The sequence below is a fragment of the Acinetobacter sp. 1125_18A genome (assembly GCF_052824985.1).
In genome coordinates this window covers 1-57,671 of the sequence record NZ_VTDG01000015.1, presented here as the reverse complement: position 1 = coordinate 57,671, position 57,671 = coordinate 1, and the positions used below count along the sequence as shown (strand labels likewise).

Sequence of the window (57,671 nt, the reverse complement as noted above, 5' to 3'; positions counted from 1 at the left end):
AGTTCAACCACCTTATCGATTTAATTCTCAAATTTCAGTGAATGCTGCTGAGCAATCTGTGATTGATAATGCACTAAAAAATCGAATTATTGAGTTTGAATCTGGCAAAGCCGTACTTACCCCAACAGGTACACAAATCTTAGACGAGATGGTGGTTGCATTAAATAAAGTCCAAGGTAAAAATGTTAAAATTGTGGGGCATACTGACAGCCAAGGTAATCCACAGAAGAATCAGGATTTGAGTTTGCAACGTGCTGAAGCGGTGAAGCAATACTTAACTACGAAAGGCATTGCACCGACTCGTTTAAGCACAGCTGGTCTGGGTTCAACCAAACCTGTTGCTGATAATGCAACTGAAGATGGGCGTAAAAAGAACCGCCGTATTGAGTTCGATGTTTTATAAATTTTTATTCAATAACAAAACAATAAAAGGTAGGCACTATGGCACTTCCATATATCACGTTAGGGTCACCCACGACAGGTGGTGGAAAAATTATTTCTGCTCAGTCTTCTTTTCTGATTGATGGTAAAGCGATTGCGTGTGTAGGGGATAAGGCGACTTGTCCCAAGCATAAATGTGTCGCCAGCATTGTTGCAGGTGATAATCATATGTTGGTGATGGGAAAGCCCGCTGCTCAGCATAATTCACCTTTATCTTGCGGATGTAAATGTATTGGTGATCAGTCATTAACAGTTGGGCAAAATTAAAAAGTCCAAGTTATAAAAAAAAGCCCCATCATCCTGACGGGGCTTTTTCGTATTGGTTCGCTAGGTAAACTCCTGTTCTACCTCACTTCCTGATGTACAGACCGATGATTATTGTTTTATGTCTGGGAAACTTCCTGTTCCCTATGACTATAGAATAGGATATTTGCTTCAACTTCCCTAGCCGTCAATGCATGCAAGTGATGTAAGCTAAAGCGTACAATGTGATTTTAGACATTGGCATATTGGATCAGTTTGTTTACCACAGACTTGACTGCTTTATTATCAAACTCATTTCCCTCAAAGGTTTCACTCTTACCACGTTGTCCAATATCTCGCAGTTCAATGACTGCATTAGAGTCAATCATGCCAATAAAAGCACAGACTTGTTTGATTTGATCAATTGAACGTGAACCGTTGGTACCGCCATAGCTGACAAAAGCCGAAGGTTTACTCTGCCATTCTTTATAAACGAAGTCGATGGCATTTTTCAGTACAGGACTATAGCCGTGATTGTATTCTGGTGTAATGAAAATAAACGCATCTCCAGAAGCAACTTTTTTCGCCCATTCTTGCTGTTTAGGCTGATCATAGATTCCTGAGGCGGGTGAGTTTTTTCCGGCAAAGAAAGGTAAATCCCATTCTTTTAAATCTACAATTTCAACATTGAGGGTACTGAAGTCGAGTTTTTGGATTTCTTTAAGTAACCATTCTGCGACTTTAATGGCAACACGACCTTCTCGAATACTGCCCACGATGATTTGGATATTCATTTATTTTCATCTCTATTTTTCTATTAAAACATTATGCGCAATCAAGGTCATAGGTACAGTAGTGATTTGTATATGATTTTAAAATTTTGAGTTAATAATAAGATTGATCAGGATTTGAATTTCCATTCTAATAAGGAAAATTTTAATTTTGAATAGATATGAAAGACGACATTGCACTGATTATGGCTTTACCCAATGAATCTAAAGGGTTATTTGAACAAGCAGGTATCACTGTCCATTATAGCGGGATTGGCAAGATTAATGCAGCCTATACGGCATTCGATGTTATTCAAAAAACCGGCTGTAAAACCATACTGAATTTAGGTAGTGCAGGAAGTTCTTTCTTTGATGCCCATGAGTTGATTGAGGTAAAAACCTTTGTGCAACGTGATATGGATGTTTCCCCACTCGGTTTTGATGTGGGCGTTACGCCAATGGATGAGCATTTTCCACGCGAAATTCATTTAGAATCGTATTTTCCACATTTAGCGCAGGGTGTTTGTGGTACAGGGGATAGTTTTGAAACAGGACAACCCAAAGTGAGCTGTAACTTGGTCGATATGGAAGGCTATGCACTGGCTAAAGTCTGTAAAAAATTAGATGTGCGTTTAGTTTCGATTAAATACATTACAGATGGTGCAAATGACACCGCACATTTAGATTGGGAAGATAATTTATTATTGGGTGCGCAAAAGTTGTTAAAACTATATCAGTCTATTTATTAAAGACTTAGTTTGTTTGAGTATTATATAAAGTTTAAAATTGAGTCTTGGCGACCATAGAACTCTATGGCCGTTTGCCAAAATAACCAATAAGTATATTGGATGATTAATTGCGCGGTAACACACCATATAAAGTCATATGGATTGTATGTTCAATTGCGCGTTGACACATACTTTTATTACGCAAAGTTTTACCAGTCACCATTTCAATTTGAGTACTAAAGTCTGCATAATTTTGAGTCAATGCCCAAATATTAATAATCAGCAATTCAGCATCGATTTGATCTGATATTTTACCTTGCGCCTGCCAGTTTAAAATCACTTTAGCTTTGCGTTTAAAGAGCTTTTTAAGCGGGCCTTTGAGGATCGGTAAAATATGTGGCGCGCCTTGAATCACTTCTAACGCGAAAAGTTTTGAAGCTTTAGGCTGAGTTCTAGAGATTTCAATTTTGGTCATGATGTAATGTGACAAAGCTTCTGTCGGTTCCAATTCTGACTCAAGCGACTGCAACGGTGCTAACCATTTCTGCATAACTGTCGTTAGCACTTCAACATATAAGGCTTCTTTATTTTCATAGTAGTAGAAAATATTGGATTTATGCATATCTGCTAATTGAGCGATTTCATCTAGACTTGCGCCGTTGAAACCATAGACAGAAAATACGTCAAGTGCAGCATTGAGCAGCTGCTGGCGTTTTTGAGCACTCTTTTTTTGTTCCATCGCATCTTTAATCGAAAAACTGATTATTAAATTGTACGGTAAAATGTTTGATTTGTGCACAGAAAGCAGCATTATTTTGGTATATTTCTGATAAATAATGATGAAGTTTTATTATTAAGTCGATCGTAGATCCCTATTATCTAATTTTGCACTAAACTGGAGCAAATCTTATTTTAAAATTCTGTCAGTTATGACTTAATATTTAAATTTTGTGACATTTTTTAGTATAAGGTTAATTTTTGAGTTAATTTAAAAATTAGATAATCTAAAATAGCATGATTTAATTTTCATTTAAGAAAACTGACTTGCTTTAAAATACCCAGCTCATTTTTAATCAATAGAAACGGTTGAAAACTTAAACATATTTGTGACAGCGAACATTTTCTATCCGATCAAAACGACTAAATATTCGATTTAATTATTCAAGATCAGCAACATGGTTCCGCAAGGTTGGGGTCTGCTAACAATTCGTCTAAGTTTGCGACTACGTGTGATTTTTAGGCGATACTAGGCGCGAAATACGAAATTTAGTCATTCTAAATAAGTAGTTCGTAACGACGTAGCGACAAAAAACACACTAGTCCCGAAGGGTTGTGGCTAAAATTATCTCAGCCTGTGTTATGAAACTCGAAAATAGTCTCGCTATTCTCTTCGTTTCATGCCTTGCCTGCTCAATTTTAACCTACAACGCAAACCATTTATGAAATGTCAGCAGACCCTAATATGTAAAGACAAAAATATTCTGCTCGACAATACCTTGCGTTGCCAACAAAAGGGTATTTTGTTGCTGTTCATGTCGCAAGCACAGCACTGAGTACCTGTTGTTCAAGTTCGGCAAATGCTACACCTTTTTGACGTGGACGTGGTAAATCGACTTGAAACTGTTGCGCAATATGTCCTTTATCCAAAAGAATAATACGATCTGCGAGTTGAACTGCTTCACTAACATCATGGGTAACCAGAATGGTGGTAAAGCCTTGTTCTAACCATAACTTTTCAATTAAATTCTGCATTTCTAGTCGCGTCAATGCATCTAAAGCACCTAAAGGTTCATCCAGTAATAAGACTCGTGGTGTATGTGACAAAGCACGAGCAAGCGCCGTTCGTTGACGTTGTCCACCAGAAAGCTGTGATGGCCAAAGTCCAGATTTCTCCTTTAATCCGACCTTTTCTAATAATTGCTCAGCTTTAGAAAATTGGTTTTTGGCTAGACCCAATTGCACATTTTTTAGAATACTTTTCCATGGCAATAAGCGTGGATCTTGGAACATCACCCGAATATCATCTGCAATGATCCCTTCACGGAAATTTAATAAAGATTTAAATTTGATTTCACCATAACTGGGTTGTTCTAAATCGGCAATTAAACGCAGTAGGGTACTTTTACCACAACCACTACGTCCCACAATTGCAACGAATTCACCAGCTTCAATGTTTAAATCTAAGTCCTCAAGAACTTTAACTTCGCCATAATATTTATGCAGTTGTTCGATCGAAATTTCTGCACCAATTTTTGCTTGTTGTTCTTCAACAATCTCGGTTGGTGCCACCAAGTCATTGGCATATTGGCTAATGCTTAAATCGGTCATATCAGACTCCTATTTTTGATAACCTGCGTGCCAACGCAATAGGTATTTTTCTAAAAATTGTGCAAATACATCGGCAAGTTTGCCTAAAAGGGCATACAGCAAGATACCTACTAGCACGATATCTGTTTGTAAAAATTCACGCGCATTCATGGTCATATAACCAATTCCAGATTGTGCGGAAATTGTTTCTGCCACAATCAGCAGTACCCAAACCAACCCCAGTGAAAAGCGTAAACCCACTAAAATTGAAGGCATTGCGCCCGGTAAAATAATGTCTTTATACAATTGCCATCTGCTTAATCCATAGCTTTTTCCCATTTCAATCAATTGAGGATCAACTGAACGAATCCCATGATAGGTATTGATGTAGATCGGGAAAAACACACCGACAGCCACTAAAAAGAGTTTTGCAGACTCATCAATTCCAAACCATAAAATAACCAATGGAATCAGCGCCAATGCTGGAATATTTCGGATCATTTGCAAGGTGGTATCCAATAAGTTGGATGCAACTTTTGATGAACCATTAAGCAGTCCCAAAAATAGACCGAGCCCACCACCAACTAAGAGGCCAAGTAGCGCGCGACCAGCACTGACTTTGACGTGCTGCCAAAGCTCACCGCTGACTAAAAGTGTCCAAAACGCAGAGACTACCGCTGTCGGTGCAGGTAAAACACGGCTTTCAAGCAATCCTGTTTTAGACGCAATTTGCCAAATGACAATCAGTAAAATCGGCACAATCCAAGGCAGCAAACGCTGCCCAATTTGTTTCGTTCCACGTGAAACGGCAGTACTTTTGGCTGGAGCAGCATTGTTAATTAAGGCATTCATGCAGGCTCCTGTAATGGTTTCTTATTTTCTTCAGGGGTGTAATTATTGGCAACGATTTCGCCAAATGGTCCAGTCAAATTAGGTTGCGTGAGTTTCTTGCGTGTTTCCAACGGCAGTAATGGGAATACCAGTTCAGCAAAGCGAATAGATTCTTCCAAATGTGGGTAGCCTGAGAAAATAAAGGTATTGATGCCTAAATCTGCATATTCTTGAATACGATCTGCAACAGTCTGTGGATCACCGACCAAAGCCGTACCTGCACCACCACGAACGAGTCCAACTCCTGCCCAAAGATTTGGTGATACTTCAAGCTTACTACGATCACCATTATGTAGCTCAGCCATACGGCGCTGACCGACGGAATCCATTTGTTTAAATTTTTTCTGTGCAGCGGCGATCGTCGCATCATCTACATATTGGATCAGTTCATTGGCAGCTTGCCATGCTTGTTCATTGGTCTCACGAACAATGACATGTAAACGAATACCATAATTAAGTTGACGACCTTTGGCATCGGCTTTCGCTTTCACTACTGCAATTTTTTCTTTGACCGCAGCAGGTGGTTCGCCCCAAGTCAAATAGGTATCAACTTGCTCAGCAGCCAATTCAATCGCATCTTCAGAAGAGCCTCCAAACCAGAGTGGTGGATAAGGCGCTTGAATCGGTGGATAAAGCAGCTTAGCATCATCTACACTTAAACGTTCGCCATGGAAGGTAAATGATTCACCGGTATGTGAACGTTTTAAAATTTCACGCCAAATCGTGGTGTATTCAGCTGCTGTTTTATAACGTGAAGCGTGGTCTTCGTATACGCCATCACCTTTCAACTCTTGCTCATCACCACCTGTAACGAGGTTGAGTAAAACTCGACCATTGGATAGACGATCAAAAGTTGCAGCCATACGTGCTGCAAGCGCTGGTGTTGTTACGCCTGGACGTAACGCAACCAAGAATTTTAAATTTTTAGTCGCATCAATTAGGCTCGCAGCAGTAATCCATGGATCTTCACATGAACGTCCCGTGGGAATGAGTACACCTTCATAGCCCAAATTATCCACAGCTACAGCAATTTGTTTCATATAAGCATGGTCAACTTGGCGAGCACCTTTGCTTGTACCTAAATAACGACTGTCACCGTGAGTAGGAATAAACCAGAAGATTTTCATTTCATTCATCCTTAGAAAATATTATTTCGCTGTCCAAACCGCTTGTTTAATATCAATGCTGTTTGGAATAATTTTGAGTTCGCTAAAACGATTGGCCAGTTGTTGCTGATCTGCAATTACTTTTGCTGAAAGCGGTGCTGCACCCGAAGGTCTTGGGCGTCGCTCAATAAAAGTTTGACTAACTTTCGGTTTTAAACCAGTGCTTTGCCCGATGGCTTGTGCTGTTGCGACACGATTGGCTTGTACCCATTTATCAGCAGTATTAATTTGCTGGATAATGCCTTTAACTGCTTGAGGATATTTCTTTACAAAATCTGGCGATGCTAAATAGAAGGTATAATTTGGACTTAAACCCTGCCCTGAGGCGAGGATACGCGCCTGATCTTCGACTTGAGCAGAAGCAAAGAATGGGTCCCAAATCGCCCAAGCGTCGACAGCACCTTTTTGAAATGCAGCACGGGCATCAGCAGGGGTTAACCAAATCGGTTGAATGTCTGACCATTGCAAACCAGCTTTACGGACAGCTTGTACCAATAAATAATGCGCACTTGAGCCTTTTTGCAACGCAATACGTTTACCTTTCAACTCATTCAGTTTGGTGATTTTTGAATCTTTAGGCACTAAAATTGCCGAAGCCAACGGCTTGGCTGCTTCATAGGCAATGTAGTACAGCGGTTTATTCGCGGCTTGGGCATATACTGGCGGGGTATCGCCAGTGACACCAACATCCAGAGAACCTACAGCAAGGGCTTCTAAAATTTGAGGGCCCGCAGGGAATTCATTCCAAGTGATTTTGGCATTTGGGAATTCTTTCTCATACAACTTTTGTTGTTTGGCGATTGCAAAATTAATAGAACTTTTTTGAAAGCCAATACGTAATTCTTTTACCGTTGGATCGATTGCCCACACAGAGGCTGAACCCAGCATTGCGCTACAGATCAACATCGTGGTCATGGCATGAGTCGTTGCATTGAACCATGAGGCTGTGTTTTGTTGTGCGATTTGCTGGGTCATATTAATGTCCTCTTTAACGGCGTTGTTGGCGAAATTAATTCGCTAAAACAGCTGCTTGAATGTTGATTTTATTGGGAATGAGTTTTTGTTGATAAAAAGCATCTGCGACAGCTTGCTGTTTCTTTACCACATCGTTAGAAATTGGAGTCACACCAAAACCCATACGAGAAATTGAGGTATTCAAAATATCAAGCGGTAAGCCTGTCGGTTTTTCTAAGAGTTTTGCCGCATCGGTTTGATGTTGAGACACCCACTGCGTTGTCGTATTCAGTTCATTGACCACAATTTTTAAAACATCGGGATGTTGTTCAGCAAACTTACGATCAGCCAAATAGAATTGGTGGTTATTGACCAAGTTTTGACCTGTCGCAATGACTTTGGCATTGAGTTGTTTTTCAGCAGCAGCAAAGAACGGATCCCAAATGACCCAAGCATCTACAGCACCTTTTTCAAAGGCAGCACGTGCATCAGCTGGTGGTAGGTAGACCACTTGAATATCATCAAGTTTTAAATGATTTGCTTCTAAAACTTTGAGTAAAAGATAATGTACATTTGAACCTTTATTCAAAACTACACGCTTACCTTTTAAATCTTGGACTGATTGAATGGCTGAATCTTTCGGCACAATTAAGGCTTCAGCCAAAGGTGCAGCAGGTTGATTGGCAACATAGACCAGATTTGAGTTTGCAGCTTGGGCGAAAATAGGCGGTGCTTCCCCAGATTCACCAAAGGCCACACTACCGACATTTAAACCTTCTAGCAGTTGAGGACCAGCAGGGAATTCAACCCATTTCACATTTACCCCTTTTTCCTTTAGGGCTTTATCTAAGTCGCCACGTGCTTTGATAATGGGCAAGACCCCATATTTTTGAAAACCGATATTTAAGGTTGTGGTTTCTTGTGGTTTTGAGCATCCAGTAAGCATCATGATGGTGGCAAGGCTAGCACTAATAAGGGTGATTTTTTTCCACGAAGGTTGAAATAAGCTCGCCATGAGTCACGATGCTCCTATAAAGTCAGAAAAAGGCATGAGCATCAGCTTAAAAGGCTTTGTATTTTCAAAAAAATAAGTTTTTAGTGATTGCTAATGAAAAAAACAGATAAATAATTAACTGCTAAGCTTAGCTGTAAATGAGAAATATAAAGTGGATATTCTATAAAAATATAATGTTATAAGAATTTGAAAATTATGATGTTATTTGTATTATTCAATCACCATATATAGATTCCACTCTCAAGAATAAGAAAATATTCTGCTTGATGGAATCTATAGCGATAAGCTTAGCAGCAAATGTGATAATTGATTGAGAATAAAAAAATTCATCAATTTTAAGCAATTGATTTTTTAAAGACCATCGAATTACGTTGATAGTTATACAGCGCTTGTCGGGCTTCGGGTAAATCATCAACATTGGCCAGTTCAAATCCATGCTCTAAGAACCAGTGTGCGGTTCGCGTGGTTAATACAAACAGTTGTTGAATACCCAATTGACGTGCATTTTCTTCTAGGAAATGCAAAATTTGGCTACCACGATTAGATTTGCGATAGCTTGGGTGTACAGCTACACAAGCAATTTCGGCCGATTGCACTTCATTGTCTGTTGATGGAATCGGGTAGAGCGCAGCACAGGCGAGAATTGTTCCATCTCGCTCAATGACGGCAAACTTTTCGATTTCATTTTCTAAACGTTCGCGTGAGCGATAGACTAAAATACCTTCATCTTCCAAAGGGCGTAGTAGATTAATCAAACCGCCAACATCACCAATATTTGCCATACGAACTTCTTCATAATGGGCATCGGTGATCATGGTGCCATGTCCATCACGGGTGAAGAGCTCTTTAATCAATGCACCATCATCGCTATAGGAAAGCAGATGAACGCGATTTACGCCTTTTAGTGAGGCTTCTTTTGCATTGTGCAAATGCAAAGCGATTTCAAAATTTGAATCTTGGTATTTTTCAATATGCTTATCGAGTTGTTGCGGGGTAATTTCACGTCTCAATTGCCCGTATTCATCCATTAAGCCCTGTTGATTGCCTAAAAAAATCAATTTATCGGCTTTGATATGAATAGCCGTTTTTGTTGCAACTTCTTCCGCAAGCAAGTTAAATACTTCACCTGTGGTGGAATACCCTGTAGGGCCAAGTAACACAATATTTTGATTGCCTAAATGGCCTTGAATGGCTTCAGTATCAATCGTGCGAACTTCGCCAGTGAGTTGGAAATCGACACCATCACGAATGCCATACGGCTTTGCTGTGACAAAATTACCTGAGACCACATCAATGCGTGCGCCAAACATAGGTGAATTGGCTAGTCCCATAGACAATAAAGCTTCGATTTGTAGACGAATCGAACCAACGGCACTCATAACACAAGGCAGTGATTCACGTGTGGTGACACGACGGTTGATATGGATCGGGCTTTGAATTTTATTGTGAAGCAAGTTGGCCGTAATTTGCGGGCGAGCGCCGTGGACTAAAATGAGTCGTATGCCCAATGAATGCAGTAGCGCAATATCATGAATAATATGCTGAAAATTTTCATGTTCAACAGCTTCACCACCAAACATCAATACAAAAGTTTTACCGCGATGGGCATTGATATAGGGTGCAGAGTGACGAAACCAATGCACGTATTCTTGCGTTGTGCTTTGTATTGTTTCTAAACTGTCGGTTTGCATGCCTATCTCAGTATTGATGATTGCGATACAGCGATTCTAAACAAAAATAGTGCAAGAATAATAGGGTCTGCTGACAATTCGTCTATGTTTGCGACTACGCGGTTTTTTAGGTGATACGAGGCACGGAATACGAAATTTAGTCATTCTAAATGAGTAGATCGTAACGAAGTAGCGGCAAAAAACACGCTAGTCCTGAAAGGTTGTAGCTAAAATTATCTCAGTCTGCGTTATGAAACTCGAAAATAGTCTCGCTATTCCCTTCGTTTCCTGCCTTGCCTGCTCAATTTTATTCTACAACGCAAGCCATTTATGAAATGTCAACAGACCCTAATCAATAAAAAAAGCACTCGAACGTGGGAGGACGAGTGCAAAAGGGTCATATGAGTGTTGCGATTCACATTGGATTATTGAGTTAAAAACCAAATATTTTAAGGATTACTGTTCATTGAAATTACACAAGTTAATCTTTTCATTTTGAACAATTTACCGAGGATATTTGCCTTTTTAGCTAATTCAATAATTAACCAGTTCAGATTCAATCTAATCGTAAAATATAGAGAAACTATGGAGATATAAATGAAAGTATGTAGTTTATTTATTTGCCTAATCAATTAGATTTTAATCATATTCTCAAAATGTGAAAAAACCCAAGCTGAGTTGGGTTTAAAAGTTAAAATATTGACATTAACCAATCACACGAATAATACGATTATTTCGCTCATTTACCAGCACATAATCACCATTTACTTTATACCATTGCTGATATCTTCCAGGTTTAGGTAACTGGCGGTAGTTTTTATAATTGACATGATAACGCGAAGAATTGAATTGAGTCGGGAAGTATTGCCCTGAGCGCCAGCGCTGACTCGAATTTACTCGGTTGTCATAATGGTTGTTGTTATTCCAACGATTGTCATGTTTATGATCCCAATGGCTTTGTTGATAGCGATTGTGATCATTTCGATGATAATCATGCGGTGCAGCCATCGCAGACGTTGCAATCAGCGCACTCATCGATAAAGCCAGTGTCGTTAAGATATTTTTCATTTGATTCACCTGAATTGAACTTTTGTCCTTTGATGTAATTAAATTACTCAATAATTTGAGATAAACGGTGAGCAAGATTTAGGTGAATTGTGAAATGTATGAAGACTTGATGAAGAGACCCATTGAGGTTTTTCTTTTCATAAATAAAAAAGCCCAAAAAAGAATTTGGGCTGTAAATATCGTAGTTTGGATATTATCGAATCACACGGATAATATGGTGGTTGCGTTCATTAACCAGTACATAACGACCATCTACTTTATACCAGCGTTCAAATTTAGCCGGTTGATGCAGGTTTTTGTATGCACGATAATCATTCACATAATAGTGATTGTCATGATAACGATCAGGTAAAATTACACCTTCTCGCCATTCAAATTTTTCATGTGATGCAACAGGGCGATGATTTTGACCATGATCCCAGTCAGCCATTGCTGAAGTAGCAACTAAGGCACTGAGTGATAGTGTGATTGCGCTTAGAACTTTTCTCATTTGAATCGACCTTTTCAGACGGATGCTTTATCCGATCATTCAAATTACAATTTAAGTTAAGATGAAAAATGGAGAAATATCATTCAATTGTCAATTTTATGGAGGTTTCTAGAGTTTTTTAAAAACAGATTGTAAATGATGAAATTTAGACAAAAAAAAGCTCAAACAAAAAGGTGTTTGAGCCTATGAAACCAAAATATTTAAAAACTACATCCCTCGGATATTCACAATATTATTATTGTCTGAGTCGACCAAGATATAGTCATTGTTAATCTTATACCACTGTTGATTACGTGAAGGTTTTGGAAGATTTTCTTCTTTATAATCAACTTTATAACTATTACCACGGTAATGCTGTGGCATTACATAACCCATTTGCCATTTGTGCTGTTGCAAACGTTTTACACCACGTTCTTCACGTTCACGACGTTGTTCTTGAATGTTGTCATCGTCATTACCACGATCACGATGATTGCGTCCACGATCTCCACGGTCACTTTTGCCACGATCAAAACCATTGTCATCGTCAAAATGAGGACCTGCACTGCTGATCTGAGCCGTCAACAGCGTTGATAAAGAGATGGCGATGATCGCTAAAATCTTTTTCATAATCGTCCTCGCTTATTCAATATGTTTATTTTGACCTCACTACTGTACTGCTAAATTGCAGAGAAACTGTGAAGAAAGTTCAGTTTTTCATTTAAAATGACAGACATAATAAAAACATATTTATGTAAAAGTGAAAAGGGTTATTGCAAAGCTTTGAGCTGTAATGCATCGCAGCAAATTTTTTTTAGCGGAATATGTGACTAAAAAATGTAAATATTTATGAAAATAAACTTGTATGCAGGCTTAGAGAGATGACCCCACTATAAATTGAGCCTGAATGATTAATACCACTGCTGATTCATCTCCTTTAAATAATTGATTGCTTTGATAATCTCTTTAGCTTGATGAGCATCATCTAAGGCCTGAATAAACTGATTTGGAAGCTGTAATTGTTCGATAGAACGAATCATCTCTACTTTATGTTTTAAATCTTTCATAAAAAACGCCTCAAATTGATCTGCTTAACTTGAGTAACACTATAGAGGAAGCGTTATTATTTAAGAAACTGAATAAAGTTATAGTTTTTATTGGATAAAGCGATTTTGATGTGGGCTTTTATTAAATTTTTATTTTGACTCTGTGATCAATATTTTAAATGACAGTATCTCTTATGATTTTCTCCACGCTTCGAAAAGCGCGGAGAAACAGACCCTAATCTTGTGCGTCGATACTCTCACCATTCAACGCAAGGCTATCATCTCCCATGAGGTAGAGATAAGCAGGCATGATGGCTTCAGGTGATGGTAAAACCTTTGGATCTTCATCAGGATAAGCTTTGGCACGCATAGCGGTACGGGTCCCACCTGGGTTGATACAATTATATCGAATATTTGGATAAGTATTTTCTTTAGCAAATATTTTACTGACCGCTTCAATCGCAATCTTTGAAACCGAGTAAGCGCCCCATTGCGCACGTGCTTCACGTCCTACACCAGAGCTGGCGAAAACGACTGATGCATTTTCAGATTTTTCCAGTAAAGGCAGTAATTCTTGGGTGAGCACAAAGGGTGCACGTAAATTCACCGCCATCACATCATCCCAAACCTCTTCTCGATAATGTGCCAACTCAACACGCTCTCCTAAGATTCCGGCATTATGCAAAATACCATCTAAGCGGCCAAATTGTTGCTCTAGAGTATCGACGAGCAGTTCATAGTCACGTGAAGAGGCAGTAGAAAGCTGCAAAGGAAGAATGGCAGGCTGGGGGGCACCAAGTGATTCAATTTCATCATAAATGACTTCAAGTTTATTGAGCGTGCGACCATGTAACACGACTGTTGCGCCGTGTAAGGCGTAGCTGAGCGCAGCTGCACGTCCAATACCGTCTCCCGCACCCGTAATAAGGATAATTTTATCCTTCAATAAATCTGGGCGAGGTTGATATTCTGAATACTTCATGGGAGACCTCCTATAGTTGTTATGATGTCATTTAGGCTTTGGACGCAATGTCGTTACCCAATCAAACAATGTTTCTCATCATTTAGAATGATTAAATTTTATATGTCTTACTTTGCACTGTTGGAAAAGAACTGCTTCTCGTAAAGCGAGCCGAAGTGCCAACAGCGCTATCTTCTATATAAAAACATTGAAACATCATATTCAAGATGTTTCAGTGTTATTTATCATGTTGTTGGGTAAATTGAATGATTTTCTTGAACTTTAACTATTCACAAGTTTTCGAATAACTTGATGTAATTCATCGACATTCTCTACGATACAGTCGGCTTGCCAAGCATTTAAATCATCTTTGTACTGTAATGGTAAATAACCATATGCTGCGAGGATTGTATACATTTGCGCATTACGTCCTGCATCAATATCGCGCGGATGATCACCCACATAAATACATTGTTCAGGTGCAATCTCAATTTGCTTTGCCGCCAGATACATTGGCTCAGGATCTGGTTTGGTCTGAGCGACATCTTCAGGACAGACCAGAACAGCGCAACGTTGTGTGAGGTTCAATGCGTTCAATAATGATTCACTTAACCAACGTGGTTTATTGGTCACAATACCCCAAGGGATCTGTTGGCTTTCTAACTCTGCCAAAAGTGGATACATACCCGCAAACAGGTCTGTGTCTACAGCAATGTCATCACCATACTGATCTAAAAAGCGTTGGCGATGTGCTAGAAAGACTGGATCATCTACTTCAAGCTCTGGATAAACCAGTTTTACCATTGCGCGTGCACCCTCAGAAACCTGAGTGCGGATCAAATCCGCATCAACCACTGCGCGTCCTTCTTCTCGACACATATTTTGAATAATACGGATAAAATCCGCAGCCGTATCAATCAGTGTTCCGTCTAAATCAAAAAGAACAGCTTGCATCAAACACCTTCATTCACAGTATAAACCATGTAATTCACATCAACATTGGGCGCAAGCCAGTAATGCTTTGTGAGTGGGTTGTAGTGTAAGCCAGTCATATCTTTAAGTTTTAAACCTGAGTTACGAATGTCATCTGCAAGTTCAGACGGTTTAATAAATTTATGATAATCATGGGTGCCTTTTTTCAATAAACGTAATACATATTCCGCACCAATAATTGCGAATAAATAAGACTTAGGATTACGGTTAATTGTTGAGAAAAACACATGACCATTTGGTTTAACTAACTTTTGACACGCTTGGATGATGGATGCTGGGTCAGGAACATGTTCTAGCATTTCCATACATGTAACAATATCGTATTGTCCTGCTTGTTCTTCTGCGAGTTGTTCCACAGGAACCTGGCGATATTCAATATTTTGAACATTTTCTTGTTCAGCGTGTAAGCGAGCCACATTCAATGGCGCTGCCCCCATATCGATACCTAAAACATCGGCACCACGACGCGCCATACTTTCAGCCAAAATCCCGCCGCCACAGCCCACATCAAGAATCTTTTTGCCTGTAAGACCATTGGCATGTTCATCAACCCAGTTTAAACGCAGTGGATTGATTTGATGTAAAGGTCTGAACTCAGAGTGTTGATCCCACCATAAAGCAGCAAGTGCTTCAAATTTAGCAATTTCCTGTGGATCAACATTAAGTTGCGACATGCCGGGCACCTCTAAGTAAATTGTTTTAATCAAAAATTAAGTTCAGTTATGCTAGTGTTTGTTAACACTTCGTCTATTTATGAAATATCAACAGACCCTAGTGTAACCATAAATCCAGAAAAAGCGATGAATCGTGTAAAAAACTTCACAGAAGGAAAACGATTTTCCCATATTTGTTTTATAGTGAATGCATAAGCTATACGAGATGACTACGAGGACAATAAAGTCAATGAAAAAATTTATTTTAGGTGGCATGACTACCATGGTGATGGCGTTTTCTGTAAATGCCATGGCTGTCGATTTTGTTGCAGGTAAAGATTATACCGTGGTGCAAAACCCAGGAAAAGTTTCAGTTCCTGGTAAAATTGAAGTACGTGAGTTTTTTTGGTATGGATGCCCTCACTGCTTTACATTAGAACCGCATATGCAAGCGTGGTTAAAGAAGATCCCTAAAGATGTTAACTTTATCCGTACACCTGCAGCAATGAATCCATTATGGGAACAAGGTGCTCGTGCATATTATGTGAGTGAAGCATTGGGTGTACGTAAACGTACGCATTTGCCTTTATTCCATACCAATCATGCAGGTAATCAGCAAGTTCTACAAAAAGATGCTTTTGCTAAATTCTTTACTCAGTACGGTGTGCCTGAGGCGAAATTTAACAGTATGTATAGTTCTTTTGCGATCACTGCAAAAATTGCTGAATCAAACCAATTGGCACAACAGTACCAGCTTTCAGGGGTGCCTGCTGTTGTGGTAAATGGTAAATATGTGGTTCAAGGTGAAGATGGTAAAGTGACGCAAGTTGTTGACTATCTGATCAATAAAGAACGTAAAGCCAAATAAGCTTTGCTGTTTTTAAAACCCGCAATTGAATTGCGGGTTTTTTTATTGCTGGTGATATACAGACGAGTTTGGGAAATAAATTAAGCTCTATCTCGGTCCCAATTTTCGATGCCTTTAAAAATTAAGCGGATTTGCGTCACCGATTGTTTTTTAAGGACCATTTTTTGTAACTCAAGTTCGATGCCTGAGTATTGGCGAGATAAGTTAATCCATGACATTGCCCAAGTAAAAGATAAATTAATCAAAATATTGGTGATCACTTTTAAATCATTTTCATCATGAAAATTTGCGATAACTTCAAACTTCTTTAACGCGTTGGCAAGGTCATCGTTTAGGAAGTCAATTTCACGGGCGATGGCTTTACGCACAACTTCTGAACCACCCCAACGTTCCGCGATCATAAAAATCCATTGTTGCGAACTGCTGTCTACAGCCTCAAAAAACAGTGCCATGCTGGTTTTGGTTTTCGCTTCAGGATGCGCTAGGCCTTTGCCTAATTGATGTAGGACATTCTTTAAATAAAGCGCAACTTGATCCACCAGCTCTTTGCCCAACTCATCCATATCTTGGAAATGGCGATAAAACGCTGTCGGAACCAAACCAACTTCACGGGCAACTTCTCGCAAACTGATACTCGAAAATGAACGACCCGATGTGCTTAAGGTTAAAGCAGCATCAAGTAAAGCCTGACGGCTTTGCTGTTTTCGTTCATCGCGTATCGACATTCTGGTATCCAAAGATTTTTGTTGTGATGAGTCTATCAAAAATAAAAACAAATTAAACGACGAATGTCAGTGTACAGGTGTTGACTGAATTTAAAAAATGATTATAGTGTACATATGTTCACTAAAAGAACGTTTGTTCACTCAATAAATAGCAAGCACAAAGAGGAACGTCACATGAGTAGCTATATGCAGTATCAGCCAGAATGGGTTCGTGAGGATTTTGTCGATTTTATCGCTGAAAAAATCAATCCTGTTTGGGCTTGGAAAAAGGTAAAAGCCACGATTATTAAAACTCGTGCATTAAGCCCTGATTTTTATCAAATTCAATTACGTCCAAATCGTAATTTTAAGCATCATCAGTTTAAAGCGGGACAATCTGTTCTTGTAACTGTTGAAATTGCGGGTGTGCGTCAACAACGTAGTTACTCTGTGGTTAAATTTTTGAATAATGGCGATATGATCATTGCTATAAAACAGCAGGGTAAAGTCTCCAATGCACTGAGCCAAATGGCTTTTGGTAGCATTGTTGAGTTGTCACAAGCTCAAGGTGATTTTGTTTTAGCTCAAGACGCGTCACCATTGTTATTGATTGCGTCAGGCAGTGGAATTACCGCAATCCATTCTTTGTTGCTTGAAGCACTTAAAGATTCAAATCGTCCAATTGATTTAATTTATTTTAGTCGTGATGAGGCTTTTCATGCAGATCTAGAGCAGCTTTATCAGCAACACGCATTGTTAAATTATCACTATATTCACACCGCTCAACAAAAGCAGCATTTAACCATCGAGTTATTGGAAAGTTTGGTTCCTGATTTCCAACAGCGTCAAAGCTATGCGTGTGGTGCAAGTGCAATGATGCAAAGCATCAATCAAATTTTTCAAGATTTGAATATCACAGATCGTTTGAAACAAGAGTATTTCCAGATTGCGGTAGATGAAAGCCTAGAAGCACAACCGATTGTTTTTTTACGCTCACAACAAGAGTTTGCTGCGAAATCAAACCTACTTGAAAGTGCTGAACAAGCGGGATTAAAGCCAACTCATGGTTGTCGTATGGGGATTTGTAATACCTGTACCTGTACCAAAGTGAGTGGTTCGACTAAAAATATGCTGACAGGTGAAATTGACCATGCTTCAAATACACAGATCAAATTGTGTATCAGCCAAGCGATAAGCCCTGTGGTTATTAATCTGTAAATTAAAGCAATCATTTCAATAAATTTAAACAACTTCTCGGTCTGTTGAACCTAGGCGTAGGAAGTTGTACCCAAAATTCAGCTAAGGCTTCTAAAAATGAAGTGCTGAGGAGCAAGACAATGAATATGTCAGTTACTTTTCCAAACAGTAAATCGAAACATTTAAACCCAGAACAAACCGCAGAGTTTGGTCGCCGTGTTGATGAAATCCGTCGTGAAATCATGGACAGTTTAGGTGAACAAGATGCCAAGTATATTTATAAAATCCGTAATTTTGTCCGTTATAGTGAAATTGCTTCACGTGCTATGTTGATGTTTGGCGGATGGATTCCACCTGTTTGGGTGGTGGGTACGGGATTGCTGGGAATTTCCAAAATCGTAGAAAATATGGAGCTGGGTCATAATGTTATGCATGGTCAATTCGATTGGTTAAATGACCCAAGTTTGAATGGTGCAAACTACGACTGGGATACCATGGCAACAGGTGATGATTGGAAATACACACATAATTATGTGCATCACACCTATACTAATATTGTGGGTAAAGATCATGATGTGGGTTATGGTTTACTCCGTGTTAGTGAATCACAAAAATGGGAACCGCGCTTTTTGTTTAATATCCCTTTAGCGATTCAATTGATGGTGTTTTTTGAATGGTATGTTGGCTTACAAAATCTACATTTGGAAGATGCGCTGATCTATAAAACAAAAACTTGGAAACAGGTCTGGGCAGATGCGGCAAAATTTCGTAAAAAAGCCCGCCGTCAAATTCTAAAAGATTATGTGTTTTTTCCTGTGATTGCAGGCCCCAATGCTTTGCCAGTGTTAGCTGGGAATGCCATTGCCAATGTGATCCGCAGTTTGTGGTCTTCAGCGGTAATCTTTAATGGTCATTTCACTGAAGATGCAGAGACTTTTGAAGCAGATAATGTGGAAAATGAAACCCGTGCTGAATGGTATTTACGTCAGATTCGTGGTTCTAGTAATTTTACTGGAACAGACTGGTTGCATATTTTGAGTGGGAATTTAAGTCATCAGATTGAACATCATTTGTTCCCTGATATGCCAGCCAATCGTTATTCAGAAGCTGCTCCAAAAATTAGAGCTTTATGTGCAGAATATGGCATCAATTATAATGAAGCAGATTTCCTGAAACAATTTGGCAGTGTATGGGTGCGTTTAGCCAAATGCTCTTTGCCAAATAGTCTGACAGCAACCATTACTCAGTCTTTACAAAAGTTGAAGGGTATTTTTGCTTAAACAAAGTTTTTGCGATGTGTAAGCATTGGTGTTGCTAAGGTGTTTATCTCGCTTCATTCAACTGGTGCAATAGCTGTTGAAAATAGATCCTCAATTGTTGTTAGAAGAACCTTATTGAGTTAAATAAGGTTCTTCTATTGCTTTTAATGCGATGTTTTAGATTCAGTGATTTTTAATTTTTTGGCTAAATTTCGAAAATTTTAAAACGTGGTTTGTATATCTATCTTTTTGTATAGACGTTTATTTAAGTCACCACATATAGATTTAGCGAGCAATTTCAAAAACCACCATCTTGTAACAAAACCATCTCTCTTGGATCTGTTATAATAAGTCGCAATATTTTTTGAATCCCATAAGGACAAGCTATGCGTATCGACCAACGTGCATTAGATCAATTACGTGAAGTTAAAATTACCCGTAACTACACCCGTTATGCGGAAGGTTCAGTATTGGTTGAATTTGGTCATACAAAAGTGCTGTGTACTGCAAGTATTGACAATTCAGTGCCACGTTTCTTAAAGGGTCAGGGCCAAGGTTGGGTGACTGCGGAATACGGTATGTTGCCACGTTCTACCCATACACGTAGCGACCGTGAAGCTGCTCGCGGTAAGCAATCTGGTCGTACTCAAGAAATTCAACGTTTGATTGGTCGTAGCTTACGTGCAATGGTGGATTTGAAAAAATTGGGTGAAAACACCATTACCATCGACTGCGATGTGATTCAGGCAGATGGTGGTACACGTACTGCTGCAATTACGGGTGCTGCGGTTGCATTAATTGATGCTATGAATGTACTTCTTGAGAAAAAGAAAATTAAGCATGATCCATTAAAAGGGCTTGTTGCTGCGATTTCTGTCGGCATGTATCAAGATGAAGTATTGCTTGATCTTTGCTATGAAGAAGATTCTAACTGTCAAACAGACTTGAATGTGGTGATGACTCAAGCAGGTGAGTTTATTGAAATTCAAGGGACTGCAGAAGAAAAACCATTTACACGCGCTCAGTCCAATGCAATGCTTGAAATGGCTGAAAAAGGTATTCAGGAATTGGTAAAAAAACAACAAGAAGCGCTTGGTTGGTAATTCTAAAATATTGATATATTTTTATAAACAAAACGCATCTTCGGATGCGTTTTTTATTGCATAAAATTGTTTTAACCTAAGTTGCTTATTTTTAAATTAAAACAAATATTTGATATTCATCGTTTTTTAAAAAATATTCATCAAACTGCCATAAAAACTTCACTCTAGCGTCATAGCAGTTGTATTGACTATCCCTACCTTTATTTCATGGATAGGACAATGCGAAATTTTTTGCTGATTTTAGTGACCAGTCTGAGTGTCTTACTCAGTGCTTGTAATGATGATAATGAAAGCTCAACGACGAATCCACAGCCACCCGCTGCTTGTAAAGTACATTGCGCACCATAATAAAAAATAAGGAAATAGAGATGAACCGTCGTGATTTTTTAGTCAATTCAACAAAAACAATATTTGGTACAGCCGCTTTAGCCAGCTTTCCAGCCAGCATCCAAAAAGCTTTAGCCATTGACGCCAAAGTCGAAACAGGCACGATTAAAGATGTAAAACATGTCATCATTTTGACGCAAGAAAATCGCTCGTTTGATAATTATTTTGGAACGTTAAAGGGTGTTCGTGGGTTTGGTGATCGTTTTACGATTCCGCTATCCGACAACCGTAAGATTTGGGAACAATACGATAAAGATAAGAATAAAATCTTTCCCTATCATTTAGACAGCACGCGTGGCAATGCACAACGTGTTAGCGGTACGCCACACTCATGGACAGATGGGCAATTTGCTTGGAACCATGGGCGTATGGGCAATTGGGTACAGTATAAACAACCCCAATCTATGGGATATTACAAACAAAAAGAAGTTGAATTTCAGTTCTCACTTGCCAACGCCTTTACCCTGTGTGATGCATATCATTGTGCAATGCATACAGGAACCAATTCGAATCGTATGTTCTTATGGACAGGTTCAAACGGTCCTAAAGCTGCGGGTGTTGCCAGTGTCGTCAATGACTTAGACAGTATTGGTGCATCAAGCACAGGTTATGATTGGACCACCTATCCTGAGCGCTTACAACAAGCGGGTGTGACGTGGAAAGTTTATCAAAATATGCCAGATAACTTTACCGACAATCCTTTGGCTGGCTTTAAACAGTATCGCCGTGCCAATGAGTTATCAGGTAAACCAGTAAACAATGACAGCACGTGTCCTGCTTATGATCCAGCCATTGATGCAACACAACCATTGTATAAAGGGATTGCCAATACGATGCCTGATGGTGGATTCCTTGCTTCATTTAAAGATGATATTGCCAAAGGTCAATTACCTCAAGTCAGTTGGATGGTTGCACCTGCGGCCTATAGTGAGCATCCAGGACCATCAAGCCCTGTACAAGGTGCTTGGTATATTCAGGAAGTTTTAAACGCTTTAACGGAAAACCCTGCAATTTGGAGTCAAACGGTTTTATTGGTCAACTTTGATGAAAATGATGGCTTTTTTGACCACGTTCCATCACCAAGCGCACCTTCAAAAGATGCTTCAGGTGTAATGCAAGGTAAAACCACTTTGAGTGATGAACAAATCTCATATGAATACGCTACGCATCCTAAAGCTTCAGCAGGGCAACCTAACTTTACTGATCCTAAAGTCAGCAATGGCGTGGGAGTCTATGGTCCAGGAATCCGCGTACCTATGTATGTGATTTCTCCGTGGAGCCGTGGTGGTTGGGTAAATTCACAGGTTTTTGATCATTCGTCTGTTATTCGTTTCTTAGAGCAACGTTTTGGCGTGCAAGAACCGAATATTAGTCCATATCGCCGTGCTGTATGTGGTGATTTAACCACGGCTTTTGACTTTAAAAATCCAAATACCACGGCTATTTCGGACTTGATGGGTAAAAAAAGCAAGAATGATGCAGATGCGATTCGTAATGCGCAAGCGCTATTGCCACCAGTTTCCCGTCCTTTAAGTCAGGTCTATCCTGTTCAAGAGTTAGGAACACGATTGTCTCGGGCATTGCCTTATATTTTACATAGTAGTGCGAAAGTTGATGTGGCAACAAAAACAGTGAAGTTAATGTTCTCCAATACAGGGACACATGCCGCAGTTTTCCATGTTTATGACAAATTGAATTTAGACGCAATTCCTCGTCGTTATATGGTTGAAGCAGGCAAGCAATTGGACGATGTATGGAAAGCTTCAAATGGACTATATGATTTATGGGTGTTGGGTCCAAATGGCTTCCATCGTGGCTTTGCAGGAGATTTAGTCAAGTCTGCACAAATAGATGCATTGCCAGAAGTGCGTGTATGTGTTGAAGAGTGTGATCCTAAACTCTATTTAAAAGTTCGTAATGACGCTGCGAAAACAGCAAAATTGACGGTAAAAGCCAATGCTTATCTACCCAATAAGACATGGAATATCGAAACGGCTTCTACAGAAAAGGAGTTGAATTGGAATATGTCTGATTTCGGTGGTTGGTATGATTTTACTGTAACAATAGAGGGTGATAGCACCTTTAAACGTCGTTTTGCTGGGCGTATTGAAACGGGTAAAGACTCATTTTCTGACCCTTATATGGGATTTATAGAATCTTAATTTTAAATAGCTGAATTTTTATGATTTAAATAAGGTGCGCTTTGCACCTTATTTTTGAGTTGATAGAAGACCACATCATTTGCGCAAACTTACATGATTAAGATTCCAATCATCTATTTACGTCAATAGATACATAAATCAGCTGAAATCCCTTGTTTCGTATACAGACTCTACAAATCTTTTCATCAACCGATATTTAGAATATTTCAAACTTTAGCAAATGGCAGGTTTATGAAAATACTCATTGTTCTATTCGCCGTGATTACCTTTGTATTGATGGCTGGAGATCCACGCCGTGAAGATTTCGAAAGCAAAGAATTTGACGCAAAAAATAATGAACCACAACAACATGCTGAACAGCAGCATGATCAAGAAGACTCTGGAGAATCTTCTTGATCATTTGGGCAGGACTAGCTTTCAGCTTTAGATTTTAACATCTGATAAGTGAAATTCTTACCATTTAACACATCAGTATTCATGTCTTTATACTGTTGTAGAATCTCAGTTTGATCAAATTCACAAGATTTTTGCGTTTGCGTGCCTGTTTGATGAACAGTGGTATAACAAGCGTTCACTTTATTTACAAAAGCATAGTAAGGTGAAAGGGGAATATGCGCAGCTTCTAATACTTTGGGTGCTAAGAAATGTGCTGCCACAAAAGGCCCTTTAAATTGCTTTTGATCAATGGGGAAATTTGCCCAAACTGCAAGCGGTGTTTCAAAGAAGCGCACATCTTTTTTCTCAGCTTTTTCTTGTTCTGATTTAAAGAAGCCATACTCATCGTAAACGCTTTGTAAGTTGGGTAAATGGTCACCAAAGAAAATCACAATTGTTGGGCGATCAAGCTGTTTGACATGCTCAATTAGGGTTTTAAATTTATCGTCAGCACGTTGCATGCCTGTTAAATAAGTATTCAGCGCGCGTTTACTGTTCTCACTCACACCATCTTTGGTGATTTTAAAATGGTCTTTACCAAAGCGGTCATCACTATACATTGGATGATTTTCAACACTGATCGCATAGATAAATTGAGGCTTATCAGTATTTTTAAGCTGATTTTCAATGCTGTTATAAATTAAATCATCAGTAGCCCAACCCGCAGCATTAATATATTTAGCGCGGTCAGCCATGTTGATCATATTTTCAATTGAAGTAAAACGGTTAAAACCTAGATTTTGATAAACTGCGCTACGGTTATAAAAATATTTGCCGTTGTTATGCATTGCAGTTGTTTCATAACCCAATGTATTTAAATACATTGGTAATGAATAAGTTGGACGTTTTAATTTTGAGACATAAGCCAGTTCATTATGATTTAAATAGGTATTTAGACTGGTTAACACTTCAAACTCAACGTTAGCAGTTCCTCCACCAAAACTTGGAGACAATAAGCTAGAGACCTGATTTTTACTAATCGTTGGGGTGATGTTAGGTGGAATGCTTTTGTCTAATTTTCTGGCATCCCAATGCGACTCGCTCATCACAAAAACGATATTTGGCAATTGTTTTTGTTGTGACGGATCATCTGATGCTAGATTCGATGTAGATTCTTCATCATGTTCAACCGCCATCGGTTGATAAAAAGCGGCAACTTTTTCTTCAGGGATGACTTGTGTTTGGAAAATTTTATTGTTTAAGCCATCAACCGTTTTGGAAAAGAAGAAGGTCGAAAAACCTAAATATTTAATGGTTAAATGATCACCAATCCAGTCGCCACGGGTATTGGGTAGATATTTTGCATATTGGCAAATTGAGTTTTTTGCTGCATTGGCACAAGCTTCACTAAAATTATTTTTAAAATTTGCAGTGATAAAGAAGCCAAGGATAGCAAAAGATAAAATACTGTTTGTCAGGAGGAGTGGCTTCGTCCCTAATTTCTCTTTTTTATACAGAAATACGAATAGTCCAATAAACACTGCAATTGCTACAAAGACCGCAATTTTGAGCATGACTGGAGAGGCGATAAAGGTTTCTTTAAATAATAAAAAATCACTAGGAACCAAGCTTGCAGAAAGATATTGCTCTTTCTTAATATTGATAAAGCTCAGTAAAAAAATAATAAATTGACTGAGTAAAATGGTCGCAAAGGTTTTTCTTAAGATTAAATAAAATAAACTAATAAAGGCGTAGTTTAAGAGAATTGAAAAACCATATTTATACAGACGTGGTTTTAGATAGATGTCACGTAATTGAAAGAAACGCGTGATATCTTCTTGGTATAAGAAAAAAGCAAATACAGATAAAAAAGCGACAAGTAAAAACAAAACTTGTTGTTTCAAAGTCTTCATTGGCCTAATTACAGGAATGTATTGGAAGCCAAAGATTATAGGCTTATTCAGACGGCTTTTCTATGTAAAAACTGCTTGTTTTGTAAGCAAAATTAAAACTAATCAATAAAAAATAGCAAACTAAAGCATCAACGTTGCCCAAAGAATGTAGATATCCTTTGGGCAATTTTTTTACTGGCTTACACGTTGTATCGCTTCATCATAAGTCGCGCTTGGTTTGTATTGATTGGCCAATTGGTAATGTTGCTTAGCTTGAGCATAATCTTGATTATTTTCATAGATTTTACCCATATTATAGTGAGAATAAGCTTTGGTATTGTTATTGGTCGCCAAAGCAATGGCTTTTTGATTGGCCCATAAAGCTTCTGAGGAACGATTGAGCTTTTGATAAGCAACAGCAAGATTACTATAGGTCTGGCCAACATTTGGATTGTAGTCGATAGACTGTTGATAGAGCATTGCAGCTTGTTCAATCTGGTTGTTTTGATAGGCTTTATCTGCACTTAAATTAAGTGTCTTGGCTCGTTTTTGCGCATCAGCTGAGACAGGAACAATATTTACCCGAGTGGTTTGATTTTGATAATTTGATACTGTTGAACCCACTTGGCTTGCGTTAACCGTGGTTCCTGAAATACGATTGATATCTTGAATTTCACCTTCAGGGCTAATGCGGAATACAGTCCATAAATTACCCGCTTGACCAGTTGGAATATAATAAGAGCGGATCAGTGATTCACCTGCATAGACCATGACTTTGGCTTGGCTATTGGATAAATTGGTCGTAGTTGGTTGAGTCCGATCAGAAAAGTCATGTACTGAATACACATAATATTGACCTTCTAAACGTTTATCAATCGTGACGGTTTCAGGGCCATAAGAGTCGGTGTCATCCACATCCAGATTTGCAGCCAAACCTTGTTTACTGTCCCAATATACATGCTGATTTTTATAACTTAAGTGTGAATCGAGATCTAAAGGGTTTTGCCCCCAATTCAGTACAATTCGCATACTGTTGAGATCTTTGAGTACAGGACTTAAGGCGTAGGTCATACCATCACATGGACATTTTGCAACCAGTGTTGAATAACCTGATTTTTTGATAATCAGTAAATTATCTGAACTGTCTATAGTATTACTATTGACTGCGGCTCGGCCGCTTGTATTGGTAGAACTTGAGGCAGAGCGCTCACCATTTTTTTGCAAAATTACTTCAGCATTGGCAATATTTTGATCTTTGACTGTTGCACTTAACACATGCACATTGACTGTGTCTGCATGGCTCAGGATCGGAATAGATAATGCGAATAGTGATGAATATAAAATATGTTTTTTCATTGTTTATCTCTTTTGTTGGTGCACATAATTTGATTGTTATTTAGAAGATCTTTTGCATAAAATTAGCTGATTGTTTATTGACTCATCGTTTTATTTTGTAATAAAAAAAGCAGTATATAGATACTGCTTCATGTCTCATATGATTGAGTGATTAGTCATTAAATCGCATAGATAAATCAATCGCTTTAACATCTTTGGTTAATACACCCATCGAAATATAGTCAACACCTGTTTGTGCAACTTGACTTAAATTCTCAAGGGTTATATTCCCAGACGCTTCTAATTTACATCGCCCTGCTACATGTTTAACCGCATCAATCATTTGTTGTTGGCTAAAATTATCTAGCATGACGATATCGGCTTTGGCTTCAAGTGCTTGATTCAGTTCATCCCATGTTTCAACTTCGACTTCAACAGGCTTACCTGGTGCGATTTGATGCGCTTTGGCAATTGCTTGAGCAATACCACCTGCAGCCATGATGTGATTTTCTTTAATTAAAAACGCATCGAATAAACCTAGGCGATGGTTTTGCCCGCCACCTACAGCAACTGCATACTTTTGTGCAATCCGTAAACCCGGCAAAGTTTTGCGTGTATCTAATAATTTGGTTGCTGTACCTTCTAGATATTTTACGTATTCAGCCGTTTTGGTTGCGACTGCAGACAGGGTTTGCACAAAGTTTAATGCAGGACGCTCAACAGTCAGCAAACTACGCGCAGAACCTGCCAATTTATAAATAGTTTCATTGGCTTTGACCCAGTCACCATCATTTTTAAGCCAAGTAATCTGTACGCTTGGATCATAAGCCTTGATCAGCGCATCGACCCAAGGTTGTCCCGCCAAGACCATATCTTCACGCGAAATGATCGTGGCTGTCGCTTGCTCATCTTCTGGTGTGAGTAGGGCAGTAATATCAGCATCGCCAATATCTTCTTGGAGTGCTTGTTGAATATTAATTTGAATAGATTGTTCAAGCAAAGATTCAGGTATGCTCATGGATATCCCTATTTTAGTCACCCTTAAAAACTGAGCGATATATTAGCACTGTCGTTGCAAGTTTGAAGAAGTTTTTATTTTATACAGATAAGAGTACACTAAAATATTGAGAATCAGCTTTATTGAAAATAGAAAAATTCTGTAGGAATAAGATATGCAATCTGCACCACAGTTTCAGGTCGTAAATGGTCAATTGATTGGCGCAAGACAAGTCCCATCACCCAACTATAATCAACGTCCTGAAAATACAGAGATTCAGCTGATTGTGATTCACAATATTAGTTTGCCACCGTCACAATTTGGTGGTGGTTATATTGAACAGTTTTTTCAAAATCAACTGGATTGGTCAGTCCATCCTTATTTTCAAACCATTGAGGGTATGCAGGTTTCTGCACATTTATTGATTTTAAGAACTGGTGAAATTATCCAGTTTGTTAATTTTAATGATCGGGCTTGGCATGCTGGACGTTCAGCTTATCTGGGTAAAGTTGAGTGTAATGACTATTCAATTGGGATTGAACTTGAAGGAAGTGATGATCGCGATTTTGAAGCGATCCAATATCAACAACTGGTTGATGTGGTTGCCATTTTGCAACACGCTTATCCAAAAACTGATCATCATTTAACAGGACATTCTAATATTGCATCAGGACGAAAAACTGATCCTGGACCACATTTTCAATGGCAGCAGTTTAGAGAAAGTTTGAATCAGAAAAAATTAAGAGTAGAACAAGTGAAGTAAATAAGTGTCTGTTTATGATTTAACAACGCAATTTTAAGAATATTTAATTACAATAGCGACTTTATTTTAACTAGGTGAATACGATGGCGCTGTGGCGATCCACCTTTATTGTCAGTGCAATGACCATGTTGTCACGAGTCTTGGGCTTAGTCAGAGATATGGTTTTGCTCAATGTGTTTGGGGCAGGTAAGGATTTTGACACCTTTGTGGTCGCTTTTCGTATTCCCAATTTTTTCAGGCGTTTATTTGCAGAAGGGGCTTTTTCACAAGCCTTTATTCCCGTACTCACTGAATATAAAACTACAAAACTGCATGCGGAAGTACAGATTCTCATTAGTCGTGTGTTTGGCTGCCTGTTAATGGTGATGTCACTGTTAACTTTGATCAGTATGATCATTGCACCTGTGATCTTGTATGTCTATGCACCCGGTTTTCATAACGATCCCGCAAAATTTGATTTGGCTGTAGATATGTTTCGTTTAACGATTCCCTATCTGATGTTTATGTCATTGACTGCATTTGCCAGCAGTATTTTGAATAGTTATGGTTCTTTTGCTTCGCCAGCGTTTTCGCCTGTATTACTCAACGTGGCAATGATTGCTGGTGCTTGGTGGTTAGCCCCGCATATGGCTCAACCGATCATGGCTTTAGGATGGGCTGTGGTTGCAGCAGGGGTTTTACAACTTGCCATTCAAATACCTGAATTATGGAATAAAAAATTACTCATTCCTCCTAAAGTTGATTTTAAACATGAGGGTGTAGATCGAATTTTAAAACTGATGTTGCCCGCTTTATTTGGTGTATCAGTCACTCAGATTAACTTATTACTAAATACAATTTGGGCCTCATTCATGCAAGATGGTTCGGTGTCATGGTTATATAGTGCTGAACGTATGACCGAGTTGCCACTTGGATTGATTGGTGTTGCAATCGGTACAGTGATTCTTCCGTCTCTTTCCGTGAGTAAAGCAGAGCAAGATCAGGCCAAGTTCCGTAGAATGCTGGATTGGGCTGCTCGCGTGATTGTCTTGGTGGGGGTGCCAGCCAGTATTGCTTTGTTCATGTTATCTACGCCAATCATTCAAGCACTTTTCCAGCATGGGGCTTTTGATGCACGTGATACGCAAATGACCGCTATGGCACTGCAATGTATGAGTGGTGGTGTACTGGCATTTATGTTGATTAAAGTTTTTGCACCAGGCTTTTATGCCATTCAGGACACCAAAACCCCTGTACGTGTCGGCTTAATGGCGGTTGCAGCCAATGCGATTTTAAATATTATCTTTATTGGTATTTTTAAATTGATTGATTGGCAAGCTGAGCATATGGCCTTAGCCATTGCTTCTTCAGGCTCAGCTTTGGTCAATGCAGGGATGTTATATTTTTATTTACATAAGAAAAATATTTTCCGTTTTGGTGCGCATTGGAAAAAATTATTCGTTCAATTTGCCATAGCCAATATCGTAATGATTGGCGCACTATGGTTTGCTTTAACTTGGTATGATGGCACAGCGTCGCAATGGCTTCGAATTCTTGAAGTTGTCGGATTATGTTTGGTCGGTATTGTGGCTTATGGCGTTGCTCTACTTGCAACCGGTTTTAGACCAAGACATTTAAAACACTAAATTAAGACCAATCAACAGAATATAAATGAAACCGCTTTTACTTTGAGCATCATTTAATCATAAGTGATGTATCTAACGCATGGCGACAAGGATATCGCCATTGTGTGTGGGATAGAATTTAAATTCTAAATATAAGATACGGTACTGTAAGCTTTATAGATGTATGAATTTACTTCTATGAAATGCGATAAGATTTTTTATTAGAGCATAAAAAAACATCGCAATTGAGCGATGTTTTTTATTTTAAAAGCTATTTCACATTTAACTTAAGGTAAAACTTTTAATAGTTCTACATCAAAGATTAATGTGCTGTTTGGGCCAATCGCATCACCCGCACCAATCTCACCATAGGCAAGTTTCGCTGGAATAAAGAAACGATATTTCGCGCCCTCTTTCATCAGTTGCAAACCTTCAGTCCAACCTTGAATCACTTGGCTAACTTGAAATTCTACAGCTTCATTCCGTGCAAAAGAACTGTCAAATACGGTGCCATCAAGCAAACGACCTTCATAGTTTACAGAAACCTTAGATTTTGCAGAAGGTGACTTTCCAGTACCTTGTTGTAAAACACTATACTGCAAACCACTTGGGCGAGTAATTACACCTGTTTTCTTCGCATTTTCTACAAGAAAAGTTTCACCTTGTTTGGCATTTACATCGGCAGCTTGTTTAAACTCTAGCATTTGTTTTGCTTCGGTTTGCTGTTTATATTGTGCAAGTGCTTTTGCCATTTCTTCATCAGTTAAGCTTGCTTTCTGACCTGTAGAACCTTCTTTGATCCCTTGGATAAAGGCATTTAAATTAATTTGTTTTAAGGTATCGGCATTGGTACGTCCCATGACATAACCGTAGCTATAACCCAGTTGATCTTGTTGGGAGCTTTTATTGTTAATCGGTGCTGAGAAAGCTGCGCTACTCAGCATACTAAGACTAAGCACAATAAGTGTTTTTTTCATAATTAAAATCCAAAAAAGGAGAGTAAATCTCTCCTTTTCTTAAATGTTATTTAACTTTAACAAGTTCAACATCAAAAATTAAAGTGCTGTTTGGAGGAATCGTGCCAGGAACACCTTGTTCACCATAAGCCAATTTTGCAGGGATATATAAGGTTGCTTTACCGCCTTCCTTCATGAGCTGTAAACCTTCAGTCCAACCTGGAATCACTTGGTTTAAAGGGAACTCAACCGGTTGACCACGATCATATGAACTGTCGAATACCTTGCCATCTAACAACTGACCTTTGTAATGTACCGTAACTTGTGAAGTAGCAGCAGGCTGTTTACCTGTACCTTCTTTGGTGATTTTATATTGCAATCCTGAAGCTGTTGTTTTAACACCTTCTTTTTTCGCATTTTCAGCTAAGAATGAGTCATTTGATGAAGCTGTTTCTTTGCTTTGTTGTAATTGCTTTTGTTGCATTTCTTTTTGGAAGTCAACATACGCAGCTTGTAATTCTTCATCTGTATAGGCACGTTGTTTTTTAGCATGGCCGTCACGAATACCACTGATAAATGTATTCACATCGACTTCAGGTGGGGTTTGGCTCGCAACTTCATAACCAAGTGCATAACTAATTTTTTCTACAGGTTTAGCATTTTTTGACATTGAGTGACTGTTTACATCAGCAGGATGTTGAGATGCATAATAAACAGGTACAAGTGCAGCACCACCTAAGATTACAGCAATTGCGATGGGTAAGGCTTTACTCATAAAAATTTCCAAATTTTAATCTTTTAAGAGGCTAATTTGATCATTAGCATAATCTGCTCAAGCATATAACTTCTTCATCATAAACGATATAGTTATCTGATGGCGACAACTAAAAATATACAGTTAAATTGATCAAAAAATTGACACAAAAAAGCCAGATTTAATCTGGCTTTTCTGTTACTCATTTGATATCAGTCATCTTTTGATGCGGTGTAGGCATAAGCATAATTATAGCCATAATTACCTCCAGCAGTTGCTTGAACATCATTGAGAATAATACCATTCACTTTGCTTCCCGCCTGTTCAAAGCGATTGATGGTTAATTCGAGTTCTTTCATCTGTGTTTTTGCATATCGTGCAACCACAAGATTTACACCTGCAAATTGAGAAATGATGATGCCATCAGTTACTGCTAAGATAGGCGGTGTATCGATAATAATATGATCATATTGCTGGGAAAGCTGTTCCAATAATTCGCTAAGACGATCTGAACTAAGCATTTCAGCAGCATGACTATGGTTTTTACCGCGTGGCAGAAAATCTAAATGATTTACAGTATTTGAATGAACAATGCATTGCTCAAGCGAACTTTGACCTGCTAAATACTCAGTTAAACCTGGTGAAGTGTCATGACTAAAATATTTATGTAAATAACCTCTGCGTATATCGGCATCAATCAACAAAACTTTCTTATTCCCTTGTGCAAAAATTGCGGCAAGATTGGTCGAAATAAAAGATTTACCAATTTCTGGAGCAGGTCCTGAAATCGCAATAATATTATTTTTTGCATTATTTAAAGCAAAGTGAATCGTGGTACGAATACTACGCAAGCTTTCAATCGCAATATCTTCACTATTTTTAGCCGCAAGAATCGGAATTGACTTTTTCTTTTTCAGTAACTGTACACGACTTTCTTGAATCGGAGAGCGAGGCACAGTAGCATACACAGGTAGATCAAGTTCATTTTCAATTCGGCTTGAATCTTTAATCCCTGATGAAAGCATATTACGGAGTAATGCAATCATTACTCCAATAAAGCCACCTAGAAAAATGGAAAGAATTAACACAATCAATTTTCTTGGCTTAATCGGCTTAACAGGTTCTACTGCAGTATCAATGATACGAACATTACCGATTTCACCTGCTTTGACAATTTTTAATTGCTGGTAACTGTTTAATAGAGAGGTATAGAGTTCGGTATTGACTTTAACATCGCGATAGAGTTGTAAATATAAGCGTTGAGTTTCAGGTAAACGTCTAATGGCTTGGTTAAGTTCCGTAGATTTTTTATCAATTGCCGCGAGTTGCGCATTGATCTCTGTCATGAGTGGGTGATCAGGGGTATATTTAGCAGAATATTCAGCTTGTTTTTGTTTTAACTCTATTCGCATTTTCTCCAATTCAATATTTTGCTTTAACATCAGCTCTGATTCTTGAGTGACATCCACAGTATTATATTGTTCGCGGAATTTATTGAATTTAATCTCGGATTCTTCAAGCTGCAGTTTTAGTTCTGGCAATTGTTGGTCGAGAAAACTTAAGGTTTGTTTAGACTCTAAGCTTTTACGTTCAATATTCTGTTCATGATAAACACTCAGAATATTGTTGAGAACCTGAGTAATATGCTGCTGATCATTTCCGTTATAACTGAGGCCTATGACACCTGTCATTTTTCCTTTTTCAGCCACAGAATAATTTGTTTGAATTAATTTAACAGCTGAAGGGAGAGAAAGTTTAGTGATGGTAAAGTCTTGTTGAAATGGATTGAGACTATTAATTTGAACCGACCATAATCCCTTATTGTCTTGAGATTGGTTGAGCCGATTGAGCGTGCCTTGAAATACAACTTGGTCTTTATAAGCTAAACTAAATTGCTTCTTATCTATAAATTTTAAAGTGAGTTTTTTATCATAATAATATTCTGGAATATCTAGCTTTAAAATAGAAAAATTAGACTGATTTTTTTGAAAATCAACTGCTTGGGCGCTATAACTAAGTTTAGATTTTTCTTTGGACACTAATTTATGAAAGAAAGTATCTACATTGTCTTGAATCTGAATATTTAAGTTCAAATTCTGAATCACTTTACCAAGTACAAGTCGCGAATTTAAGATTTCTATTTCAGCATCAGCTGGTGATTTTTGCCCCAAACCTCCTGCAACATCTTTGAGTTCCCCCATAAGGGCCGCAGAGGCAGCACTTTTACCATCTTCAACCTGAACCATTGCATCTGTAGAATAGAGGGGTGATGTTACACGTAAATAAAGTAAGGCACAGATTAAAGTTAAAATGACACAAAGCGCAATCACTTTCCATTGAGCGATTAAAGAGAAAAATAACTCTTTTAAGTCAATCGTATCATCATTAGTTTTTGAATTTTGGTTCATAGGTAAACAACTAATTAAAATTTATAGATGTGATTGCCAATCATTGGCATAAGCTTGGATATTTTTACATGTTTCATCAAAAAAAGCTTGATCATGTTTGTATGGGTCAGGCACATTTTGATCTTGCCAGTGTCCTAAACGGAAAACCTTGCCTTTGGCAAAGGGCCATTTCTGCTCAATATGTTGTGATTGGTTTTTGCTCATCACTAGAACAAGATCGGCCTTTTTGATCAACTCTGCATTTATTTGTCGTGCAATATGGGAACGCATATCAATATTTAGGGCATCCATACAAGCAATGGCTTTATTATCAGCTGAATGACCGACCATCGCAGCAAGCCCTGCGGATTCTATTTTTAGATCAGGATGGCTTTGTTTTAAAAAAAATTCTGCCATTGGACTACGACAAATATTGCCAACACAAACCACTAATATGTTTTGAATCTGCATCCTATTTACCCAATTGATCAAAGCTATATAGAGCACTTGAGAACGGAATTACTTGATTCATAATACGTTGCCAGCGGGTTAAACCTGTTGCATCAATATAGACGATATCATTTTTTTGCATCGCAAATTGATTGGCTAAAGCCAAATTTCCTAAACTACTTAAGTTAAGATGATAAATTGTAGACTGCTTGGTGCTAAGGTCAGTACGCATCACATAAATACGTGCAGCACTTGCTGAAGTAGGGTTAATTCCTTCACTTTCACCAAGTACATCACTCAGGGTCATACCTTGATCTCGTAATGTGAGGGCTTGACTGCGACTGGATTCACCCATGACATAGAGTTTTTGATCTTGTTTAGTATTGACGAAAATGGTGTCATTGGGTTGGATTAATAATTGATGCAGGGACAATCCTTGTTTTTCTAACTGAATGGTATTCAGGTTATAGGTTTGTCCGTTTCTGATCAGCTGAATATTGGTGGTATCACCAGTTTTAGTGTCTACACCACCCGCCTGACCCAACGCAGTATAAATACTGATCGGTTGGTCATTTAAGGTATACTGCCCACTGCGCATAACTTGACCATTGACAAAATAACGACGTCCTTCATAAGACAGTACTCGAACCACAACATCAGGATGCTTTAGATATTTAGCAAATTGATTATGTAAAAAACGATTAGTTTCGGCTAAAGTTTTACCTGCAATATGCACTGAACCCACTAAAGGTAATTGAACATTACCATTTGGATCAATGGGGTAACCAACAGCTTTAATATTGGTTGCATCTTGGATTGGTGGGGTAATTTCAGGATACGCCCAAAGCTGAATTGAAAGAACATCACCAGCGCTTAAACGATAAATATTTTGTGAGCTGTTGAATAACGATACAAGATTATCTGAACTTAATTGGCTAGTTGTATTTAGATTTGGAATATTATTTTGATTCAGTTGTACAACGGAAAGTTCAGCACCTTGATCAGTTCTATATTGACCTTGTTCAGGCAGATCATAGGTTTGAAGTCCTGAAGTGATCGCACAACCAGAAAACGAAATCGAAATCGCTAAAATTGTAAACAGTGATGTGTACGGATACTTCACATTCAAAACCCTTATTTTATATTGCGTTGTTGCTTAGAATCTAATCTTGAAAGCGAATTGTAAGCTAAAAAAGTCAGGTTGGGTATCTTATTGTTAAGGGGTAATTGTATTAAAACCGAAAAAGAAGTGTGTTGACTTGTATCTATTCAATGATTTTGTAATTTAAAAAGAATAAAGTAATTCATTAGGAATTTGAACGGTGATGAAAGTCAAAATTATTTGGCTTTGTTTGATGCCGTTTAATATATAATTTTAGCTTGAGTTTGGATATAATCTTTTAGTATGAAAATGGATAGAAATCATCCTTATGTAAAAAAGATTTTGGTGTTTTGATGAGCTTGTTATTGGAACATTTTAACTATTAGATTTATTAAAAAATGATTTGCAGGATTAGGGTATGAGAGTTTTGGTGACTGGTGGTGCGGGGTTTATTGGATCAGCAGTGGTACGATATATTATAAAAAATACAAAGGATGAAGTATTAAATATTGATAAGCTGACTTATGCTGGCAATCTAGAGTCTTTGAAAGAAGTTGATCCAGATTCACGTTACCAATTTAAGCAAATTGACATTTGTGATGCTGAAAAATTAACTCAAATTTTTGCTGAGTTTAAACCTGAGGTGGTGATGCATTTAGCTGCTGAGTCACATGTGGATCGCTCAATCGATGGGCCTGCTGAATTTATTAACACTAATATTGTAGGTACATATACTTTGTTGGAAGTTACCCGAAAATATTGGCTAAATCTTAGTGAACTGCAAAAACAACAATTTAGATTTCACCATATTTCAACTGATGAAGTGTATGGTGATTTAGAAGGGACTACTGATCTGTTTACTGAAACAACAGCTTATGCACCGAGCTCCCCTTATTCTGCAAGTAAAGCCAGCTCAGATCATTTAGTTCGAGCGTGGCAAAGAACTTATGGTTTGCCTACTATTGTGACTAATTGTTCAAATAATTATGGTCCTTATCATTTTCCTGAAAAATTAATTCCATTGGTCATTTTAAATGCTTTGGATGGTAAGCCTTTGCCTATTTATGGTAAAGGTGATCAAATTCGTGATTGGTTATATGTCGAAGATCATGCGCGCGTACTTTATAAAGTTGTTACAGAAGGTGCAGTTGGTGAGACTTATAATATTGGTGGACATAACGAAAAACAAAATATTGAAGTGGTAAAAACCATCTGTAAAATTTTGGATGAATTAAAACCCCAGATAAATAATCAATCATATGAAACATTGATTACTTTTGTTAAAGATCGTCCAGGGCATGATTTACGCTATGCAATTGATGCAAGTAAAATTGCTCAAGATTTAGGCTGGAAGCCAGAAGAAACATTTGATACAGGTATTCGTAAAACTGTGGAATGGTATTTAAATAATTTAGAATGGTGCCGTCGAGTACAAGATGGTAGCTATCAACGTGAACGATTAGGTGTAACTGCGTAATGACAACAACAAAAGGTATTATTTTAGCAGGTGGTTCAGGAACTCGTCTTTATCCCATTACCAAGGGTGTTTCTAAGCAACTCCTCCCTATTTATGATAAACCGATGGTGTATTATCCATTATCCGTACTTATGCTTGCAGGAATTCGAGAGATTTTAATCATAAGCACGCCTGAAGATATTGATGGTTTTAAGCGTCTATTGAATGATGGTTCGCAGTTTGGTGTAGAACTTAGTTATGCAGTTCAACCGAGTCCTGATGGCTTAGCGCAGGCTTTTATTCTCGGTGAAGATTTTATTGGTGATAGTAATGTTTGTTTAGTGCTTGGTGATAATATTTTTTATGGCCAGGGCTTTACACCAATGCTACGTCAAGCTGTCGCACGTCAAAAAGGTGCAACAGTTTTTGGTTATCAAGTTAAAGACCCAGAGCGCTTTGGTGTGGTTGAGTTTGATGAGCAGAAATGCGCTGTCTCCTTAGAAGAAAAACCAAAACAGCCAAAATCTAATTTTGCAGTCACGGGTTTGTACTTTTACGACAATGATGTTATTCAAATTGCCAAAAGCGTGAAGCCTTCTGACCGTGGTGAGTTGGAAATTACCACAGTTAATCAGATGTATCTTGAGCGTGGTGATTTAAACGTGGAGTTGTTAGGTCGCGGTTTCGCTTGGTTAGATACAGGAACGCATGCAAGTCTACTAGAAGCTGCTCAGTTTGTTGAAACGATAGAAAAACGTCAAGGGTATAAAGTTGCTTGCCTAGAAGAAATAGCTTTACATAATGGTTGGTTAACTAAAGAACAAGTTTTACAAATCGGTCAAAGCATGAGTAAGAATGACTATGGTCAATATTTGATTTCTTTGGTAAATGACTAAAATGAGCCTAGTTAAATTAATCGATTTGCCAAATTTTGGCGATGAAAGAGGTGGATTGGTTGCAATTGAATCAAATCATTCCATTCCTTTTGAAGTAAAGCGTTTATATTATATTTTTAATACCACTAATAAACCTCGTGGATTTCATGCTCATATAGATTTGAAACAGGTTGCAATTTGCCTTAAAGGAAGTTGTCGTTTCATTTTAGATAATGGTTATAAGAAAGAAGAAGTCATTTTGGACTCAGCTACCAAGGGCTTGGTAATAGAAAGTTTAATATGGCGTGAAATGCATGATTTTTCTGAAGATTGTGTTTTACTTGTTCTTGCAAGTGAGCATTTTTCAGAACAAGATTATATTCGAAACTATGATGAGTTTCTCAAGGTCGTGAATAAACCTTATATTCATCCCTTGTCTGACGTAAAGTCTAAAAATATTGGTCAAAAAACAAAAGTTTGGCAATATAGTGTGATTTTTTCACAAGCAGTCATTGGTGAAAATTGTAATATTTGTGCGCATACCATGATTGAAAATGACGTACAGATTGGTGATAACGTCACAATTAAATCGGGTGTTTATGTATGGGATGGCATTACATTAGAAGATAATGTTTTTATTGGCCCATGCGTTGCTTTTACTAATGACAAGAAACCACGTTCAAAGCAATATCCTGATGAGTTTCCAAAAACTATTGTTGAGAAAGGAGCAACTATCGGAGCAAACGCAACGATATTACCTGGTATACGAATAGGTGAAAAGGCACTCATTGGCGCTGGCGCAGTTGTAACCAAAGATGTTCCTGCAAATGCAATCGTAGTTGGAAATCCAGCAATAATCAAAGGATATATAGAAGAATGATTCCTTTTTTAGATTTAAAAAATATTAATCAACAATATAGAACAGAGCTAATAGAGGCTTGTACACGAATAATTGACTCTGGTTGGTATATTGGTGGGAATGAACTGGAAAAATTTGAACAAAATTTTGCTGAATATTGTGGAACAAAATTTGCAATTGGGGTTGCAAATGGTTTAGATGCACTTATCTTAACACTGCGTGCTTGGAAAGAGCTTGGTAGGTTAAAAGATGGTGATGAGGTTATTGTTCCGTCAAATACTTATATCGCAAGTATTTTAGCAATTACAGCAAATAATTTAGAACCAGTCTTAGTTGAGCCAGATATTAGAACATATAATATCGATATTTCAAAAATTGAAGAAGCAATTACTTCGCGAACAAAAGTTATTTTACCTGTTCATTTATATGGTCAATTAGCTGATATGCCTGCAATTATAGAAATTGCAAATAAGCATAATCTACTTGTTTTAGAGGATTCAGCACAATCGCATGGTGCTACAATAAATGGGAAAAAGGCTGGAAATTGGGGTGATGCCTCAGGCTTCAGTTTTTATCCTGGGAAAAATTTAGGTGCCCTCGGTGACGCAGGTGCTGTAACTACCAATAATGAAGAACTTGCTCAAATGTTACGTGCGCTTCGTAATTATGGATCCCATGAAAAATATAAGAACTTGGTACCAGGAGTAAATAGTAGACTAGATGAAATTCAAGCTGCAATGTTAGATGTTAAATTAAAATTCTTGGATCATGAGGTTGAACATCGTCGTAAAATTGCCAGTTTATATCTTGAGAAGATTAATAACCCTCTAATTGAGTTGCCATTAAGTAATATAAATGCTGAAAAATACCAACAGCATGTTTGGCACTTATTTGTAATTAGAACAGAGTATAGAGATACTTTACAGAAATATTTAGCAGACCATAACATTCAAACTTTAATTCATTACCCTATTCCTCCACATAAACAGCAAGCTTACAAAGAGTGGAATGATTTAAGCTATCCAATCTCAGAGCAAATTCATGCGGAAGTAATAAGCATACCAATTGGACCGACTTTAAGTTTTGAAGAAGCTGAAGTGGTAATTCAACTTTGCAATGATTTTAAAGTATAAAAATGAATTTACTCAAAACGAGTATACTCAATGGAGTTGCTGTTTTAATTAAAACAGCAACAATGTTTATACTGAATAAAATTTTGGCTGTTTATGTTGGCCCCACAGGTTATGCAGCAATTGGGCAATTTCAAAATTTCATACAAATGATAACAACTTTTGCAGGAAGTGCTATCAATACAGCTGTTATTAAATATACAGCGGAATACAATGACGATAAAAGTAAGCAAGAAAAAATATGGAAAACAGCTGGAAGTATTGTTTTATTTTTTAGTTTAATTTCTTCATTATTTATTTTAATTTTTCAAAAAAAACTTTCTATTTATATTTTTCATACCGATACATATCAATTGGTATTTGTATGGTTTGCAATTTTTTTACTTTTTTTTACTTTTAACTCACTATTTTTGGCAATACTTAATGGAAAAAAAGAAATATTAAAGCTTGTTGTTGCAAATGTACTCGGCAGTTTGTTTTCTCTCGTAGTTACAAGTATCTTGGCAATCAAGTATAATTTATATGGAGCATTAGTTGCACTTTCAATTTATCAATCTTTAGCTTTTTTTATTACTTTACTTTTATGTTATAAATCCGATTGGTTTAGACTGGCATATTTATTTGGTAAAATAGACACAAGTATCGCAAAAAAATTTGCAGCATTTGCATTGATGGCTTTGGTTAGCGCTATATGTGTTCCTCTTTCACAAATAGTTATTCGAAGTTACTTGACATATGAATATGGACTAACATATGCAGGCTACTGGGAAGCCATGATTCGTTTGAGCGCAGCTTACTTAATGCTTGTAACAACTACTTTAGGTGTATATTACTTACCTAGGCTTTCGGAGCTATCAAAAATACAGGAAATAAAATCTGAAATTTATCTTGGCTATAAATTTATATTTCCTCTAGCTGTTGTTAGTGGTTTCTTTGTTTATTTATTAAGAGATTGGATAATTGTATTGCTGTTTAGCAAAGCCTTTCTGCCAATGAGAGATTTATTTTTATGGCAAATAATAGGTGATTCTCTAAAAATCGGTAGCTGGATACTTGCATATTTGATGTTAAGTAAAGCTATGACAAGGCTTTTTATAACTACAGAAATTATTTTTGCAATGATTTCAATTGGATTAACTTATGTGTGTACTCAAAGTTTTGGTTTTGAAGGTGTCTCAATTGCTCATTTAATTAATTATGCATTATATTGGATTATTATGAGTTTTTTTGTTTTTAAATCTTTAAAAGAATGTGTGTGAAAATATGAGTGAAAAAAGTCAGCCTTTGGTTTCAATTGTCATACCTTGCTATAATCATGAAAACTTTGTACAAGACTGCATTCAAGGTTTGATAAACCAAACTTATAAGAATATAGAACTTATTATTATTGATGATGGATCAAAAGATGATTCAATTATAAAAATACAAGAAATGATAACAAAATGTAGGAATCGCTTTATTCGTTTTGAATTTAGGCATAGATCGAATAAAGGTTTAAGTACAACATTAAATGAAGCATTAGAGTGGTGTGAAGGAGATTACTGGAGTATTTGTTCTTCTGATGATTTCTATCATGAAAATAAAGTTTCTATTCAAGTTGAATATCTGCTATCTAATATAAAACATAAGTTTTGTGTGACTAATGCATATGTTATTAATGATTTGAATGAAGTATTAACAAGTCAAACCGGAAATTATAATTTAGGCTTGATTCATAAAATAATTTTTGATGATATATTTACATTTAAGATTCATCTACCCGTTACTGGAATGTATGAAACTTATTTAATAAAAAATATTATAAATGGCTTTGATCCGAATGTTACTGCAGAGGATTATGATATATATTTAAAAATAGCACTAGTTACAGATATCGGTGTTATTGATGATAAACTATATTATTATCGTTCGCCAGAAGCTATCGGTTCTGAAAGAAAGCGTATGCCAATGAGAATGGATGTTTCTGATTCACATTTGTTAACTATAAATAAATATAAGAATCATCCATTGTATAATGATGCGATTAATATGTGGAATTATAGAAGGTTTGTTTTTTTCTCTGCATATAGATTTAGTAAAATATATGCTTTTAAAGGGATGATTAAATCTTTTAATAAATTTAAAGAATTAAATTTTTGTAAATCATTAATAAAGCTTATTTTCATTTGGAGAGGGTAAGTGTTGGCTAATAGTTTTTTTTCAAAAACATTTCTCTATTTATATGCTTTTTTATATATATTTAATCCAGGGAATTTTTTTAGTTTTAATTTAATGTACCTACTGGGTGTTTTTGCAATTGGATATTTTTTTATAAATATTAGTCAAACTTTGATATATTTATCAAGTAAAAGAGTTTTGATATTTATATCAATTTGTTTGTTATTTTTTATGTACTTGTTTGTTTTATATTTATTTGGTGCTGATGATGCCTTATTAAGAGGGTATTCTTTTTTATTAATTATACTTAGTCTTCTATGTGCATTAACAATATTATCTATTTATAGTAAAATATATTCATGTAATTTTAAAGATTTTTGTGATTTTATTATAAAGGTTGGAGCTATTCAACTTTTTTTTGTAATATTAGCACTAACTGTTCCAGCATTTAGAGACTGGACATTAGCAACAGCGAGACAGAATTCAATACAAGATATATCAAATGATTTTGGGAGTGGGCTAAGATCGTTTGGCCTTGCTACAGGTTATACGTCAACATTTCCTATGTTGATGGGTTTATGTTCTTTATTAAGTATTTATTATTTTATTTTTTCAAAAAAAATATCAGAAAAGATTACATATCTATTTCTTTTTCTAGGCATGATTTTAAGCGTAATACTTAATGCAAGAATTGGTCTCGTTCCAATTGCACTTTGGTTGATCGTATCTCCATTATATCTTTTATACAAAAGGAAAGTAAAACTATTTATTTTACTAGTTTTAATGTTTAGTTTAGGTTTTATTTTTATTGGTATTGATTATTTGCAGACTGATTATTTTTTCAGGTTAATGCAGGGTGTGGAAGAGTTAAAAAAACTATCAGAAGGAAAATCGACAGGAACTTTTGAAACTTTATCCTATATGTGGTTTTTTCCAGAAGATATAATGCATTTCTTATGGGGGGAAGGGAAAATAATAGTTGGAGCGTATCCGGTAGGTTCAGATATAGGCTTGATTCAAGATATATTCATGTTCGGTCTTGTTCCAACAGTTTTTCTTGGCTTTATTTTATTATACTTTTTAAACCCTTTATTTAAGAATATTTCAAAAACATTTGGAACTTTTTTCTTTTTAATTTTTATATGCTCTTTATTTTTATATTATTTAAAAGGTATGAATTTTTATTCAAATGAGGTAAGTAATACGGTGTTGTTATTAGCTGTTTTTTCCATATTTACATATAATGACATGAAAAGTGTGAAGTGATGTTAAAGCACTTCATAAATCAAGATATTATATTCTTTAATATCTTTTGATAAGTAGGATTGATATGACTGTTAAATCGTTTTTTTTATCCAGCTTGTTTCCGGATGAACTAACTTCGGAAATAGTAAACTTAAGTAATGGTCAAATTGCTAATGCAAATAATGCATTGCAATGGAGTATTTATACAGGATTACATCATTTTCTACCGACTTTATATTTGTTGAATTTTCCAAATGTAGGAGCTTATCCTCTAAAATACAAAAAAATTTCTATGTCTGGTAGCAAGATTTATCGAGATGGGAAGGAAATAGGTGAAAGTTTTTCTTTTTTAAATATTGTTTATGTTAAACATTATTTGAAATTTATAAAAATTATGAAAATTCTTGATGAGATTATAAAAATAAATAAAGAAAATGAAAAAATTATTTTCTTTATTTATGATTTATATCCACCCTTTTTAAAAGCGCTTAGTATATATAAATCTAAATATTCTGAAATTGAGATAACATTATGTCTTATTGTACCTGATTTGCATGGAATGACAGGTAGCAAAAAGAGTTTGATAGGCAGTATTGTTTTAAATCAAGATGCAAGAGTTATTTCTAAATCTTATAAAGAAGTAGATGCTTTTGTATTTTTAAGTAAATATATGGCCGATGAAATACCTGTTGGAACAAAGCCTTGGGTTGTTGTTGAAGGCATTTTTAATAATGAATTTTTAGATCAAAACCCAAAATTAAGTTCAGAAGAAGTAGTTTTATTTTATTCTGGGGCTATTGATGAGAGAAATGGTATTTTAAATCTTTTGCAAGCATTCTCAGCGATCGATAATCCTAATTATCGTCTGATAGTGTGCGGGGCTGGACCTTTGTACTCGGAAGTGATCAATTATGCAAAAAAAGATAGCCGAATAAATTATTTAGGTCAAATTCCTCGTGCTGAAGTTTTAAAGTTACAAATAAATGCTACTTTACTCATTAATCCACGGTTACCTGGACAAGATTTTACAAAATATTCTTTTCCGTCAAAAACTATGGAGTATTTCGCTTCAGGTACACCTACATTAATGTACCGTTTAGAAGGAGTTCCAGATGAGTATTTTAATTTTTGTTTTCACCTTGATTACTCATCCTCAGACAATTCTGTGATTACTGATCTGAAGGATAAAATAATTGATGTTTGTAGTATGGATAAAATTAAACGTTGGAAAATAGGTAATTCAGCAAAGACTTTTATTCTTACAAAAAAGAACCCAATTGCACAGTGCGAGTTAATTTATAATTTGGTAATGAATAAAGGTTATACTGATGAATATCTTACTTAATGCTTCAAATTTGCATAGTGGAGGAGGAGTGCAAGTTGCCATTTCGGTTATATTTGAATTGTCACTACTTGATCTCAATGGCTTAGAAATTTCCGTTCTTGTTTCAGACGAAGTCAATGAATCCTTAATGCAACTTAATACCGATTTTTCTAAATTTTATGATTATACTATTCTAAATACTTATGGTTTATCCGCGGTATGGAAGGGCGTTGATTTTATTATTAAAAAATATGATTTAGTTTTAACTGTTTTTGGTCCTCTATATTCTATTTTTAAACCAAAAAAAATGATTACAGGTTTTGCACAACCATGGATTATTTATACTAAAAATGAAATTTACTCAAAATATTCTTTATTTAATAAAATAAAAATTAATGTTAAATATTTCTTTCAATATTTATTCTTTAAAAGAAATGATAAGTTAATTACTGAACTTGAACATGTTAAAATAGCTTTAATTGAAAAAGGTTTTACCGAGAATAAAATTGAAATAGTTTACAATTGTTTAAATTCTATCTATTTTTCACCAGAGAGATGGGCAAAAGAAAAAGTAGTTGCTTGTAATAATAATTTGAAATTTGGATTCGTTGGAAGAGATTACCCACATAAAAATACTGATTTTCTTGCAGATTTGAAGCTTATACTTGCCTCTGAGTATAACCTCAATATTGATTTTTATGTTACTTTCAATGACTTAGAATGGAAAAATAAAAGTGAGAAATTTAGAGGTCTAGTTAATAATGTTGGTGCATTGACTATTGACCAATGCCCTAGGTTTTATAAGGAAATGGATGCAATTATTTTTCCGAGTCTATTAGAATGTTTTTCGGCCACCCCTCTAGAAGCTATGGTTATGGGCAAGCCTTTATTTGCATCAGATAGACATTTTGTTAGAGATGTGTGCAAAGATTACGCTAATTATTTTAATCCTTTAGATCCTAAATCTACTGCAGATATGATTTATAAATTTGTAAATGATAATGGATTCAAAGATGTTGAAAAATTAGAATCGGCTAAACAATATGTACTTAATTTTTCAAATCCCAAACAACGGGCTCAACGATATTTAGATTTAATTTTATCTTTCCAAGATGATAGTAAATAGGAGAACATAATGTTCAATGGAAAAACATTATTAATTACTGGTGGTACAGGATCATTCGGTAATGCTGTACTAAACCGTTTTTTAGACAGCGATTTTAAAGAAATCCGTATCTTTAGTCGTGATGAGAAAAAACAAGATGATATGCGTAAAAAGTATCAATCATCTAAACTTAAATTTTATATCGGAGATGTCCGTGATTTTAACTCAGTATTAAATGTAACACGTGGAGTGGATTATATTTTTCATGCTGCAGCGCTGAAGCAAGTCCCCTCATGTGAGTTCTATCCTTTAGAAGCAGTTAAAACAAATGTTTTAGGTACAGAAAATTTACTGGAAGCCGCAATTCAAAATAAAGTTACACGAGTTGTTTGCTTAAGTACTGATAAAGCTGTTTATCCAATCAATGCTATGGGGATTTCTAAAGCAATGATGGAAAAGGTTATGGTAGCAAAATCACGTAATCTTGAAGGTACTAACACTGTTATTTGTGGTACTCGTTATGGCAATGTTATGGCTTCTCGTGGTTCAGTTATTCCATTATTCGTTGATCAAATTCGCGCTGGTAAAGCTATTACAATAACAGATCCACATATGACTCGCTTTATGATGACGCTTGAAGATGCGGTTGATCTTGTACTGTATGCATTTAATCATGGTCAAAATGGAGATATCTTTGTACAAAAAGCGCCTGCGGCAACCATTGATACACTAGCACGCGCAATTACACAAATGCTTAATAAGAAAGACCACCAAATCAATGTGATTGGTACCCGTCATGGTGAAAAAGCATTTGAGGCACTTCTTAGTCGTGAAGAGAAAGCTTGTGCTGAAGATCTTGGTGATTATTTCCGAGTTCCAGCAGATCAGCGTGATTTAAACTATGAAAAATACATTGAAGATGGTAATACCAAAGTTGTTGAATATGAAGATTATAATTCACATAATACAACACGCTTAGATGTAGATGGGATGAAAGAATTATTGCTTAAACTTGAATTTATCCGTGATTTAACCAATGGCATTTACAAATCACCTGAGGTTTAAAATGAAAGTTTTGGTTACTGGTGCAAATGGTTTTGTTGCTAAAAATTTAATACAGTATTTATCTGAGAAAGAAAATATTGAAGTATTGAAATATTATCGCAATTCAACTGAGCAAGAGTTAGAGCAATTAGTTTTAGAGGCTGAATGGATTGTACATTTAGCTGGTATAAATCGCCCTAAAAATGATGATGAATTTGTAGAAGGGAATGTTTCACTTACTGAAAGAATTTGTGACATTCTGCTGATCAATAAGAAAAAAACATCAATTATATTATCTTCTTCTATTCAGGCAGAAAGAGATAATATCTATGGTCAAAGTAAACTCGGTGGAGAACAAGCATTAACTAAATTGAATCAAGAAAATGGAAATCCAATTTACATTTCTAGAATGGTCAATATTTTTGGTAAATGGTCAAAACCGAACTATAACTCAGCAGTTGCAACCTTCTGTTATAACATCGCAAATGATTTACCTATACAAATCAACGATCCAAATGCACTGATTCGATTGGTTTATATTGATGATGTCGTTGAAACAATTTGGGATATTTTAAATCAAAAATATCCAGCAAATGAGTCATTTGAAATTAAACCTGAATATCAAATTTCCGTAGGGCAACTTGCTGAAACGATTTATGGATTTAAAGATTCAAGAGAGTCTTTGATTACAGATCGAGTAGGTACCGGTTTAATACGTGCCTTGTATTCAACATATTTAAGTTTTTTTAGCCCTAAGCAGTTTGATTATGGCGTAACAAAATATGGTGATAATCGTGGCGTATTTGTAGAAATGTTGAAAACCCCTGATGCGGGACAATTTTCTTATTTTACAGCTTATCCAGGTATTACACGTGGTGGGCACTATCATCATACCAAGACAGAAAAGTTTTTGGTCATTAAAGGTAAGGCTTTATTTAAGTTTAAAAATGTGATCACTGGTGAGTTTTATCAATTGGAAACTTCTGGTGAAGAGCCTAGAATTGTTGAAACAGTACCTGGTTGGACGCATGACATTACTAATATTGGTGATGATGAAATGGTGGTGATGTTATGGGCAAATGAAATATTTGACCGTTCAAAACCAGATACATATGCAATGCCATTATCTAATTAAAGAGTTATTTTGTGAAAAAATTAAAATTAATGACAGTCGTGGGGACTCGCCCAGAAATTATTCGTTTATCTCGTGTGATGGCCGTATGCGATAAATATTTTGATCACGTTATTGTACATACTGGTCAAAATTATGATTATGAACTAAATGAAATTTTCTTTACGGACTTAGGTATACGTAAGCCAGATTATTTTTTAAATTCAGCAGGTGCTACTGGGGCAGAAACAATTGGTAATGTTATCATTGCAGTAGACAGGGTTCTAGAGGAAGCTCAACCTGATGCATTATTAGTATTAGGTGATACCAATAGTTGTACAGCCGTTATTCCAGCAAAGAGACGTAAAATTCCGACATTCCATATGGAAGCGGGGAATCGTTGTTTTGATATGCGAGTGCCTGAAGAGATTAATAGACGTATTGTAGATCATACTGCTGATATTAATTTGACTTACAGTACGATTGCCCGTGATTATTTGCTTGCTGAGGGTTTGCCCGCTGATCTTGTGATCAAAACAGGTAGCCCAATGTTTGAAGTATTAACCTATTATAAAGAGAAAATTCTAGCTTCAAATGTATTAGAACAATTGAAGTTGAAAGAGCACGAATATTTTATTGTGAGTGCACACCGTGAAGAAAATATTAACTCAGATCAAAATTTCTTGGATTTGGTTGAAATGTTAAATGCCGTGGCGGAAAAATATAATTATCCTGTGATTGTTTCCACTCATCCTAGAACACGTAAACGTATCGAACAAATGGGCGTAACATTTCATCCGTTAGTACAATTGTTAAAACCACTAGGTTTTAGTGATTACAATAAATTACAACTTTGTGCCAAAGTAGCTTTATCTGATAGTGGAACGATTAATGAAGAGTCTTCTATTCTAAACTTTCCAGCTCTGAATTTACGACAGGCGCATGAGCGTCCAGAAGGTATGGAGGAAGCAGCAGTCATGATGGTTGGCTTAACTTCTGAACGTATTTTGCAAGGGTTGCAGATTTTAGAATACCAAGCGAGAGGGGATGAAAGAACGCTCCGATTAGTCGAAGATTACAGTATGCCAAATGTTTCAGAAAAAGTAGCACGCATTATCTTAAGTTATACAGACTATGTTAATCGTGTAATTTGGAAAAAATATTAAGGCAATTAGATGATGAAAAAGACATACTTAGTAACGGAATATTATCATTCAAATCAAAATACGACAGGATATCTATTTCATAAGTTATATATCCATTTGAAAAAGGTATATGGTTCTGAGCTATGCTTGATTATCAAAGAAGACAAAAACAATGATGTTATCGATCCTGAAAGCATCATTGTTAAAGATTTGAATTTGAATAAGAAGAGTTTGATTCAAAGGTTGTTTTTTGAATTGATCATTTCTTTTCGTTTTTTTATTAAAGTATTAAAAAATGTTAAAAAACAAGATCTCGTGTTTACTGGAACCACTCCTATTTTTCTGTTGATTGTCATTTACTTTGCTAAAAAAATGATAGGTTTTAAATGGGTATTGCTTGTTCATGATGTATTTCCTGAAAACTTAGTGTCTGCTAAGGTTTTGAAAAAGGAAAATTTTCTTTATAAAATTTTAAAAAAAGTTTTTGATGTTTTCTATGCAACTCCTGAAAAGTTGATTGTGATTGGTCAAGATATGAAAGATTTAGTCGACACCAAAACAAATCAAAGTAATAGTGTTGTGATCCAAAATTGGATTGATGAAAATGATATTGAAGTAGAAGAAAAAAGCTCAAATGAGATATTGAAAAAATTAAATTGGGAAAATGAGTCACCAGTATTTCAATTTTTTGGTAATATTGGTCGTGTACAAGGTGTAGATAATATTATTGAAGCGATTAAGCTGATAGAACCGTCTAAGAGACCTAAATTTTTATTTATGGGGGATGGGGCATATGTCGAACAACTTAATCACGCAATAGAAACATTAAATGATCCAAATATACAATATATTGGACCTGTGAAACAGAATGCGAAATCTAAGGGATTAAATGCTGGAGATATTGCTATTGTAACTCTAGCTGATGGAATGTTGGGTTTAGGAGTGCCGAGTAAAGCTTATTTTTCAATGGCTGCTGATAAGCCTTTATTGGCGATTATGGATGAATACTCTGAAGTTGCTTGTATGATTAAAGCGCATCAAATTGGTTGGATTGTTCCACCTGAAAACCCTATGCTTTTAGCAAAAGCGATACTAGAGATCATAGAAAACACTTCAAAAGATAATATACAATCGTCTAGAGATGTTTTAATTAATAATTATTCTGAGCCCGTAGCAATGAAAAAAATAGTAGAGGTTTTACAATATGTCTCTAATATTAAATAAGAAATTGAGGTTTTATAGTAATGAAAAGACTTGTTGATATTATTATTGCGTCAATAGCACTTTTATTACTGTCGCCTATTTTTCTTTTAGTCGCATACAAGGTACGTAAAAATTTAGGTTCCCCTATCTTCTTTTATCAAGAACGACCAGGAAAAGATTGTAAACATTTTAGAATGATGAAGTTTCGTTCTATGAAAAATGCTTTTGATAAAGATGGTCAACCCTTACCAGATGATCAGCGTATTACGCCATTTGGGAAAAAACTGCGCTCAACCAGTTTAGATGAAATGCCACAATTACTTAATGTCTTAAAAGGTGATATGAGTATTGTTGGACCACGACCGCAGCTTCCTGAATTTGTAGAACACTATACGGCCCATCAATTGCGCCGACACAATGTTAAACCAGGAATGACTGGTCTGGCTCAAGTGAGTGGACGTAATAATTTATCTTGGGAAGAAAAATTTGACTTAGATGTACAGTATGTTGAAAGACAGTCAACTTTTCTCGATTTTAAAATCATGTTTAAAACCGTTAAAGTTATGTTTAAAAAAGAAGGCATAGATTCACCAGACCAAGCTGTTGGAGCAAGCCGTTTTTCAGGTTCAGATACAACTGATACCAAATCGACCAATCATTAATAGTGTTAAAGTAAATCATGATCAAAAAAGCCATTTTACCTGTTGCTGGGTTAGGTACTCGTTTTCTACCTGCAAGTAAATCAATTCCTAAAGAAATGGTCACAGTGGTTGACCGTCCTGCAATTGAGTATGTTGTCAAAGAAGCTGTGGCTGCTGGAATTGAACAAATCATTTTAGTGACACATTCTTCAAAAGCATCCATAGAAAATTATTTTGATCGTAATTTTGAACTGGAAACAACTTTAGAAAATAAGAAAAAAATTGATCTACTGAAAGAAATTACTGAAATTTTACCTAAACATGTCAGCGTGGTTAGTGTCCGTCAACCTCAACCATTGGGCTTAGGGCATGCTGTTTTATGTGCGAAATCAGTAATTGGAAATGATGATTTTGCTGTGTTATTGCCAGATGTTTTGGTAAAAGAAAATAGTACAGAAAATGATCTGGCACGAATGATTCATCGTTTTAATATATCTAAAACATCGCAAATTATGGTAGAGGCTGTACCTGATCATCTTGTGGATCAATATGGTATTGTCGATGTAGCATCTTTACCTGTTGAGGGTGAAAGTATCGTGATGAAAGGGATTGTCGAAAAGCCTGCAGTTGGTAGTGCACCTTCAAATTTATCTGTGGTGGGGCGTTATGTACTGCCTGCTAAGATTATGCAGTTATTAGAACAAACGCCCAAAGGTGCGGGCAATGAAATCCAATTAACTGATGCCATTGCTGCATTACAAAAATTAGAAAATGTCGAAGCGTATCGTATGAAAGGTCAGACTTTCGACTGTGGGAGCAAAATTGGTTATTTAAAAGCAGTATTACACTATGCTGTGGAGCATCCTAAGTTGGGTGAAGAATTTAAATTGCTCATCAAAGAATTGAATTTATAATAATTGGATCTGATATGAATATTTGTGTATTTGGCACAACACTCCAAGCTGGCGTACTCGCTGGCTTGTTTGCTGAATATGGGCACCGCGTGTATTGGTGTCCCCGAGTAGGCGCTGATCATCAATCCTCAGTACACTACCAAGATGAAGATTTAAATCAACTCATTCAAAAACAGATTAAGAATAATTCCATTCAATTGGTCGGGTTAAAACAACTTCAATTACAAAGTGAAGTTTTTTTATTTAGTTTTAATCCTTCTGAATTTGACCAAGCCAAACACTTGGCTGAAGAATTAAAACGTTTTCCTATCATTCATCCAAGACTGATGATCAATGGTTCTACATTCGGTTTACAAGGTACTGAAGAACTAAAACAAATTTTAGTGGCTGATCATTGGGCGTATTTGCCAGACACCATTCAAGAAGGTAATGCGATTCAAAGTTTTATCGACCTAAAGCAGGTGATTGTTGGTGTAGATCAACCTGCGACACAGCAGATTATCAAAGAATTATTAAGACCCTTTTTTCAGTTAAAACATCAATATTTGTTTATGCCATTTTTAGATGCTGAATTTACCAAGCTGAGTATTTCAGGCATGTTGGCTACACGCATCAGTTATATGAATGATATGGCGCAAGTCGCTGAAAAATTAAATATTGATATTCATAATGTTAAACAGGGATTGGCATCTGATAGTCGAATTGGCGCATCATATTTATCTGCAGGTGTGGGTTTTGGTGGAGAAAATTTCTCCCATGATATTTTAACCTTAACTGGTACAGTGGCGGGTTCAGGGATCAAAAGCCAATTGCTGGATCAGGTTTGGAATATCAACGAACAACAAAAAGAAATTTTATTTAGAAAACTCTGGAATTACTATCAAGGGCAGTTAACAGGTAAAGTTGTGGCGATTTGGGGTGCTTCTTTTAAAGAAAATACCTCAAGTATTGAGAACTCACCAATTCATGCCATGCTTGCAGCGCTTTGGGCACAAGGCGCGATTGTACAGTTACACGATCCACAAGCCTTAGAGCGGGTAGCAAATTTCTATGGCAAACGCGCTGATTTGATTTTATGTCATGATCAATACCAAGTGGTAGAAAATGCACATGCATTGTGTTTATTGACAGCTTGGAAGCAATATTGGAGTCCTGATTATTCACAACTTTTACAGAAAATGGCCCATCCTTTGATTCTCGATGGTCGTAATATGTTAGATCCAGATTTCGTCAAAGCACAAGGTTTTGCTTATCAGGGTGTAGGGCGAGTATGACAAATTCTATATTAGACAATGATCAAAGAGAGCAGCATTTAGTACGATTGCAAAATCTTGCTAAAGAACAACAGCAATTGTGTTTAACCGATTTATTTGAGCAAGATCCGCAGCGGTTTGATAAGTTCTCAGTACATTTTAATCAACTGAGTTTTGATTATAGTAAACATCGTATTGACCAAAATGCATGTGATGCCTTGTTTAAATTTGCAGATTTAAAACAATTAACGCAATGGATCAAACGTTTATTTACCGAAGAATCGATCAATTATACGGAAGACCGATCAGCAATGCATTGGGCATTGCGTTTACCGAAGCATGATCAAGATTACCCTGAACTGGCTGAATTGGTACATCAACAATTAGATCGCATGTATCAGCTTGTCGATAAAGTCCATGCAGGACAATGTCGTGGTTCGACAGGTGAAGTGATTCAAGATGTGGTCAATATCGGTGTGGGTGGTTCTGATTTAGGACCATTGATGGTGAGTCATGCTTTATCAGACTATAAAGTCAGTACTGCTAAACCATTAAAAGTACATTTCGTTTCAACTATGGATGGTAGTCAGCTTTCTGATTTACTACATCAATTACGCCCTGAAACTACCTTATTTATTATTTCGTCCAAGTCTTTTGGAACTATTGATACTCTATCCAATGCTCAAACAGTTCGGCAGTGGTTAGAAAAAGATTTGGGTATGCAAAACAGTGTGATCCAACATCATTTTATTGGGGTTTCAACCAAGCCTGAGAAAATGACAGAATGGGGAATCGCAGCAGAAAACCAGTTCTTACTTTGGGATTGGGTCGGTGGTCGTTACTCGTTGTGGTCATGTATTGGTTTACCGATTGCATTGCAGATTGGTGTTGATGGGTTTAAACAATTGCTCGCAGGCGCTTATGCGATTGATCAGCATTTCCAAAAAGCTTCATTTGCACAAAATATTCCAGTACTGATGGGGTTACTTGGGGTTTGGAATAATAATTTTTTAAATATTCAGACCCATGCAGTATTGCCTTATGATGGCCGTCTAAAATATTTTGCTTCTTATTTACAGCAACTAGAGATGGAATCGAATGGGAAGTCGATTCAAAGAAATAATGAAAAAGTTGATTTAAAAACCTGCCCAATTGTCTGGGGCGAAGTGGGCCCAAATGCGCAACATGCTTTTTATCAGCTTTTGCATCAAGGAACCCATGCGGTGAGTTGTGATTTTATTGCGCCAGTGCAGCGTTATAATTCGAATCAATTTACTTATGCTGAAAGTGCAGAATCCTTAATTGAGCAGCATCATTTGGCTTTATCCAATTGCTTGGCGCAGTCGCGATTATTGGCTTTTGGTAACACAGCATTAAATGCCAATGAATTATCAGGCTTACCTGTATATAAACAGTATGAAGGCAATCAACCAAGCTCAACGCTATTGTTGCAAGAACTAAGCCCTTATAGTTTAGGAATGCTGATTGCATTGTATGAACATAAAGTGTTTGTACAATCGGTTATTTGGAATATTAATCCATTTGATCAATGGGGCGTTGAAAAAGGCAAAGAAATTGCCAATCAATTACTCCCTATCCTCAATGGTAAAGAAAAAGACGTGTCTCAACTGGATGCTTCAACACAAGGTTTAATTAAGATCTTGCTGGGTAAAGAGTAGATATACTGGAAAAATTTATGGCAAATATTTTAGTAACAGGTGGTGCAGGTTATATCGGATCGCATACCTGTGTGGAGTTACTTGAGGCTGGGCATAAGGTTATTGTTCTAGATAATCTATCAAATAGCTCAGAAGAATCATTAAAACGTGTCCAAGAATTGACTGGAAAAACACTAAAATTTGTTCAAGGTGACATTCGTTATCAAAGTGATTTAGATCAAGTTTTTTCAAACAATAAAATCGATGCTGTGATTCATTTTGCAGGTTTAAAAGCAGTGGGGGAAAGCCAACAAATTCCACTGACTTACTTTGATCATAATATTGCAGGATCAGTTCAGTTGGCACAAGCGATGCAAAGAGCGGGTGTTTTTAATTTAGTTTTTAGTTCATCTGCAACAGTTTACGGAGAAAGCAATTCTTCCCCTTATCAGGAGGATATGCAACTAGGTCTACCGAATAATAATTATGGTCATACCAAGCTAATTGTTGAGCAATTATTGGAAAAACTATCAATTGCGGATAAGCACTGGTCGATTGCACTATTGCGTTATTTTAATCCTGTTGGTGCGCATAAGAGCGGTCGTATTGGCGAAGATCCATTAGGTATTCCAAATAATCTTATGCCTTATTTGACTCAAGTCGCTGTAGGTCGTAGAGAAAAGCTTTCTATTTTTGGAAATGATTACCCAACTCAAGATGGAACATGTGAAAGAGATTTTATTCATGTTGTCGATTTAGCAAAAGCACATGTTTTAGCTGTTGAAAATAGAATAAAAAGCCAAGGGTGTCGTGCTTGGAATATTGGGACTGGTCAGCCTATTTCAGTACTACAAATTAAGAGTACTTTTGAAAAAATAAATAATATCAGTATAAATTCAGAATTTGTAAGCCGACGAGCTGGTGATTTGCCGAGTTTTTATGCTAATGCATTGCGAGCTAATATAGAATTAGGTTGGACGCCAAAATATACTTTGGAAGATATGTTGGCAGACAGTTGGAATTGGCAAAAACAAAATCCAACAGGCTATCAAGCATAAATTTAACTGTAAAAAATAGGCGCCTTGAGCGCCTATTTTTTATCACCATTTAAAACTAACCCTGAATCAACTGAGTTAACTCATCTACATAGTCTTGCATTGGTTTTGGATTTTTATCTGCACGGCTTTCAATATTTAAGCGTAATAATGGCTCGGTATTTGATGCACGGACATTTAAACGCCATGCACCAAAATCAAGACTAACACCGTCTGTTTGATCAATTGCAGGGTTTAAATCGGCAAAATGATCGAAGATTTTTTGAATGGTTTTTTGCGTATCTTCAACTTTAAAGTTGATTTCACCACTACAAGGGAAACGTTCAATCATCCCTTCGACCAAGCTTGATAACGATTGTTGAGTTTCTGATACCACTAAAATTGACAATAACCAAGGGATCATCCCGCTGTCACAGTAAGCAAAATCACGGAAATAGTGATGTGCACTCATCTCTCCACCATAAGCTGCATTGTGTTCACGCATCACATCTTTAATAAAAGCATGTCCAGATTTAGATTGAACAGCAATCCCTTGATATTGCTCAATGATATCCAGTGTATTCCAGACTAGGCGAGGATCATGTACGATTTTTTCACCCGCTTGTTTTAACAAGAAGGCTTGAGCTAATAATCCAACAATATAATAGCCTTCAATGAATTGACCTTTTTCGTCGAATAAGAAACAACGGTCAAAGTCACCATCCCACGCAATTCCCATATCCGCATGATGTATTAAAACAGCATTGCGGGTGCTATCTCGATTTTCCACCAAGATTGGATTAGGAATACCATTTGGGAAAGTACCATCTGGATGATTATGGATTTTAATAAATTCTACTGGGATATTGAGCGCTTTGAATTTTTCTTCGATTGCGTCAACAACATGACCCGCTGCACCATTGCCTGCATTCATCACCAGTTTAAGTGGGCGGATTTTGCTCGGATCAATATAGGTGAGTAGGTGTTCAATAAATTCAGGGAGGATATTATATTTTTGGGTTGAGCCTTTTTTCTCAACTTCAATGAACTGTTCCGATTCAGCCAACGATTGGATGTCTTTTAGGCCCGTATCTGCACTGATTGGTCGAGCATTTTCACGAACTAATTTCATACCATTGTAATCCATCGGATTATGGCTTGCTGTGATTTCAATCCCACCCTGAACATCGAGATGAAAAGCAGCAAAGTAAACTTCTTCTGTTCCCGTCATGCCAAGATCAAGAACATCTACGCCAGCATCATTTAAACCACGAATCGTTGCTTGTTTTAAGTCTTCGCTGGTTAAACGGACATCACAACCAATGACAACAGTTTTGGGTTGATAGATTTGACCATAAGCACGGCCTACTTTATAAGCGATTTCTTCATTTAGCTCTGTGCCAAGTTTGCCTCGAATATCATAGGCTTTGAAACAAGTCAGTTTATTCATGTTCATCTTTATATTGTTTAAGGTTGGCTGGTAGTGAAACATCATTTTAACCTTAAAGTGTATAAGAAATTATATTGGAAGATGTAAATTTAGTTTGAAGTACACAATTGACTACGTTTCTCTTGCATCAAGCTTATTTTTTAATAATGTATTGGATCATCAATGATAATTTGCACATTGTGGATTTACAGCTTTTGAGATGATCTATGTGAAATTTTATAATTCATGTGATAATAGTCACATTTTTTCGCTGTTAGTATTTGAATTTAAAATATTTTATTAAAGAAATTTAACTTTAAAAAGTAAAAATAAGCATTTGATTAGATTTTATAATGTGTAGAATAGAAATGAGGTAGGGAAATAATTCAAAATAATTCAATACCGATAATTAAAAGCT

Annotated in this window: 55 protein-coding genes (1 of these 55 running past the window's edge); 30 read left to right on the top strand and 25 right to left on the bottom strand. The window is 36.6% G+C overall.

Going from position 1 to position 57,671, the window contains the following annotated elements; translation table 11 throughout:
• Together FY049_RS19150 and FY049_RS19145 are read left to right on the top strand one after the other, a co-directional pair.
• Positions 1-403, top strand: partial view of an OmpA family protein gene (locus tag FY049_RS19150; RefSeq protein ID WP_434279581.1) — the 3' portion only. It extends 248 nt beyond the left edge of the window; only the last 403 of its 651 coding nucleotides appear in the window; the start codon falls outside the window, past its left edge; it ends in the stop codon at positions 401-403.
• Between the two features lie 38 nt (positions 404-441).
• Positions 442-708: a PAAR domain-containing protein gene (locus tag FY049_RS19145; protein ID WP_004723549.1), complete on the top strand. Its 267-nt coding sequence runs from the start codon at positions 442-444 to the stop codon at positions 706-708.
• 227 nt (positions 709-935) lie between these two features.
• On the opposite strand, the gene FY049_RS19140 is transcribed toward FY049_RS19145, so the two are convergent.
• Entirely contained in the window at positions 936-1,478 is a 543-nt protein-coding gene (locus tag FY049_RS19140; protein ID WP_004723548.1) for an NADPH-dependent FMN reductase, read from the bottom strand.
• A 158-nt stretch (positions 1,479-1,636) separates the two neighbouring features.
• Here FY049_RS19140 and FY049_RS19135 point away from each other — a divergent pair, with 158 nt between their 5' ends.
• On the top strand, positions 1,637-2,203 hold the full coding sequence (locus FY049_RS19135; RefSeq protein WP_166782870.1) for a 5'-methylthioadenosine/S-adenosylhomocysteine nucleosidase family protein: 567 nt from the start codon (positions 1,637-1,639) through the stop codon (positions 2,201-2,203).
• A gap of 103 nt (positions 2,204-2,306) precedes the next feature.
• Here FY049_RS19135 and FY049_RS19130 read toward each other — a convergent pair whose 3' ends face one another.
• From FY049_RS19130 to ubiG, 14 genes are all read right to left on the bottom strand, one after another.
• Entirely contained in the window at positions 2,307-2,921 is a 615-nt protein-coding gene (locus FY049_RS19130; RefSeq protein WP_016539535.1) for a TetR/AcrR family transcriptional regulator, read from the bottom strand.
• A 791-nt stretch (positions 2,922-3,712) separates the two neighbouring features.
• Positions 3,713-4,510, bottom strand: a complete 798-nt coding sequence (locus tag FY049_RS19125; RefSeq protein ID WP_105714168.1) for an ATP-binding cassette domain-containing protein — start codon at positions 4,508-4,510, stop codon at positions 3,713-3,715.
• A 9-nt stretch (positions 4,511-4,519) separates the two neighbouring features.
• A complete protein-coding gene (gene ssuC / locus FY049_RS19120) occupies positions 4,520-5,341 on the bottom strand; it encodes an aliphatic sulfonate ABC transporter permease SsuC (protein WP_004723544.1) in 822 nt (273 codons plus the stop codon).
• A complete protein-coding gene (gene ssuD, locus FY049_RS19115; RefSeq protein ID WP_004723543.1) occupies positions 5,338-6,507 on the bottom strand; it encodes an FMNH2-dependent alkanesulfonate monooxygenase in 1,170 nt (389 codons plus the stop codon). The genes ssuC and ssuD overlap by 4 nt, the downstream gene beginning before the upstream one ends.
• Before the next feature lie 21 nt (positions 6,508-6,528).
• Complete coding sequence (locus tag FY049_RS19110; protein ID WP_085942780.1) at positions 6,529-7,461, bottom strand: sulfonate ABC transporter substrate-binding protein; 933 nt, start codon at positions 7,459-7,461, stop codon at positions 6,529-6,531.
• A 94-nt stretch (positions 7,462-7,555) separates the two neighbouring features.
• Positions 7,556-8,515 (bottom strand): sulfonate ABC transporter substrate-binding protein, encoded by a 960-nt coding sequence (locus FY049_RS19105; RefSeq protein ID WP_105714170.1) that lies wholly within the window; start codon positions 8,513-8,515, stop codon positions 7,556-7,558.
• A 335-nt stretch (positions 8,516-8,850) separates the two neighbouring features.
• Positions 8,851-10,206: an amino-acid N-acetyltransferase gene (argA, locus tag FY049_RS19100; protein WP_034618293.1), complete on the bottom strand. Its 1,356-nt coding sequence runs from the start codon at positions 10,204-10,206 to the stop codon at positions 8,851-8,853.
• Between the two features lie 684 nt (positions 10,207-10,890).
• On the bottom strand, positions 10,891-11,253 hold the full coding sequence (locus FY049_RS19095; RefSeq protein ID WP_105714171.1) for an RcnB family protein: 363 nt from the start codon (positions 11,251-11,253) through the stop codon (positions 10,891-10,893).
• A gap of 193 nt (positions 11,254-11,446) precedes the next feature.
• Positions 11,447-11,743 carry an RcnB family protein gene (locus FY049_RS19090; protein ID WP_446084176.1) on the bottom strand — a complete coding sequence of 99 codons (297 nt, stop codon included), beginning with the start codon at positions 11,741-11,743 and terminating at the stop codon, positions 11,447-11,449.
• 207 nt (positions 11,744-11,950) lie between these two features.
• A complete protein-coding gene (locus FY049_RS19085; protein ID WP_034614751.1) occupies positions 11,951-12,352 on the bottom strand; it encodes an RcnB family protein in 402 nt (133 codons plus the stop codon).
• 281 nt (positions 12,353-12,633) lie between these two features.
• Positions 12,634-12,789, bottom strand: a complete 156-nt coding sequence (locus FY049_RS19080; protein ID WP_004823607.1) for a hypothetical protein — start codon at positions 12,787-12,789, stop codon at positions 12,634-12,636.
• A gap of 214 nt (positions 12,790-13,003) precedes the next feature.
• Positions 13,004-13,750: a YciK family oxidoreductase gene (locus tag FY049_RS19075; protein ID WP_446084175.1), complete on the bottom strand. Its 747-nt coding sequence runs from the start codon at positions 13,748-13,750 to the stop codon at positions 13,004-13,006.
• Positions 13,751-14,011: 261 nt separating this feature from the next.
• Positions 14,012-14,686, bottom strand: coding sequence for an HAD family hydrolase (locus FY049_RS19070; protein ID WP_166782866.1), 675 nt, complete (start codon positions 14,684-14,686; stop codon positions 14,012-14,014).
• Complete coding sequence (gene ubiG, locus FY049_RS19065) at positions 14,683-15,396, bottom strand: bifunctional 2-polyprenyl-6-hydroxyphenol methylase/3-demethylubiquinol 3-O-methyltransferase UbiG (protein WP_004723533.1); 714 nt, start codon at positions 15,394-15,396, stop codon at positions 14,683-14,685. Before ubiG ends, FY049_RS19070 begins: the two co-directional genes overlap by 4 nt.
• 229 nt (positions 15,397-15,625) lie before the next feature.
• Between ubiG and FY049_RS19060 the strand changes: the two genes are divergently transcribed.
• Entirely contained in the window at positions 15,626-16,243 is a 618-nt protein-coding gene (locus tag FY049_RS19060; protein WP_446084174.1) for a thiol:disulfide interchange protein DsbA/DsbL, read from the top strand.
• An 80-nt stretch (positions 16,244-16,323) separates the two neighbouring features.
• Here the strand turns inward: FY049_RS19060 and FY049_RS19055 are convergent, their stop codons facing one another.
• Positions 16,324-16,968 (bottom strand): TetR family transcriptional regulator, encoded by a 645-nt coding sequence (locus FY049_RS19055; protein ID WP_056518244.1) that lies wholly within the window; start codon positions 16,966-16,968, stop codon positions 16,324-16,326.
• A 174-nt stretch (positions 16,969-17,142) separates the two neighbouring features.
• Here FY049_RS19055 and FY049_RS19050 point away from each other — a divergent pair, with 174 nt between their 5' ends.
• The 6 genes from FY049_RS19050 to FY049_RS19025 all read left to right on the top strand — a co-directional run bounded on the left by FY049_RS19050 (position 17,143) and on the right by FY049_RS19025 (position 23,451).
• Positions 17,143-18,165: a ferredoxin reductase gene (locus FY049_RS19050; RefSeq protein WP_446084173.1), complete on the top strand. Its 1,023-nt coding sequence runs from the start codon at positions 17,143-17,145 to the stop codon at positions 18,163-18,165.
• A gap of 119 nt (positions 18,166-18,284) precedes the next feature.
• Complete coding sequence (locus tag FY049_RS19045; protein WP_004723529.1) at positions 18,285-19,424, top strand: fatty acid desaturase family protein; 1,140 nt, start codon at positions 18,285-18,287, stop codon at positions 19,422-19,424.
• Between the two features lie 365 nt (positions 19,425-19,789).
• Entirely contained in the window at positions 19,790-20,506 is a 717-nt protein-coding gene (gene rph / locus FY049_RS19040; protein ID WP_004723527.1) for a ribonuclease PH, read from the top strand.
• 219 nt (positions 20,507-20,725) lie between these two features.
• Complete coding sequence (locus FY049_RS19035) at positions 20,726-20,854, top strand: hypothetical protein (RefSeq protein WP_262087376.1); 129 nt, start codon at positions 20,726-20,728, stop codon at positions 20,852-20,854.
• 20 nt (positions 20,855-20,874) lie between these two features.
• A complete protein-coding gene (locus FY049_RS19030) occupies positions 20,875-23,055 on the top strand; it encodes a phosphocholine-specific phospholipase C (protein WP_335954635.1) in 2,181 nt (726 codons plus the stop codon).
• A gap of 231 nt (positions 23,056-23,286) precedes the next feature.
• Positions 23,287-23,451 (top strand): ABZJ_00068 family colistin stress protein, encoded by a 165-nt coding sequence (locus FY049_RS19025; RefSeq protein WP_171077782.1) that lies wholly within the window; start codon positions 23,287-23,289, stop codon positions 23,449-23,451.
• A gap of 14 nt (positions 23,452-23,465) precedes the next feature.
• Here the strand turns inward: FY049_RS19025 and FY049_RS19020 are convergent, their stop codons facing one another.
• The 3 genes from FY049_RS19020 to nadC all read right to left on the bottom strand — a co-directional run bounded on the left by FY049_RS19020 (position 23,466) and on the right by nadC (position 27,675).
• Positions 23,466-25,343: an LTA synthase family protein gene (locus tag FY049_RS19020; protein WP_335954636.1), complete on the bottom strand. Its 1,878-nt coding sequence runs from the start codon at positions 25,341-25,343 to the stop codon at positions 23,466-23,468.
• 171 nt (positions 25,344-25,514) lie between these two features.
• Positions 25,515-26,678, bottom strand: a complete 1,164-nt coding sequence (locus FY049_RS19015; RefSeq protein WP_004823616.1) for a tetratricopeptide repeat protein — start codon at positions 26,676-26,678, stop codon at positions 25,515-25,517.
• A 151-nt stretch (positions 26,679-26,829) separates the two neighbouring features.
• Positions 26,830-27,675 carry a carboxylating nicotinate-nucleotide diphosphorylase gene (gene nadC, locus FY049_RS19010; RefSeq protein ID WP_105714179.1) on the bottom strand — a complete coding sequence of 282 codons (846 nt, stop codon included), beginning with the start codon at positions 27,673-27,675 and terminating at the stop codon, positions 26,830-26,832.
• Positions 27,676-27,829: 154 nt separating this feature from the next.
• Between nadC and ampD the strand changes: the two genes are divergently transcribed.
• On the top strand, positions 27,830-28,417 hold the full coding sequence (gene ampD / locus FY049_RS19005) for a 1,6-anhydro-N-acetylmuramyl-L-alanine amidase AmpD (RefSeq protein WP_446084172.1): 588 nt from the start codon (positions 27,830-27,832) through the stop codon (positions 28,415-28,417).
• Between the two features lie 74 nt (positions 28,418-28,491).
• Positions 28,492-30,042 (top strand): murein biosynthesis integral membrane protein MurJ, encoded by a 1,551-nt coding sequence (gene murJ / locus FY049_RS19000; RefSeq protein WP_446084171.1) that lies wholly within the window; start codon positions 28,492-28,494, stop codon positions 30,040-30,042.
• Between the two features lie 266 nt (positions 30,043-30,308).
• On the opposite strand, the gene FY049_RS18995 is transcribed toward murJ, so the two are convergent.
• From FY049_RS18995 to FY049_RS18975, 5 genes are all read right to left on the bottom strand, one after another.
• Positions 30,309-30,998: an FKBP-type peptidyl-prolyl cis-trans isomerase gene (locus FY049_RS18995; RefSeq protein ID WP_446084170.1), complete on the bottom strand. Its 690-nt coding sequence runs from the start codon at positions 30,996-30,998 to the stop codon at positions 30,309-30,311.
• A 46-nt stretch (positions 30,999-31,044) separates the two neighbouring features.
• A complete protein-coding gene (locus tag FY049_RS18990) occupies positions 31,045-31,752 on the bottom strand; it encodes an FKBP-type peptidyl-prolyl cis-trans isomerase (protein ID WP_004723516.1) in 708 nt (235 codons plus the stop codon).
• A gap of 191 nt (positions 31,753-31,943) precedes the next feature.
• Positions 31,944-34,139 (bottom strand): polysaccharide biosynthesis tyrosine autokinase, encoded by a 2,196-nt coding sequence (locus FY049_RS18985; RefSeq protein ID WP_434278666.1) that lies wholly within the window; start codon positions 34,137-34,139, stop codon positions 31,944-31,946.
• A 21-nt stretch (positions 34,140-34,160) separates the two neighbouring features.
• Positions 34,161-34,589: a low molecular weight protein-tyrosine-phosphatase gene (locus FY049_RS18980; RefSeq protein ID WP_434278667.1), complete on the bottom strand. Its 429-nt coding sequence runs from the start codon at positions 34,587-34,589 to the stop codon at positions 34,161-34,163.
• A gap of 1 nt (position 34,590) precedes the next feature.
• Complete coding sequence (locus FY049_RS18975; RefSeq protein WP_434278668.1) at positions 34,591-35,691, bottom strand: polysaccharide biosynthesis/export family protein; 1,101 nt, start codon at positions 35,689-35,691, stop codon at positions 34,591-34,593.
• A gap of 397 nt (positions 35,692-36,088) precedes the next feature.
• Here FY049_RS18975 and rfbB point away from each other — a divergent pair, with 397 nt between their 5' ends.
• The 18 genes from rfbB (at position 36,089) to galE (ending at position 55,848) form a co-directional block, all read left to right on the top strand.
• Entirely contained in the window at positions 36,089-37,147 is a 1,059-nt protein-coding gene (rfbB, locus tag FY049_RS18970; RefSeq protein WP_434278669.1) for a dTDP-glucose 4,6-dehydratase, read from the top strand.
• A complete protein-coding gene (gene rfbA, locus FY049_RS18965) occupies positions 37,147-38,022 on the top strand; it encodes a glucose-1-phosphate thymidylyltransferase RfbA (RefSeq protein ID WP_434278670.1) in 876 nt (291 codons plus the stop codon). The genes rfbB and rfbA overlap by 1 nt, the downstream gene beginning before the upstream one ends.
• Position 38,023: 1 nt before the next feature.
• On the top strand, positions 38,024-38,881 hold the full coding sequence (locus FY049_RS18960; RefSeq protein WP_262087357.1) for a WxcM-like domain-containing protein: 858 nt from the start codon (positions 38,024-38,026) through the stop codon (positions 38,879-38,881).
• Complete coding sequence (locus FY049_RS18955; RefSeq protein WP_434278671.1) at positions 38,878-39,993, top strand: DegT/DnrJ/EryC1/StrS family aminotransferase; 1,116 nt, start codon at positions 38,878-38,880, stop codon at positions 39,991-39,993. Before FY049_RS18960 ends, FY049_RS18955 begins: the two co-directional genes overlap by 4 nt.
• A gap of 2 nt (positions 39,994-39,995) precedes the next feature.
• On the top strand, positions 39,996-41,249 hold the full coding sequence (locus FY049_RS18950) for an O-antigen translocase (protein WP_434278672.1): 1,254 nt from the start codon (positions 39,996-39,998) through the stop codon (positions 41,247-41,249).
• A gap of 4 nt (positions 41,250-41,253) precedes the next feature.
• Positions 41,254-42,168, top strand: coding sequence for a glycosyltransferase family 2 protein (locus FY049_RS18945; RefSeq protein ID WP_434278673.1), 915 nt, complete (start codon positions 41,254-41,256; stop codon positions 42,166-42,168).
• A complete protein-coding gene (locus tag FY049_RS18940; protein WP_434278674.1) occupies positions 42,169-43,413 on the top strand; it encodes a hypothetical protein in 1,245 nt (414 codons plus the stop codon). It abuts the gene before it with no gap.
• Between the two features lie 64 nt (positions 43,414-43,477).
• Positions 43,478-44,737, top strand: coding sequence for a glycosyltransferase family 4 protein (locus FY049_RS18935; RefSeq protein WP_434278675.1), 1,260 nt, complete (start codon positions 43,478-43,480; stop codon positions 44,735-44,737).
• Positions 44,721-45,842 (top strand): glycosyltransferase, encoded by a 1,122-nt coding sequence (locus FY049_RS18930; RefSeq protein WP_434278676.1) that lies wholly within the window; start codon positions 44,721-44,723, stop codon positions 45,840-45,842. Before FY049_RS18935 ends, FY049_RS18930 begins: the two co-directional genes overlap by 17 nt.
• 9 nt (positions 45,843-45,851) lie before the next feature.
• On the top strand, positions 45,852-46,886 hold the full coding sequence (locus tag FY049_RS18925) for a polysaccharide biosynthesis protein (RefSeq protein WP_262087349.1): 1,035 nt from the start codon (positions 45,852-45,854) through the stop codon (positions 46,884-46,886).
• 1 nt (position 46,887) lies between these two features.
• Positions 46,888-48,000 (top strand): UDP-2-acetamido-2,6-beta-L-arabino-hexul-4-ose reductase, encoded by a 1,113-nt coding sequence (gene wbjC, locus FY049_RS18920; RefSeq protein WP_434278677.1) that lies wholly within the window; start codon positions 46,888-46,890, stop codon positions 47,998-48,000.
• Positions 48,001-48,011: 11 nt separating this feature from the next.
• Entirely contained in the window at positions 48,012-49,142 is a 1,131-nt protein-coding gene (gene wecB, locus FY049_RS18915) for a non-hydrolyzing UDP-N-acetylglucosamine 2-epimerase (RefSeq protein ID WP_434278678.1), read from the top strand.
• 9 nt (positions 49,143-49,151) lie between these two features.
• Positions 49,152-50,345 (top strand): glycosyltransferase family 4 protein, encoded by a 1,194-nt coding sequence (locus FY049_RS18910; protein ID WP_434278679.1) that lies wholly within the window; start codon positions 49,152-49,154, stop codon positions 50,343-50,345.
• 20 nt (positions 50,346-50,365) lie between these two features.
• A complete protein-coding gene (locus FY049_RS18905) occupies positions 50,366-50,986 on the top strand; it encodes a sugar transferase (RefSeq protein WP_262087344.1) in 621 nt (206 codons plus the stop codon).
• Between the two features lie 17 nt (positions 50,987-51,003).
• Positions 51,004-51,879 carry a UTP--glucose-1-phosphate uridylyltransferase GalU gene (gene galU, locus FY049_RS18900; protein ID WP_446084169.1) on the top strand — a complete coding sequence of 292 codons (876 nt, stop codon included), beginning with the start codon at positions 51,004-51,006 and terminating at the stop codon, positions 51,877-51,879.
• A gap of 14 nt (positions 51,880-51,893) precedes the next feature.
• Positions 51,894-53,153, top strand: coding sequence for a nucleotide sugar dehydrogenase (locus FY049_RS18895; RefSeq protein ID WP_434278681.1), 1,260 nt, complete (start codon positions 51,894-51,896; stop codon positions 53,151-53,153).
• Positions 53,150-54,811: a glucose-6-phosphate isomerase gene (gene pgi / locus FY049_RS18890; protein ID WP_434278682.1), complete on the top strand. Its 1,662-nt coding sequence runs from the start codon at positions 53,150-53,152 to the stop codon at positions 54,809-54,811. The genes FY049_RS18895 and pgi overlap by 4 nt, the downstream gene beginning before the upstream one ends.
• Positions 54,812-54,828: 17 nt before the next feature.
• Positions 54,829-55,848: a UDP-glucose 4-epimerase GalE gene (gene galE / locus FY049_RS18885; RefSeq protein WP_434278683.1), complete on the top strand. Its 1,020-nt coding sequence runs from the start codon at positions 54,829-54,831 to the stop codon at positions 55,846-55,848.
• Positions 55,849-55,903: 55 nt separating this feature from the next.
• Here the strand turns inward: galE and FY049_RS18880 are convergent, their stop codons facing one another.
• On the bottom strand, positions 55,904-57,274 hold the full coding sequence (locus FY049_RS18880; RefSeq protein WP_446084168.1) for a phosphomannomutase CpsG: 1,371 nt from the start codon (positions 57,272-57,274) through the stop codon (positions 55,904-55,906).
• Between the last annotated feature and the right edge of the window lie 397 nt (positions 57,275-57,671).

Bases quoted from the DNA above. Each gene is read 5' to 3' on its own strand.
- FY049_RS19145 (WP_004723549.1), top strand. From the start codon at position 442: ATGGCACTTCCATATATCACGTTAGGGTCACCCACGACAGGTGGTGGA.
- FY049_RS19140 (WP_004723548.1), bottom strand. From the start codon at position 1,478: ATGAATATCCAAATCATCGTGGGCAGTATTCGAGAAGGTCGTGTTGCC.
- FY049_RS19135 (WP_166782870.1), top strand. From the start codon at position 1,637: ATGAAAGACGACATTGCACTGATTATGGCTTTACCCAATGAATCTAAA.
- FY049_RS19130 (WP_016539535.1), bottom strand. From the start codon at position 2,921: ATGGAACAAAAAAAGAGTGCTCAAAAACGCCAGCAGCTGCTCAATGCT.
- FY049_RS19125 (WP_105714168.1), bottom strand. From the start codon at position 4,510: ATGACCGATTTAAGCATTAGCCAATATGCCAATGACTTGGTGGCACCA.
- ssuC (WP_004723544.1), bottom strand. From the start codon at position 5,341: ATGAATGCCTTAATTAACAATGCTGCTCCAGCCAAAAGTACTGCCGTT.
- ssuD (WP_004723543.1), bottom strand. From the start codon at position 6,507: ATGAAAATCTTCTGGTTTATTCCTACTCACGGTGACAGTCGTTATTTA.
- FY049_RS19110 (WP_085942780.1), bottom strand. From the start codon at position 7,461: ATGACCACGATGTTGATCTGTAGCGCAATGCTGGGTTCAGCCTCTGTG.
- FY049_RS19105 (WP_105714170.1), bottom strand. From the start codon at position 8,515: ATGGCGAGCTTATTTCAACCTTCGTGGAAAAAAATCACCCTTATTAGT.
- argA (WP_034618293.1), bottom strand. From the start codon at position 10,206: ATGCAAACCGACAGTTTAGAAACAATACAAAGCACAACGCAAGAATAC.
- FY049_RS19095 (WP_105714171.1), bottom strand. From the start codon at position 11,253: ATGAAAAATATCTTAACGACACTGGCTTTATCGATGAGTGCGCTGATT.
- FY049_RS19090 (WP_446084176.1), bottom strand. From the start codon at position 11,743: ATGAGAAAAGTTCTAAGCGCAATCACACTATCACTCAGTGCCTTAGTT.
- FY049_RS19085 (WP_034614751.1), bottom strand. From the start codon at position 12,352: ATGAAAAAGATTTTAGCGATCATCGCCATCTCTTTATCAACGCTGTTG.
- FY049_RS19080 (WP_004823607.1), bottom strand. From the start codon at position 12,789: ATGAAAGATTTAAAACATAAAGTAGAGATGATTCGTTCTATCGAACAA.
- FY049_RS19075 (WP_446084175.1), bottom strand. From the start codon at position 13,750: ATGAAGTATTCAGAATATCAACCTCGCCCAGATTTATTGAAGGATAAA.
- ubiG (WP_004723533.1), bottom strand. From the start codon at position 15,396: ATGTCGCAACTTAATGTTGATCCACAGGAAATTGCTAAATTTGAAGCA.
- FY049_RS19060 (WP_446084174.1), top strand. From the start codon at position 15,626: ATGAAAAAATTTATTTTAGGTGGCATGACTACCATGGTGATGGCGTTT.
- FY049_RS19055 (WP_056518244.1), bottom strand. From the start codon at position 16,968: ATGTCGATACGCGATGAACGAAAACAGCAAAGCCGTCAGGCTTTACTT.
- FY049_RS19050 (WP_446084173.1), top strand. From the start codon at position 17,143: ATGAGTAGCTATATGCAGTATCAGCCAGAATGGGTTCGTGAGGATTTT.
- FY049_RS19045 (WP_004723529.1), top strand. From the start codon at position 18,285: ATGAATATGTCAGTTACTTTTCCAAACAGTAAATCGAAACATTTAAAC.
- rph (WP_004723527.1), top strand. From the start codon at position 19,790: ATGCGTATCGACCAACGTGCATTAGATCAATTACGTGAAGTTAAAATT.
- FY049_RS19035 (WP_262087376.1), top strand. From the start codon at position 20,726: ATGCGAAATTTTTTGCTGATTTTAGTGACCAGTCTGAGTGTCTTACTC.
- FY049_RS19030 (WP_335954635.1), top strand. From the start codon at position 20,875: ATGAACCGTCGTGATTTTTTAGTCAATTCAACAAAAACAATATTTGGT.
- FY049_RS19025 (WP_171077782.1), top strand. From the start codon at position 23,287: ATGAAAATACTCATTGTTCTATTCGCCGTGATTACCTTTGTATTGATG.
- FY049_RS19020 (WP_335954636.1), bottom strand. From the start codon at position 25,343: ATGAAGACTTTGAAACAACAAGTTTTGTTTTTACTTGTCGCTTTTTTA.
- FY049_RS19015 (WP_004823616.1), bottom strand. From the start codon at position 26,678: ATGAAAAAACATATTTTATATTCATCACTATTCGCATTATCTATTCCG.
- nadC (WP_105714179.1), bottom strand. From the start codon at position 27,675: ATGAGCATACCTGAATCTTTGCTTGAACAATCTATTCAAATTAATATT.
- ampD (WP_446084172.1), top strand. From the start codon at position 27,830: ATGCAATCTGCACCACAGTTTCAGGTCGTAAATGGTCAATTGATTGGC.
- FY049_RS18995 (WP_446084170.1), bottom strand. From the start codon at position 30,998: ATGAAAAAAACACTTATTGTGCTTAGTCTTAGTATGCTGAGTAGCGCA.
- FY049_RS18990 (WP_004723516.1), bottom strand. From the start codon at position 31,752: ATGAGTAAAGCCTTACCCATCGCAATTGCTGTAATCTTAGGTGGTGCT.
- FY049_RS18985 (WP_434278666.1), bottom strand. From the start codon at position 34,139: ATGAACCAAAATTCAAAAACTAATGATGATACGATTGACTTAAAAGAG.
- FY049_RS18980 (WP_434278667.1), bottom strand. From the start codon at position 34,589: ATGCAGATTCAAAACATATTAGTGGTTTGTGTTGGCAATATTTGTCGT.
- rfbB (WP_434278669.1), top strand. From the start codon at position 36,089: ATGAGAGTTTTGGTGACTGGTGGTGCGGGGTTTATTGGATCAGCAGTG.
- rfbA (WP_434278670.1), top strand. From the start codon at position 37,147: ATGACAACAACAAAAGGTATTATTTTAGCAGGTGGTTCAGGAACTCGT.
- FY049_RS18960 (WP_262087357.1), top strand. From the start codon at position 38,024: ATGAGCCTAGTTAAATTAATCGATTTGCCAAATTTTGGCGATGAAAGA.
- FY049_RS18955 (WP_434278671.1), top strand. From the start codon at position 38,878: ATGATTCCTTTTTTAGATTTAAAAAATATTAATCAACAATATAGAACA.
- FY049_RS18950 (WP_434278672.1), top strand. From the start codon at position 39,996: ATGAATTTACTCAAAACGAGTATACTCAATGGAGTTGCTGTTTTAATT.
- FY049_RS18945 (WP_434278673.1), top strand. From the start codon at position 41,254: ATGAGTGAAAAAAGTCAGCCTTTGGTTTCAATTGTCATACCTTGCTAT.
- FY049_RS18935 (WP_434278675.1), top strand. From the start codon at position 43,478: ATGACTGTTAAATCGTTTTTTTTATCCAGCTTGTTTCCGGATGAACTA.
- FY049_RS18930 (WP_434278676.1), top strand. From the start codon at position 44,721: ATGAATATCTTACTTAATGCTTCAAATTTGCATAGTGGAGGAGGAGTG.
- FY049_RS18925 (WP_262087349.1), top strand. From the start codon at position 45,852: ATGTTCAATGGAAAAACATTATTAATTACTGGTGGTACAGGATCATTC.
- wbjC (WP_434278677.1), top strand. From the start codon at position 46,888: ATGAAAGTTTTGGTTACTGGTGCAAATGGTTTTGTTGCTAAAAATTTA.
- FY049_RS18910 (WP_434278679.1), top strand. From the start codon at position 49,152: ATGATGAAAAAGACATACTTAGTAACGGAATATTATCATTCAAATCAA.
- FY049_RS18905 (WP_262087344.1), top strand. From the start codon at position 50,366: ATGAAAAGACTTGTTGATATTATTATTGCGTCAATAGCACTTTTATTA.
- galU (WP_446084169.1), top strand. From the start codon at position 51,004: ATGATCAAAAAAGCCATTTTACCTGTTGCTGGGTTAGGTACTCGTTTT.
- FY049_RS18895 (WP_434278681.1), top strand. From the start codon at position 51,894: ATGAATATTTGTGTATTTGGCACAACACTCCAAGCTGGCGTACTCGCT.
- pgi (WP_434278682.1), top strand. From the start codon at position 53,150: ATGACAAATTCTATATTAGACAATGATCAAAGAGAGCAGCATTTAGTA.
- galE (WP_434278683.1), top strand. From the start codon at position 54,829: ATGGCAAATATTTTAGTAACAGGTGGTGCAGGTTATATCGGATCGCAT.
- FY049_RS18880 (WP_446084168.1), bottom strand. From the start codon at position 57,274: ATGAATAAACTGACTTGTTTCAAAGCCTATGATATTCGAGGCAAACTT.